The organism is Pseudomonas putida (genome assembly GCF_022627325.1).
GTDB classification, from domain to species: Bacteria; Pseudomonadota; Gammaproteobacteria; order Pseudomonadales; family Pseudomonadaceae; genus Aquipseudomonas; species Aquipseudomonas putida_X.
The window spans coordinates 1-57,394 of record NZ_JAETZZ010000008.1; the positions used below are offsets into that span (position 1 = coordinate 1).

Sequence of the window (57,394 nt, forward strand, 5' to 3'; positions counted from 1 at the left end):
TGCCCGCGTATTCGCTCCTTTTCCTCGCGCAGAGCCTTGAGCTCCTTTAGAACAGCGTTCTCCATGCGCAGGTACTCAAGTTCAGCCAACAGCTGATCTCGAGACTTCTGATCATCATTGGTATCGGTGGGTATGGCAGGCTTGATCTTCTTCGGCACGTTGTTTGGCTTACTTGGTTTGATGGCAATAGAGGGTGTAAGACTGCCACTGTAGTACTGCCGTTGCCAAAAGCCTATCCGAGAGGACTGCCCGAGGCCAAAATGGGCAGCGGTCTGGCGCAGCGAAAGCCGGTGCTCGTGCATGTAGCTGAGCACCTGTCGTTTGAAATCATTGGTATAGCGCTGCCGATGCGAGCCTGTACCAGCGCCATTATTGGCCTGATAACTGGCCACCCAGCGTCGAAGCAGACTGAAATCGATACCGAAGTGTTTAGCCACCTTTCGGAAACCGTTGCTGCTATCCAGGTAGGCTGTAATCGCTGTGAGCTTGAATTGCTCGGTGTACTTACCCATAGATCCCCCAAGGGTTGGATTGGTGTCCAACTTCTTGGGGGCAGTCCAGGGGTGGTGCAGACCTGGAGGCTGGTGACATACCTTAGGGCGACGCGTGCCGCCGGTGTACGGCAGCTACCGACGCGTCGCGCAAATGCCAAAATTGCTCAGCTGCAGCTCGTGGAGTTCAGGTCGTTGATCACATCGTCGAACGCGCTACCGAAGAACTTGGCATCATGCTCGATCGGGTTGTTGTGCTTCCATGCCATCTGGCGTTGCTCATTGTATTTGTAGCCACCGGATCTGGCCGTATCGATAGCTTCACGGCCCTTGCCGACAAACTGGTTCAGGCGGCTGAGCATCACGCTGCAGCCTGGACCGGTTGCCGTGTTTTGCTTGTGCCAGCCTTCGATCATCTGCGCGGTTTTACCCAGGCTTTCTTCAAACGGCTTGACCGACGCCTCGGCCCCGGCCGACTGGAAGAAGTCGGTGGACAAGCGCATCGATTGCTTGGCGTATAGCACGATCCCGGCGCGGTAATACGCCAGCGAGTCCTTTTCGGCCTCGTCGAACGCCTGTCGGGTGTTGACTTCATCGCGCTTGGCCAGGCCGTCATAGAACTTGGCCTGCTCGATGGCAACACCCTCGAGCGCTGCATCCAGGGCCGGCTCCATCTCCCTGGCCTTCTGGCCACCATCGCTCAGGTAGCCTTTGGAGGCGGCGTAGTTGGCGAGTTCGCTGTGGACGGGCTGGAGCTTGTCCAGGGCCACCAGCATCGCTTTTGCTGGCGCGTCCAGGTCCGGCATGGGTGACGGCAAGGCCAGGGCCTTGTTCAGGTTGTCGCGCAGGAGGCTGATGTCGTAGGCGCTGAACAGGTAGTACTCCGACAGCTTGTTCTTGGACTGCAGGTCCTTCGAATACTCTGTTCGGCGGTGATCCAGAATGGCCGCAAAATTGCCACCGCGGTTGGCGGCATCGACATAGGCGTTGTACTTCTCGATCTCGATCTGTTCGGCGCTGGGTTGTTCGGCCGCAACCTGACCTTGCGGGGCCGTCGCACTGCGAGGTGCTTGCGCGTTGTCACAACCGGCCAGCAGAACCCCTGCGGCGATCAGCAGTCCTAGCCATACCCTGCTTGCTTGCATCGTCTTCATCCTTGTCTTGTCCTGGGGCGACCAGCTGCTGACACATTGCCATCAGCCGGGAGCGGTATTCTAGAGACTCAATACTCGATGAAGTTCAAGCAGGGCCTGCCTTTTTGCGTTTTTGTGGCCGGCCTCGCATTCTGCCTCGGTGACAGCACCGTAAACTTGCATTCGGAACGAAAAGGAATTCGCCATGATTGTCGGGATTGACCTTGGTACGACCAACAGCCTGGTCGCGGTATGGAACGAAAACACCAGTGAGCTGGTGCCCAATGCCCTGGGGCAATTGCTGACTCCCTCTGTGGTCGGGCTCGACGACGAAGGCCGGATACTGGTTGGCCAGGCTGCCCGCGAACGCTTGTGCACGCACCCGTCACTGACCGCAGCGCTATTCAAACGGCATATGGGCAGTGCCCGCACGCTGCAGTTGGGCGCGACGCCGTTTCGTCCCGAAGAGCTGTCGGCGATGCTGCTCAGAAGCCTCAAGGCAGATGTCGAGCGCACCTATGGCGAGGTAGTCACCGAAGCGGTGATCAGCGTGCCGGCCTACTTCAACGATGCTCAGCGCAAGGCGACCCGCATCGCCGGTGAGCTGGCCGGGCTGAAAGTCGACAAGCTGATCAATGAGCCTACCGCCGCGGCGCTCGCCTACGGCCTGCCCCAGCACGGCAGTGAGTCGTCGTTTCTGGTGTTCGACCTGGGCGGTGGCACCTTCGACGTGTCGATCCTCGAGCTGTTCGAGGGCGTGATGGAGGTACGTGCCAGCGCAGGCGACAACTACCTGGGTGGCGAGGACTTCGATCAGTTGCTGGCCAGGCAGTTTATCCAGGCCCACGCTGAAGATCCGGACTTCCCGGATAGCGCGTCGATCAGCCCGCTACTGCGCCGCGAGGCCGAGCGGGTACGCATCGCACTGGGCCACTCCCCCACCAGCGAATTCGTGCTGCAGGTCGGTGCGCAACGCTGGCAGCACACCTTCACCCAGCAGGCCATGGCCACGCTGTTCGAGCCCTTGCTGGAGCGGCTGCGCAACCCTGTGGAACGCGCCCTGCGCGATGCGCGCATACGCAGCGACGAGCTGGACCAGGTGCTGCTGGTGGGCGGCGCCACGCGCATGCCGCTGGTCCGCAAGCTGGCTGCCAGCCTGTTCGGCCGCTTCCCTTCAGTGCAGCTGAACCCGGACGAAACCGTAGCGCTGGGCGCTGCGGTGCAGGCCGCCTTGAAGGCACGGCACGCGGCCCTGGAAGAAGTGGTGCTGACCGACGTCTGCCCCTATACCCTCGGCATCGCGACCCTGCGGCGGGTGGGCAACGAACATGAGAGCGGGCACTATCTGCCGATCATCGAGCGCAATTCCACCGTCCCCGTCAGCCGGGTGAAAACCGTGTGCACGGTGCATGAGGCGCAAGAGCTCGTGCGGGTACAGATCTACCAGGGCGAGAGCCGCCTGGTGCGTGACAACATCGCCTTGGGCGAACTGGAAATCCCGGTGCCGCCGAACAAGGGCGTGGTTGAAATGGATGTGCGCTTCACCTACGACAGCAACGGCCTGCTCGAATGCCAGGTCAGCATCCCCGTCACAGGCGAGCAGTACGCGCTGGTCATCGAGAACAACCCCGGGGTGCTCAGCGCCGATGAAATTGCCGAACGCCTGCACAAGCTCGAAGCCCTGAAAGTGCACCCACGCGACCAGCAGGTCAACACCCTGCTGGTCGCCCGCCTGGAGCGCTTGTATGAAGAAAGCCTGGGCGAGCGTCGTGAGCTGGTAGACCACTGGGCCACACGGTTCCAAGAGGCGCTTGCCAGCCAGGATGAACGTGTCATCGGCCGGGCGCGCCACGAGCTGAACGCGCGCATGGCAGCATTCGAAAGCAGCGACGGGCGCTGACCGATGAGCTCGCTTTCCGATTGCTGGCAGGTGCTGGAGCTTACATCCGCGTGCGACGAGCGAAGCCTCAAGCGTCAGTACGCCAAACTGCTCAAAGTCACGCGCCCCGACGAAGACCCGGCCGCGTTCCAGCAGCTGCGCGACGCCTATGAACAGGCCCTGCAGGCGCTGCAGGGGGAGCGCACGGATGCTCAAGTTACCGAACGCGCGCCAGCGCCCGACACACCACCCGCCAGCCGTACGCTTCACGCGGGTTCGGCCCATGAGCAAGCCGTTGCCTTGCTGGACGGGTTCGTCGACTCGGCCATCGAAAAGGCCTGGGCCCAAGCGCAAGCAAAAGGCATCGAGGGCGTCTTCGAACGCCTGTTGTTCGAGCGTTGCCTGCACGCCGCGTCAGCCCATTCACATACCCTGCACTGGGGTATCGAACAGCGTCAGTGGCTCACCCCATGGCAGCAGTTTCCCGCCTCGCACGCCGAACAGCAGCACCTGTCGCTCATACTCGCTGCCACCCTGTACAACGCGCTCGAACAATTATTGGCCGCAGGCGAGCATGAGCGCTTTAGCGGCATGCTCGAACGGGCCAGTCGCCAAGGCTGGCTAGCGGACCTGGAGCGTCGCCAAGCGCTTCAAGTGCACGTGCTGACCCTGTTGCTGAACGATGAAGGCTGGCCGCCCGAGCTGTTCGAGCACCTGTGCCAGACATTCGCCTGGAACGCATCAGGTGCCGAGCCGCCGATTGCAGACGAGCACTGGCAAACCCTGCGCAGGCGTTACCAACAGCGAGCCTGGCTGAGCCACCTGCGCAGCCTGGCGGATCGCCGCGAGGCGCAGGCCAGCCCCGATGCCAACGCCGCCGCGCTGTTTCTGTCGGCGCCTCACCCTGAGCAGCAAAAGGCAATGGCCGCTGCCTTCGTCGAGGCCGACTGGCAAGCCTGCGAGCGCCTGTCTGAGGCGTTCGCAGCGCGCTACCCCGACCTGCTGGGGATGTTCCCCAACCATGACGCCTGGTTCTGGAAAATGCTGGTCGAGCCCCGCGACCCGCCCCACGGCGTCAAACGCGCCGCCGCTGTGATCACACTGGCCCTGGCGCTGAAAGGCTTGCCCAATCTGGACCCTGTCACCACCTTGATCCTGCTTCCGCTTTACGCGGTGGGCGGGCTGCTGGCAGCGAAGATGGGCCAGTGGCTGTTCGGCCACTGGGCGCAGATTGCAGCCAGCCTTGAAGACATCGATCAACGCCTCAGCGCCTGGTGCGTCAGCAAGCGCATCACCCGCGACCGCCGCTACCTGGTCATACGCAACGCAGGGCCGTTGCTTGGGCTGGCCGTGCTGTTATGGCACTGGCTGGGGCCGCTTGGCCTGGGCACCTACGTGCTCATTGGCATCATCGGGCTGCTGCAGCCCGCCGATTGGGGGCCGCAGGCCCGCGACTATCGCTGGCGCAGGCCGCTGCAAGCGGTCTATCGGATTGCCGGGCTCAGTGGTGTGCAGTGGCTGCTTTGCAGCGTGATGGTGGGGGTGATCGCTTGGATGCGGTGGGTAGCCTGATCGCCTTTGACACCTGAGTGAGCAACGAGACATGACAATGGCATGCGCATCCCAGTATCCCTCAGGCTCGTACCACGTGGCGCTTAGGGTTAGCAAAGCCTGCCGTTTTCACACGGTGCAATCGATAGTCACTATCGAGAATGGCAATTTCTAATGATCGCGGCCGCTCAATAACCTTGCTCCATCGATTCGTCATACACCCCCCCCCGAATCCTGGAGCTTCGCGATGAACACCACGGCCCGCCTGCTGCTCGCCACCCTGTCCGCTACAGCCATTGCCGTGCTCAGCGGTTGCGCCAGCCACCCGGAATTGCGCCCTTACACCGCGGAAGAAACCCGCCAGCTGCAGCTCGAAGCCATCCAGCGCCAGGCACTGTCCCTGGATGAGTACGAACTGCGCAAGCGCGTGATCCTGCGCGCCGCCAGCAAGCAGGTGGTGACCGAGGTGGCCGAAACGCCCGGGGCGATCGAAGGTTGAATTCAAAAGCAGGCAGTACGTTCGCCACCTGGGCCAGAACCTGATCGAGCCCGCCTGAATCCGCTGGAATACGCCGTATTGTTTTCCCCACCCGCCAACACAGGTATCCTGTGCCGCTCAAGCGCAAGCCTTCCAGGACGGTGACCATGACCAGGCCCTTTCTGTTGCTCAGTGCGGCTCTGCTGTTCAGCACAGCGCTGCAGGCGCAGCAAATACAGCGCGAACTGGGCGATTTCGACTTCAAACTTGGCACCACGCCTTCACGCAGCATGGCCCAGGGGCTGATTTCGCCCAGCGCCAGCGGCGCCTTTCACGGTGGCCTGGACCTCACCCACCCCAGCGGTTGGTACGTGGGCCAGTATGCGCCGAGCATGGGGGTAACGCCTGACTCGACCCTGCGCCTCGACAGCTACCTGGGCTACAAGCACCACTTCGACAGCACACTGGGTTACGAGGTAGGCCTGATCCACTACAGCCAGCCGAACATCGCAGGGCCAGACAGCTATGCGTTGTATGGCGGCATTTCGGTCATGGGCAGCCGGATCGGCGGGGCCTGGCGTGACAACCCGGACAATCGCACCGGTACGCTGTTCGCCGATTTCGGCCAATTGCCGTTGTTCGACATCGACCTCACGGTCAAACTCGCCCATCATCGCCTGGGCACGCCCTTCACCATCGGCGACGGCAGCCAGGTCAATGCCTTCTCCGACTGGTCACTGGAGCTGTCGCGGCCCTGGCTGGGCATCGACCTGAACCTGATCTACAGCAACTCCGACCTCAACGGCGGGGGCTGCGATGCCTATGCCGGGATCAACGCGTATTGCGAGAGCATGGTGACGTTCAAGGCTCAGCGTAGTTTCTTCTAGGGGGCCGGGGGCGGTTGCAATGGGCTGCCTGCACCCTCAGGCATCAAGGTGGCGATCAACGCCCTCACCGTCCCAGGCAACGCATCCAGCTCACGCACCAGAATGCTCCGCTCGCGCACGGCCCAGGCTTCATCCAGTTCGATGGTGACTAGGTTCATGGTCTGGCTGTGGCGGATCGCCGCCGACTCGGGGATGATGCCAATCCCCACGCCCGCCTCCACCAGCCGGCAGATGGCCTCGAAGCTCGACAGCTGGATCCGCAGCGACAGGCTCAGGCCCATGCGCTCGACATGGTCGCGCAGAAAGCTGAGCAAGGTGCTGCCGTCGTGCAGCCCGATATGCTGGAACGCCAGCGTCTGCCTCAACGTGACCTGCCGGCTGCCAGCCAGCTCATGCCCTGCCGGCACGATCAGCACCAGCCGGTCGGTACTGAAGTGCAGCACTTGCAAGCCGCTGGCTTCCACGGGGCCGGCAATGATGCCCATGTCGGTGCTGCCATCGAGCACACCGCGCACGATATCCCGCGACAGGCGCTCCTGCAGGTCCACGGTCACGCCGGGACGTTTGGCGAGAAAGCCCGCCAGCACTTCGGGCAGGAACTCGGTCACGGCAGTGGTGTTGGCAAAGATGCGGATATGCCCGGCCGAATCGGTGCCGAACTGGGCGAATTCGGCTTTCAGGTAGTCCACCTGGCGCATGATCAACCGCGCATGCATGAGCAGTTTCTGCCCGGCCGGCGTCAGCTCGACACCCCGGCTGTCACGGTACAACAGGCGCGTGTCCAACTGCGCTTCCAGGGCCTTGACCCGTGCACTGGCGGCGGCTGGCGAGAGGAATGCCCGCCGCGCGCCTTGGGTCAGGCTCGGTGACTCGCCGATATGAATGAACAGCCTCAGGTCTGCCAGATCGAAATGCATGGGCCTATCCGAAAGGTGTACAGGCGTTCAGCATACACGAACGCTGCTTTACACAAATGCAAATTCACAGAATGCCAGGTGCCTCGCATGATCGCTGCATAACAACAAATGCAGAGGCCAATGGTTATGACTGCTACGCACCCGCCCACGGATTACAGCGCCTGGATCGGCCGCACCGAAGAAGCCGTCGATGAGCTCAGCCGCAACCTGATCAAGCGCATCGCCGCCACCCTCGGCGAAAGCGCCCCTGCCGTGGGGCAGCCCTTGCCACCGCTGTGGATGTGGTGTTTTTTCCAGGAGCCGGTGGCCGAATCGCAACTGGGCAGCGATGGCCACCCGACGCGCGGCGGCTTCCTGCCCCCCGCCGACAACCGCAACCGCATGTGGGCCGGGGGCCGTGTCGAGTTCATTGCCCCGCTCACGGTCGGTGCCGAGGCCCAGCGCCTGTCGACCATCGTGAATATCGAAGAAAAGCACGGGCGCAGTGGCGCATTGCTGTTCGTCACCGTGCGCCACGAGTATTCACAGCACGGCGCACTGTGCGTGCGTGAAGAGCAGGATATCGTCTACCGCGAACCGACCCCGCCCAAACTCAGCAGTGCCGTGCCAAGCGCACCAAGCGACTGGAGCGAGGCCGTTACGCCCTCCCCGACCCTGCTGTTCCGTTACTCCGCCGTCACCTTCAACGGCCACCGCATCCACTACGACTACCCCTATGTCACCGGCACCGAGGGCTACCCCGGCCTGGTGGTGCACGGGCCATTGATCGCCACCCTCACCCTGCGCGCCTTCCAGCGCGCCAACCCTGGCAAGCGCCTGCGCCAGTTCGCCTACCGCGGCGTACGCCCACTGACCGTGCCCACCCCATTCGACGTGGCCGGGCGCCTGGGCGCACCGGGCCAGGCGCAACTGTGGGCCGGCAATGCCGACGGCGTGGCGCAGAGCGCCGACGTGCTTTTCGACTGAGAACTGGACAGGGAACCCCCGCATGCATACGTACGACAGCGATGATCTCAATGCCATCCGCGAAGGCGTGCGCGCCTTGTGTGCCGAATTCGACGCCGGCTACTGGCGCAAGATCGATGAAGAAAAAGGCTTCCCCGAAGCCTTTGTAAAAGCCATGACCGACGCTGGGTGGCTGTCGGCGATGATCCCCGAGCACTACGGCGGATCGGGCCTGGGCCTGGCCGAAGCTTCGGTGATCCTGGAAGAAGTGAATGCCTGCGGTGGCAACTCCGGCACCGTGCATGGGCAGATGTACAACATGTTCACCCTGCTGCGCCATGGCAGCGAAGAGCAGAAGCGCCACTACCTGCCCAAACTGGCCAGTGGCGAACTGCGCCTGCAATCGATGGGCGTGACCGAGCCGACCACCGGTACCGACACCACCAAGATCAAGACCACGGCGGTGCGCCAGGGCGACAAGTACGTGATCAACGGGCAGAAAGTGTGGATCTCGAGGGTCCAGCATTCCGACCTGATGATCCTGCTGGCCCGCACCACGCCCTTGCCTGAGGTGAAGAAAAAGTCCGAGGGCATGTCGATCTTCCTGGTCGACCTGCGCGAGGCCATCGGCAAGGGCCTGACCGTGCAGCCGATCGCCAACATGGTCAACCACGAGACCAACGAGCTGTTCTTCGACAACCTCGAGCTGCCGGCCAGCAGCCTGATCGGTGAAGAAGGCAAGGGCTTCCGCTACATCCTCGACGGCCTCAACGCCGAGCGCACCCTGATTGCCGCCGAATGCATCGGCGATGGCCGCTGGTTCATCGAGAAAGCGAGCCAGTACGCCCGTGACCGCGAGGTGTTCGGCCGGCCGATCGGCAAGAACCAAGGCGTGCAGTTCCCCATCGCCGAGGCGCACATCGAAATCGAGGCCGCCGACCTGATGCGCTGGCGCGCCTGCGCCGAGTACGACAGCGGGCAGCCGGCCGGGGCCAGCGCCAATATGGCCAAGTACCTGGCGGCGAAGGCTTCCTGGGAGGCTGCCAATGCGTGCCTGCAGACCCACGGCGGCTTTGGCTTCGCCTGCGAATACGACGTCGAGCGCAAGTTCCGCGAGACCCGCCTGTACCAGGTGGCGCCTATTTCCACCAACCTGATCCTGTCCTACGTGGCCGAGCACCTGCTCGAACTGCCGCGTAGCTTCTGAGGGCTTGAGCATGCAGCATACCCATGCCCTGGCCGGCTTTCTCGCCGACCTGCGCTACCCGCACCTGCCCGGCCACGTGCTGGACCGCACCGAAGACCTGTTCCTGGACTGGCTTGGCTCAGCCCTGGCAAGCCAAGGCGCGCATCCGATCCCGCTGTTCGAGCGCTATGCCGAACGCATGGGGCCTGCGCAAGGCCGTGCGCGGGTGCTGACCAACGGGCGCACGTCATCGCCCTACTTCGCCGCCCTGGTCAATGGCGCGGCCTCGCACCTGGTCGAGCAGGACGATTTGCACAACAGCTCGGTGCTGCACCCGGCCACCGTCGTGTTTTCTGCCGTTCTGGCGGCGGCGCAGGACCTGGGCAAGTCTGGCCAGGACCTGCTGCTGGCTGCGGTAGCCGGCTATGAAGCCGGCATCCGCATCGGTGAATTCCTCGGCCGCTCGCATTACCGCATCTTCCATACCACCGCCACTGCCGGCACCCTGGCCGCCGCCGTGGGTGTAGGCAAACTGCTGGGCTTCAACCAGGCGCAGTTCATCAACCTGCTCGGCAGCGCTGGCACCCAGGCCGCCGGGCTCTGGGAGTTTCTGCGCGACGCCGCCGACTCCAAACAGCTGCACACCGCCAAGGCTGCCGCCGACGGCCTGCTGGCCGCCTACCTCACCGCCGATGGCCTGAGCGGTGCGCGCAATATCCTCGAAGGCGAACAGGGCATGGCCGCCGGCATGTCCTGCGATGCTGACCCGGCGCGCCTGAGCGACCGCCTGGGCACCCGCTGGGCCCTGGTGGAAACCTCATTCAAGTACCACGCGTCGTGTCGCCATACCCACCCCGCCGCCGATGCCTTGCTGGTGCTGATGCAGCGCGAAGGCCTGCGCCATGACCAGATCGCCAAGGTCGTCACCCGCGTGCATCAGGGCGCGATCGATGTGCTTGGCCGCGTTACCACACCGGCCACCGTCCACCAGGCCAAGTTCTCGATGGGCACCGTACTTGGCCTGATTGCGGTGCATGGCAGCGCTCAACTCATCGACTTCCGTGACCTGGCGTTGAACGACCCACAGGTCGCGCACTTTCGCGAGCGCGTCGAGATGCACCTGGACACCGAAGTGGACGCCGCCTACCCCAAGCGCTGGCTGGGCCGCGTGGAGGTCACCGGCAACGACGGCCGGCGCTTCAGCGCCGCCATCGACGAACCCAAAGGCGACCCCGGCAACACCCTGTCGCGCCCTGAGCTCGAGGCCAAGTTCCAGCGCCTGCTGGCCTATTCCGGCGCGCGCAGCCCGGCCCAGGGCCAGGCATTGATCGAGCGCGTGTGGCAACTGCGCGACGCCCGCTCACTGGCTGATCTGCACTGAACACCAACAGGTGACCCTATGACTCAAACAACGCCCCGCCCGCTGGACGGCATCACCGTGATCAGCCTGGAGCACGCCATCGCGGCCCCCTTCTGCACCCGTCAGCTGGCCGACCTAGGCGCCCGCGTGATCAAGGTCGAGCGCCCTGGCAGCGGCGATTTCGCCCGCGGCTACGATCAACGTGTCGATGGCCTTGCCTCGCACTTCGTATGGACCAACCGCTCAAAGGAAAGCCTTACCCTGGACCTCAAGCAGGACGCCGCCGACGGCATTCTCCAGGCCCTGCTGGCCAAGGCGGATGTGCTGGTGCAAAACCTCGCCCCGGGTGCAGCAGCACGCATGGGGCTGTCGTTCGAGGCCCTGCACGCGCGCTTCCCACGGCTGATCGTGTGCGATATCTCCGGCTATGGCGAAGGCGGGCCTTATGAAAAGAAAAAAGCCTATGACCTGCTGATCCAGAGCGAAGGCGGCTTTCTTTCGGTGACCGGTGGCTCGGGCGACAACGACATGGCCAAGGCCGGCTGCTCGATCGCCGACATCGCCGCCGGCATGTACGCGTATACCGGCGTGCTCTCGGCGTTGCTGCTGCGGGAGAAAACCGGTGTCGGCAGCCGCATCGACGTCTCGATGCTCGAAAGCCTGGTGGAGTGGATGGGCTACCCGATGTACTACGCCTACGACGGCGCGCCGCCGCCCCCGCGTGCCGGCGCTTCGCACTCCACCATCTACCCGTATGGGCCGTTCCCCACTGGCGGTGGCGGCACCATCATGCTTGGCCTTCAGAACGAACGGGAATGGGCGCTGTTTTGCGAAAAGGTGCTGCTGGACCCGAAGCTGGCCAGTGATGACCGCTTCAATGCCAACTTCAAGCGCTCGGATAACCGCGAGGTGCTGCGCCAGATCATCATCGAGGGCTTCGCCAGCCTGTCGCTGGACCAGGTAGTGGCACGCCTTGAAGAGGCGCAAATCGCCAACGCCCGGGTCAACGACATGCACGGGGTGTGGCACCACCCACAGTTGCAGGCCCGCGACTGCTGGCGTGAAGTGGACAGCCCGGCCGGCAAGCTGCCCTCGCTGCTGCCACCAGGGCGCAATGCAGCCTTTGCCCCGCGCATGGACGCCGTGCCGGCGCTTGGGCAACACACCCAGGGCATCCTCGGCGAACTGGGCTTGAGCCCGGCAGAGCAGGCCAGCCTGGCCGCAAGCGGTGTGGTATGAACGCCGTCCGCTCTGCGCTGTTCGTACCCGGCAGCCGGCCTGAGCGTTTCGCCAAGGCGCTGGCGGCGGGGGCTGATGCCGTCATCGTCGATTTCGAGGATGCCGTGGAGGAGCCCCTCAAGCGTCAGGCCCGGGACAACCTGGAGGCTTTCCTGCAGGCCACGCCACTGGCGTCGCTGTGGGTCCGGGTGAACGCGCCGCAGCACCTGGAACATGCCTCGGACCTGGCCTTTTGCGCGCAGCAGCCTGGCATCGCCGGCGTGCTGCTGCCCAAGGTGGAAAACGCAGCCCAGGTGGCCGTAGCACGGCACACCGGCAAACCGGTATGGCCCATCATCGAAAGCGCCAAGGGGCTGTTGGCGCTGGAGCAGATCGCCCATGCCGAGGGGGTCGAGCGCTTGTCGTTCGGCAGCCTGGACCTGGCGCTGGACCTTCACCTGAACACCGACAGCGCTGCGGCCCGGCAATTTCTCGATCAAGCACGCATGGCCGTGCAGCTACACTCGCGGGGTGCCGACCTGCTGCCACCGCTCGATGGGGTATTTCCGGCCATTGCCGATGCCGAAGGTTTGCACCAGGCGATGCGCCATGCCTACGACCTGGGGTATGGCGGGGCGTTGTGCATTCACCCCGCCCAGGTGGCGGTGATTCACGCGGCTTTCACCCCCAGCGCCGAAGTGCTGGCATGGGCCCGCCGGGTGCTGGCGGCGAGCGCCGCAGCCAACGGGGCCGGTGCGTTTCAGCTGGACGGGCACATGGTGGATGCGCCGGTGGTGTTGCGGGCGCAACGGTTGTTGGCACAGGCGCCCGCTTGAACCGCGCGGGCGTTCGGCTATACCGAATGCTGTCTTATACAAATGCTAATTCACCACACGCAAGCCATTGGTCCATCTTTACCTCCAATCCTCCTACAACAATAAATCAGAGGTGACATCGATGTTGAAGCTGACCCAGGCGCTGTTCTGCGCCGCTGCAGTGTCCATGGCCAGCCTTGCACAGGCTGCCGATCCGATAATCATCAAGTTCGCCCACGTGGTGGCCGACAGCACGCCCAAAGGCCAGGGTGCGCTGATGTTCCAGAAGCTGGTGGCGCAAGACCCGAAGCTCAAGGACAAGGTCAAGGTCGAGGTCTACCCCAACTCGTCACTGTTCGGCGACGGTAAGGAGATGGAGGCACTGCTGTTGGGTGATGTGCAGATGCTGGCGCCTTCCCTGGCCAAGTTCGAGCACTACAACAAGCAGGTGCAGATCTTCGACCTGCCGTTTTTGTTCGACGATCTGGCGGCCGTCGACCGCTTCCAGCAAGGGCCGCAGGGCAAGGCATTGCTGACCTCGATGGACGATAAAGGCATCCACGGCCTGGCCTACTGGCACAACGGCCTCAAGCAGCTGTCGGCCAACAAGAAAGTGATCCTGCCCAAAGATGCCCGCGGCCTGAAGTTCCGCGTGCAAGCCTCCAGCGTGCTCGAAGAGCAGTTCAAGGCGATCCGCGCCAACCCGCGCAAGATGAGCTTCGCCGAGGTTTATCAGGGCCTGCAGACCGGCACGGTCAACGGCACCGAAAACACCTGGTCCAATTACGAAAGCCAGAAGGTCAACGAGGTGCAGCCGTTCTTCACCGAGACCAACCATGGCCTGATCGACTACATGGTGATCACCAACGCCAAGTTCTGGAGCGGCCTGCCTGAAGATGTACGTACCGAGCTGCAAACGCTCATGGACCAGGTCACCGTCGAGGTGAACAAGCAGGCCGAAGCCCTCAACCAGACCTCCAGGCAGAAAATCATCGATGCCAAGACCAGCGAGATAGATGCCCTGACTGCCGAGCAGCGCCAGCAATGGCGTGAGGCCATGCGCCCAGTGTGGGACAAGTTCTCCGACCAGATCGGCGCTGACCTGATCAAGGCCGCCGAGGCGGCCAACAAGGCTTCCTGACAGCCGCACGCCCTGCCCCGGCCACCTCTGGCACAGGTGGCCAACCCTCTCTCTGTGTGGAGAATTCCTATGCAATCGCTCAGGCGTGTCTGGGAGCACTTCGAGGAAGGCATGATCGCCTTTCTCCTGGCGGCCATGACCTTGGTGACCTTCGTCTACGTAGCACTGAACAACCTCTATACCGTGTTCTACACGCTCAGTGATCACTGGAGTTTTGCCAGTGACCTGCTGCTGGGCATCGGCGACCACCTGATGGGTTACGCCCAGGAAATGACCTGGAGCATAGCCCTGACCAAGGCGCTGTTCGGCTGGCTGATCTTTTTCGGTATTGCCTATGGCGTGCGCACCGCCGGCCACCTGGGGGTCGACGTTTTGGTGCGGCGCACCCCCAAGCCCGTACAACGCGTGCTGGCGATGATCGCCTGTGCCTGTTGCCTGGCGTATGCCGGGCTGTTCCTGGTGGCGAGCATCAAATGGGTAAGCGCGGTGCTGGTCGCCGGCATCGGCGCCGAAGACCTGGACCGCTACGGCATCAAGGTCGGCCATATCGCACTGATCGTGCCCTTCGGTTTCGCCTTGGTCATCGTCCGCTACCTGCAGATCCTCTATCGCCTGTTCACCCATCGCCAGTATGGCCTGGGCCTGGCCGACGAGGCTGCCGAGGCGAGCAAGCTGGCCAACCCAGGTGAGGAGCATCACTGATGACGGTCATTTGCCTTTTTCTGTTGTTGTTCGTGTTCATGTTCCTGGGGGTGCCGATCGCGATTTCGCTGGGCTTGTCGGGCGCACTTTCAATCCTGATGTTCAGCCAGGACTCCCTGAGCTCGCTGGCGATCAAGCTGTTCGAGACCTCCGACAGCTACACCTTCCTGGCCATCCCCTTCTTCCTGCTGTCAGGCGCGTTCATGACCACCGGGGGCGTGGCGCAGCGGCTGATCGACTTCGCCAACGCCTGTGTCGGCCACATACGCGGCGGCCTGGCCATTGCCGCGGTGCTGGCATGCATGCTGTTCTCGGCGCTGTCGGGCTCGTCACCGGCCACAGTCGCGGCGGTGGGTTCGATCGCCGTTGCCGGCATGGTGCGCTCCGGTTACCCACGCGAGTTCGGCGCCGGGATCATCTGCAACGCCGGCACCCTGGGCATCCTGATTCCGCCATCGATCGTCATGGTGGTGTACTCGGCGGCGACCGAAACCTCGGTAGGCAAGCTGTTCATGGCCGGTGTGGTACCCGGCATCCTGCTGGGCCTGGCGCTGATGGTGACGATCTACATCGTCGCCCGGATCAAGAACCTGCCCGCACAACCTCGTGCCAGTTTTGCCCAGTGGTTGAGTACCGCCAGGCGTGCGTTCTGGGGGCTGTTGCTGCTGGTGATCATATTGGGCGGCATCTACAGCGGTATGTTCACCCCCACCGAGGCGGCCGCCGTGGCAGCGGTGTATTCGGCGTTCATCGCGCTGTTCGTGTACAAGGACATGCGCCTGCGCGACTGCCCGAAAGTACTGCTGGAGTCGGGCCGGCTGACCATCATGCTGCTGTTCATCATCGCCAACGCCATGTTGTTCGCCCATGTGCTGACCACCGAGCAGATCCCGCAGCAGATCACCCAGTGGGTGATGGCCGAGGGCCTGACGCCGATCGGTTTCCTGATCATGGTCAACGTCGTGCTGCTGGTGGCGGGCAGCTTCATGGAGCCGTCGGCGATCATCCTGATTCTGGCGCCGATTTTCTTCCCGATCGCCATGAAACTTGGGATAGACCCGATCCACCTGGGGATCGTCATGGTGGTGAACATGGAGATCGGCCTGGTGCATCCACCGGTGGGGCTGAACCTGTTCGTGACGTCAGCGGTGACGGGCCTGACGCTGGGGCAGACGATTCGCGCCGCACTGCCGTGGCTGTCGATCCTGCTGCTGTTCCTGATACTGGTGACGTACGTGCCGTTCATTTCGCTAGCACTGCCGCAGTGGCTTGGCATGCCGTGATGCGCGGATCATCCGGCCCCATCGGCGGCACGCCGCCGCTGGGGCCGTAAAGGCATCAGATGCCTCCGCCCTCCAGCACCTGGGACATCACCTTGGCCAATGCCGTGACCATCACATCAGCCGTCGGCCGGTGGACGATGACGATTTCGTAGATGTCCACCTCCGGCAGTCCCTGTTCCCCCCCCAGCACTCGATGCTCCCCAGTGGCCGCCCGTGGCGGCAACAGGCTTATGCCCATACCATCGGCCACCGCTGCCTGGATGCCACTGAGGCTGGAACTGGTGAAACTGATGCGCCAGCGCCGGCCCATGCCTTCGATGGCGCTGATCATGTCATCGCGGTACAGCCCGCGTGGCGGAAATGTCACCAGCGGGATCGGGTCGAGTTCGAAGGCAGGCATGCGTGCGCTGTCGATCCACTGCAGGCGCTCGGGCCAGCACGCCACGCCTTCGCGGCTGTTGCGGCGCTGCTTGAGCAGTACCAGGTCAAGTTCACCGTTGTCATAGGCCTGGCTGAGGTCGCGGCACAGCCCGCTGGTGACCTCCAGCTTGACCTGCGGGTGCAGCCGGCTGAATGCCGACAGCGCGTTGGTGGTGCGCCCGCCGACGAAATCTTCGGGAACGCCCAGGCGTACGGTGACGCCGACCATGGCACCGGCCAGGGCTTCGAGCATCTGGTCGTTCAATGCCAGCATGTGCCGGGCATAACCGAGCAAGGTCTGGCCGGCGTCGGTCGGCAACACGTCACGGTTCCCGCGCACCAGCAGGCGGTGGCCAACCATGTCCTCGAGACGGCGGACTTTCTGGCTGATGGTCGATTGCGTCGAATGCAGGCGTGCGGCAGCGGTGGTGAAGCTGCCACAATCGGCTACCACGACAATGGCACGCAGCAGGTCGAGGTCGAACAGGCTCCTATTCGATTTAACGCTGATAGACATCCCGGTATTCAACTTTTGAATGACAAGGTTGTCTTCTACCACGACTAATCGCCAAGCGCCACGCCCTCGCGCCGCGGGTCGGCGCCCCCCGCCCAGCCTGCGCCGGAGCGCTGGATGATCTGCATGCCGCTGGTCATGGTCATGGGCGTCACCTCATGGCCCCAGGCCGCCAATTGCCGGATCAGCGCCGGGCTGGTCAGCCCGGCTTCCACTTCAGTACCTACGTTGCGGCTGCCGAAATTTGGCAGGTTGCTGGCCTGTTGCGGGTCGAGCCGCCAGTCCAGCAAACCCACCAGCGCCTTGTTCACGTAGCCGATGATCTGCGAGCCACCGGGTGATCCGAGGCTGGCCACCAGTTCCCCGGACGCCCGCGCGAACACCAGGGTCGGGGCCATCGCCGACAAGGGCCGCTTGCCCGGTTCCACCCGGTTGGCAACGGGCTTGCCCTTCTCCTGGGGAATGAATGAAAAGTCGGTCAACTGATTGTTCAGCAGGAAGCCCTTGACCATCAGGTGCGAACCGAATGCCGCCTCTACCGAAGTGGTCATGGCCAGCGCCTGACCGCTGTCATCCACCGCCGAAACGTGCGAGGTGGAAATACGCAACGGCGAGCGGTCCGGGGCCAAGGCCAGGTCCGCACCCTGCGGCCTTCCCGGCCGCGCCTGTTTCATGCTGAAGTCACCGATCAGCGTGGCCCGCCGGGCCAGGTACGCCGGGGCGGTCAGTGCCTTGAGCGGTATCGGCACATAGTCGCTGTCGGCCAGGTACTGGGCACGATCGGCGTAAGCCAGCCGTTCGGCCTCGGCAATCAGGTGAACGGCCAGCGGCGCAGGCTCAAGGCCTGCAGGCGAGGCACTGGGGCTGGGCGGCAGCTTCGCAAGGTCCCGTTGTGGCATGGCGTGCTGCAGCGCCTCGAGGATACCCAGGGTCTGCAGCACGGTCACCGCACCGGACGAGGGCGGCGGCATGCCACAGATCTGCCAGGCCTTGTAGGGGCCGCACAACGGCGTGCGCTCCTTGGCCTGGTACGCGCGTAAATCCGCCAGTGACAGGAAACCGGCATTGGCATGCCCCTGTACCTGGGCGACTATCGCTTCGGCAATTTCACCGGTATAGAACGCCTCAACGCCCTGCTGCGCGATGCGTTCGAAGGTACGGGCAAGTTCGGGGTTGCGCAGTTGCGTGCCCACCGCCAGCGGCTGGCCGTGCTCATCCAGGAAATAGCGGGCCATGGCGGGTGATTTGGCGATGAAAGGGTCACCCGCCAGCAACGCGTGCAGGCGTTCGGACACGGGGAAGCCACTGCGTGCCAGCGCGATGGCCGGCGCGAACAGTTGACTCCACGGCAGCTTGCCATGTTGCTCGTGCGCCATTTCCAAGGCACGCAGCACCCCGGGTACGCCTACCGAGCGCCCGCCGATCTGCGCTGCCCGAAACGGCATCGGGGTGCCGTCCGGTTGCAGGAACAGCGTTTGCGTCGCCGCTGCCGGCGCGGTCTCACGGCCGTCGAATGCCTGCACCCGTTGGCCATCCCAGTACAGGATGAACGCCCCACCGCCAATGCCGCTCGATTGCGGCTCGACCAGGGTGAGTACCATCTGCATGGCAATCGCGGCATCGATAGCGCTGCCACCGGCACGCAGCATTGCCCGCCCGGCTTCACTGGCCAGCGGGTTGGCAGCCGCCACCATGTGCCGGTTGGCGTGAACCGCTTGCAGGCCAGAGCGGTACCCGGACTCAAGCTCAGGCGGCGCAGGCAGCGGTTGGTCGGCCCAAGCCCAGGGACTGGCCAGGGCAAGGCACAGGGTGCTGATCAATTGGGAAGACGATGGCATGGGTGGCGTCCTGTCGAAATGCGTGCCTTGGCCGCCCAACATAAACCAGGGCAGGTACTGCGCAAAGCGCCGTGGCACCACCTGGGCATTGAATGCACAATTTCTCGTATACAAAAATGAACATTTCTGGTTACATCAACCCGCGCCTACGACAGTGGTAATCGCTGCTGCGTATTGCGACAGGCTAAAGCCATGTACTACCCCTATCTGCTCATTCCCTTCGAGCGCCCCTTGCGAATCGACGCATTCGCCGTTCACCCGTTGCCCTTTGCACCCCTCCACCGCCTTACGCCAAGTCTTAGTGACCCGGCGTCGTCGGTGCGTGCCCGGCTGCGCTGACCGGCCCTGCCGCCCACACCGTGTTTTCCAAGCCGGGCCTGGTTGCCGCGATAACAACCAGGTGTCCGCACTGACAAATTGCACCCCGCCATTAGCGGGAAGGAATACCTATGCCAAAGACTTTGCTGATCAAGAACGCCGAACTGCTGGTGACGATGGACGGCGAGCGCCGCGAAATCAGACGCGGCGGCCTGTTCATAGAAGACAACCTGATCAAGCAGGTCGGCCCCAGCGACGAACTGCCCCAGCATGCCGACGAGATTCTGGACATGACCGGCAAGGTGGTCATCCCGGGGCTGGTCAACACCCATCATCACATGTACCAAAGCCTGACCCGCGTGGTGCCAGCGGCCCAGGACGGTGAACTGTTCAACTGGCTGACCAACCTTTACCCGATCTGGGCACGGTTGACGCCCGAGATGATCGCGGTGTCGACCCAGACCGCGATGGCCGAACTGATCCTCTCCGGCTGCACCACCTCCAGCGACCACCTGTACATCTACCCTAATGGCTGCAAGCTCGACGACAGTATCCACGCCGCCGGGGAAATCGGCATGCGTTTCCATGCCGCGCGCGGCAGCATGAGCGTGGGTCGCAGCCAAGGCGGCCTGCCGCCAGATTCGGTGGTGGAAAAGGAAAGCGATATCCTCAAGGAGTCGCAGCGCCTGATCGAGGACTACCATGACGCCAGCCATGGCTCGATGCTGCGCGTGGTCGTGGCGCCCTGCTCGCCGTTCTCGGTCAGCCGCGACCTGATGCGCGAAGCCGCGGTACTGGCACGCAACTACGGGGTTTCACTGCACACTCATCTGGCTGAAAACGTCAACGATATCGCTTACAGCCGCGAAAAGTTCGGTATGACACCGGCTGAATACGCCGAGGACCTGGGCTGGGTCGGCCATGATGTGTGGCACGCGCACTGCGTGCAGCTCGACCAGCACGGCATCGAGCTGTTCGCCCGTACCGGCACCGGCGTTGCTCACTGCCCGTGCTCGAACATGCGCCTGGCCTCCGGTATCGCGCCGATCCGCAAGATGCGCGACCACGGGGTGCCGGTAGGCCTGGGGGTCGACGGCTCGGCCTCCAACGATGGCGCGAGCATGATCGGTGAAGTGCGCCAGGCTCTGCTGCTACAACGTGTCGGCTTCGGCCCTGATGCGATGACCGCCCGCGAAGCGCTGGAAATTGCCACCCTGGGCGGTGCCAAGGTACTCAACCGTAATGACATTGGGGCATTGGCACCGGGCATGGTCGCCGACGTCGTCGCCTTCGACCTCGGCCATGTCGCCTACGCAGGCGCCCACCACGACCCGCTTGCGGCCTTGGTGTTCTGCACCCCGACCCAGGTCCACACCAGCGTGATCAACGGCCGTGTAGTGGTCAAGGATGGGCGCATCACCACCGTCGACCTGCCGCTGGTACTGGAGCGCCACAACCAGTTGGCCCGCCAGCTGGTTAGCGGCGACTGATAGCGGCATGCAAGCCCGTGGAGCGGCGCGCGGGCGCCGCTTTGCCGGGCCCTGCGCAAGGCGCTGTCACAGCACCTTCACCGCCCGACCGATGAACTGCACCGGCCCGGTTGGGCGTCCGGTCGGCGAGCCACCGGGCCTTTCCAGGGTCAACTCAAACAGCTGGTTGGGCTCCAGCGGGGGCAGGCCATCGGCGGGCACACGGTATTGCTCGCCAGGTTTGACCAGGCCCAGCGACAGTGGCGCCTGCCACTGTTCGCCCTTGGTCCAGAACTGCAGCACCTTGTCGCTCGGTACCGCGAACTGCCCCAAGGGTATCAGCTGAATGCTGCGTGTATCGCTTGCCTGCACCACCCAGCCCGGGGCACTGTCTGCCGGCGCAACCAGCACCACCAGGTAGGAAGGCTCTGGCGCCTTGGCGGTGAGCAGCGTGAAGGCCAACAACAGGCTGGCAACCAGGCCTGCACCGGCCAGGCCCTGCCACAGCACCAAGCGATGCCACCAACGCTCGGCCTGCGCTGGCGGCCCGACGCGCTGCGGCTGTTGCTGTGCATCGACGCTGCGGCTGATCCGCGCCCACAACCGTGGGCTGGGCGCCAACGGCTCAGCGAGCGCATTCAACGCCAGTAGCCGCTGCTCCCAGGCATCCACGACAGCACGCAACGGCTGATCCTCCGTAAGGCGTTGACGCACAGCCTCATGCTGTTCAGCCGACAAGGTACCCAGCACATACTCCCCGGCCAATTCATCGAGTGCGTCGGCGGTCTCGCCTTGTGGCTTCTTCATCCCATGCACTCCCGCAACGCCTTCAGGCTGCGTTTGATCCAGGCTTTGACGGTGCCCAGCGGCGTGTTCAGCAACCCGGCGATTTCGGCATGGCTGCAACCGTCGACATACGCGTGCAGGATGCACAGCTTGCGTGAAGGCTCCAGTTGCTCCAGGCAACGGTGAACCTTGGCCGAGTCCGCCATGAGATCGATATCACTGGCATAGGGCAACGGGGCTTGTGCGCTGTCCAACGCTTCTTCATCCAGCACGACTTCGCGCCGGGTGTCGCGTATGTAATTGAGCGCCAGGTGCCGGGTCACGCTATAGATCCAGCCCCGCGCAGAACCACGTGAAGCATCGAAGCTGGCTGCGCGGGACCATATCCGAATGAACGCATCGTGCAGGATGTCTTCTGCTGTAGCGTGGTCACGGGCGATACGGCGCACCACACCTAACAGGCGTGCGCCCTCCTCCTCGTAGAGTGCATGCAGCGCTCGGCGGTCTCCCTCTGCGCAAGCTTCAAGGCAACGCTGAAAATCGAAAGGGGGCAAAGGTGAGTTCAATGCAAGGTCAGCCCTGTAGTCCCTGGACGGTTCCCCCGGCCATTGGGCCGGGGGGCTGTCGATCAGCGTAGACGCCAGTGGCTCACCTGCCTATACGCACTGCCATCATTTTGCCGCCCAGAAGATATAGTCGGCCTGGTAGTCGACGATTTTGCGCTCACCTTTGTTCTGCATCGAGCAGGCAGTTGCCGGGGCGACCCCGCCACGGGTAGCCACGCGCTGGATATAGCTCACACCCGTCATGGCGCCTTTACCTTCGGCCGGGCTGGCCTGAACCAGTTGGTAAGGCAGGTCGCCCTTGCCCGCTGGCGCCACGGCCAACTGGGTGCCGGTGACCTTCGAACCGTCTTTGGCCTGCCAGGTGGCTGGGGGGCCGAAGTAGTCGCCCACCGCCTTGCCAGACCTGTCCTTGAGTACCGCTTTGGGGCCGACGAATGTCCACTCGGTCTGGCCGGGTGCATTGGCTTTGTCGCGGCATTCGTAGGTGACCTGGCCCACACCGACGGTTTCGAGCATGACGCTGTGGCCGTCCGGAACCTTGACCGCGGCAGGCAACGCGGATTGAGCGTGTGCGGCTTGGCTGGCCACGATCAAGACTAAGCCGCCTGTGAGCATCAACATGGTAACTGGGCTGTTCATGGTGCAAATCTCCTGGCGAGTAATCGACAGCGCGAAGTCGCGCTACCGGTAATACCCGCCAGGTTGCAGATTGGATGCACCTGCAGAAAAAAATGTGCACCCACTCGCCCGTTACCCGGCTCGCCCATCAGCCAACTTGGGCGGGTGCCGCCTTGGCTGCCTTGCGCAGGCTCCATACACCCCAAGTCAGGCCGATCACAGCCGCGATGACCGAGCCGGACAGCACGCCAAGCTTCGCCGCGCCCAGAACGCCAGGGTCAGAGAACGCCAGGTTGGCAATGAAGATCGACATGGTAAAGCCGATGCCCGCCAACAGCCCGATCAGCGTGATGCCGTGCCAGGTAACGCCCGCCGGCAGCGCACACCAGCCCAAACGGACCATCAGCCAGCTGATCGTCACGATACCCAACGGCTTGCCCAGCACCAGCGCCACAGCGACGCCTGTCATCACCCAGTGAGGACCATCGGCAGACAGGTCGACACCAGACAACCCGACACCGGCGTTGGCCAGGGCGAACAGCGGCATGATCGCGAAAGCCACCCAAGGGTGCAGATAGCCTTGCACGCGCAGCACAGGAGCAACCAGCTCCCGCTGCGCCACACGCAGGTTTTTCAACGGGTTCATCAGTTCGCTGTCATCGATCTGCGGTGCCTTGGCGCGACCTAGCAGGTCGTCGGTAAAGCGCCTGACGGCTTCCATCGGGCGCTCGCCCAAGGGCATCGCCCTGACCGGTGTCATCAGGCCGAGTACCACGCCCGCCAAAGTGGGGTGGGCACCAGTCATCAACATGCCGACCCAGGTGATGAACCCGGGAATGACGTAGGCATAGGCCGAACCGACACCGATCTTCTGCAGGCCGAGCACCAGCAGCAGGCCGATGCCAGCGACGCCGAAGCCACTGTAATCCAGGCCACCGGAGTAGAAGAAGGCAATGATCAGCACGGCGATGATGTCGTCGATGATCGCCAGGGCGAGCAGGAACACCCGCACATTGGAAGGGATCGACTTGCCCAGCAGCGCCAGTACACCCACCGCAAAGGCAATGTCGGTGGCGGTGGGCACGGCCCAGCCCTCTAGCCCGGGTGGCGAATGATTGAACGCCAGGTAAATGCACGCGGGTACCACCACACCGCCGACTGCTGCCGCCATCGGCAACGTGGCCTGGCGCAGGCTGGACAGCGCGCCTTCATGGATTTCGCGACGGATCTCCATACCCACGACCAGGAAGAAGATGGTCATCAGGCCGTCGTTGATCCAGAAGTGCAGTGACTGGGAATAGACCAGGGAGCCGAGGCCGAAGCTTATCGGCGTGTGCCAGAGGGCGTCGTAGCTTTCGGCAGCGGGCGAATTCGCCCAGATGAGTGCTGCAACGGCGGCGATCAACAGTACGACACCGCTCACGGCCTCAATGTGCAGAAAGCGCTCGAAGTTGGCGAATGCACGCTGGGCAAGTTGCTGGGCACGGGGCATTGCATGTTTTTGCATGGGCACAAGAACTCCCGCACGGCGGCCCGACCTGCGTAGTTATTTAACCTGCGTCACTGCTTCATGCAGCTAGCACCCGCGGGCATTCTAACCACATGGCCTGCCCCAAGTCATCCATTGTTGGTCTCGGGCCAACGCAGATGCATGAACAAATCTTCATAGTGCCTGTGAGCGCCCGGGTTGCGGGGTGAAACGCCGGATGCTCAGTTTTGCGCATGGCAGCTGTCTTGAGCAGAGCCCCCGGCACGCGTAGCATCGCCGCCCCGCATGCTTGTGGGAGCCGGCCTGCCGGCGATTCGAGTGCATGGCACTCGTCTACATCCATGTTGGCTGGCCTGGCGTAGTCGCCGGCAGGCCGGCTCCCACAGGTTCGCGTTCAGCCGACACATCACCGCCCATGCCCCAACCGATCCCTCTCAAAGACCACGAAAAGGAAAAGCACCTGGTCAACCGCCGGCTCCTGGCTTGCGCTGCCCTGGTCTTCAGCCTGGTCGCCGTGCTGATCGGTCGTCTCTACGTGCTGCAAGTACTGCAACACGACCAGCAAAGCGCGGTGTCGGAAAACAACCGCGTACACGTGCTGCCCATCGCCCCCGAGCGCGGGCTGATCTATGACCGCAACGGCGTGGTACTGGCCGACAACAAGCCCAGTTTCGACCTGACCATGACCCGTGAGCGCGCCGGCAACCCGGCCAAGGTGCTCGATACCCTGATCCAGGTGCTGGGTTTGAGCGAGGATGAACGCAAGCAGTTCGACAAGGACCTGCGCCGTGGGCGCAAGCCGTTTGAACCGGTCACCCTGATGGTTGGCCTGACCGAGCAGCAGATCGCCCTGGTGGCAGTCAACCAGTTCCGCCTGCCCGGCCTGGATGTCGAACCGCAGTTCATCCGTGAATACCCGCTGGCCGAGCACTTTGCCCACTCGGTCGGCTATGTCGGGCGGATCAACGAAAAGGAAGCCAAGACCCTCGACAGCACCGAGTACCGCGGCACTCAATCGATCGGCAAGACCGGTATCGAACACTTCTATGAAAGCCAGCTGCACGGCCACGTCGGCTATGAAGAGGTCGAGACCAACGCCCAGGGCCGGGTGATGCGCGTGCTCAACCATCAGGACCCGATCCCCGGCAAAGACATCCACCTCAGCCTCGACGCGCACCTGCAACTGGCCAGCGAAAAGGCCCTGGGTGACCGCCGCGGCGCGGTGGTGGTGCTCGACCCGGCCAACGGTGACGTGCTGGCAATGGTCAGTAACCCAGGCTTCGACCCCAACCTGTTCGTCAAGGGCATCAGTTTCAAGCAATACGCCGCCCTGCGTGACTCCATCGACCGGCCGCTGTTCAACCGCGTGCTGCGCGGGCTGTATGCACCGGGCTCGACGGTCAAGCCGGAAGTGGCCATCGCCGGCCTCGACAGCGGCGTGATCACCCCCGGCAGCCGGGTGTTCGACCCGGGTTACTACGAGCTGCCCAACTACGCGCACAAGTACAGGAACTGGAACCGCAGCGGCGATGGCTGGGTGGACATGTACACCGCCATCATGCGCTCCAACGACACGTACTTCTACGACCTGGCGCACAAGCTCGGGATCGACCGCCTGCACGACTACATGGCCGAATTCGGCCTTGGCCAGAAGGTCTCGCTGGACATGAACGAAGAGGCTTCGGGGTTGATGCCGTCCGCTCAATGGAAACGCGCCACCCGCCGCCAGGCCTGGTACCCCGGCGAAACGCTGATCCTGGGCATCGGCCAGGGCTACATGCAGGTCACCCCGCTGCAGTTGGCCCAGGCCACCAGCCTTCTGGCCAGCAAGGGCGTATGGCACCGCCCACACCTGGCTCTGACCGTGGGTGACGAAACACCGGTCGACCCGAACCCGATGCCGGACATCGTGCTGCACGACCGGCACGCCTGGGACCAGGTCAGCCAGGGCATGCAGATGGTCATGCATGACCCGCGCGGCATTGCCCGCGCCGCCGCCGCTGGCGCGCAGTACCGCATCGCTGGCAAGAGCGGCACGGCGCAGGTGGTGGCGATCAAGCAAGGTGAGCGCTACAACCGCAACAAGACACTGGAGCGCCACCGTGACAATGCCCTGTTCGTCGGCTTTGCACCCGCTGACCACCCGCGCGTGGTCGTGGCGGTGTTGATCGAGAACGGTGAGGCCGGTGGCCGGGTGGCCGGCCCTGTGGTGCGCGAGGTGATGGATGCATACCTGCTGGATGACCAGGGGCACCTGAAACCGCAGTATGCCGGTGATGCAGTACCCAAGCAGGTTCCACACGCCTGAGGCTGCCCGGCAAACTGATCGCCGGCACGCCCATAGTCACATTTCGGTCACGCTACCGTCGTAATCTGCCGGGCAATTCTGTGCCAAAGGTCGCCCGGCATGCTCCGTCCGTTGCTCTTGCTGCTTCACCTGCTCCCGCTGACGGCCTTGGCCGAACCCGTACACCTGCGGGTGCAAGGGTCCAACACCATCGGCGCGGCGCTGTTGCCCGCGCTGGTGCAAGGGCACCTGTGGGCGCAACAGGCAACGGCGATCGAGCAACGCCCAGGCGCGCTGGCCAACGAGACCGTGATCACCGCCGTAGACGCCCACGGCCAGCCGCTGCGCATCGACATCGCGGCGCACGGCTCGAGCACCGGCTTTATCGCGCTTGGCCGTGGCGAGGCCGATCTGGCCGCAGCGTCTCGTCCCATCAACGATACCGAGGTGCGCCAGCTCAAGGCGCTGGGCGACTTGCGTGCAGCCGGCGCCGAGCAGGTGATCGGGCTGGATGGCGTGGCAGTGATCGTCCACCCCGATAACCCCCTGCCGCAGCTCACCACTGCGCAGTTGGCTCAGGTGTTTTCCGGCGCTATCGGCACTTGGGAGCAACTCGGTATCGCGGGGGGGCCGATCCACCTGTATGCCCGCGACGATCGCTCCGGTACTTTCGAGACCTTCAAGGCGCTGGTGCTGGAGCCGCATCAAGGTGAACTGGCCCCCGGAGCACAGCGCTTCGAGTCCGGTGACAGGCTGGCCGACAACGTGGTTGCCGATCGCCAGGCCATCGGTTTCAGCAGCCTAGCAGCCGTGCACGGGGCCAAGGTGCTGGCAATTGCCGAAGGCAACGCGCCGGCCATGCTACCTGAGCGCCCGCAAGTGGCCAGCGAGGACTACCCCCTCTCGCGCCGGCTGTATCTGTATCTGCCCGCCAACGCCAAACCTCAGGCCAAGGCCCTGGCGGAGTTCGCGCAAAGCCCTGCTGGCCAGTCGATCGTCGCTGAGCAGGGGTTCGTTTCACAGCAGATCCGGCCCCTTGCAGTGCCGGCGCAAGCCGACATGCCACCGCGCTACCGCAACCTGGCCCAGCAAGCGCAACGCCTGAGCGTCAACTTCCGCTTCCAGGAAGGCAGTGCCAGCCTCGACAACAAAGCCCTGCGCGATGTACAGCGGGTCGCCGACTACCTGCGTCAGGCCGGCAAGCTGCAGAGCAAGGCGGTGCTGGTCGGCTTTGGCGACCCCAAGGAAACACCAGGCCGCGCCGCCCTGCTCTCGCGCCTGCGAGCACAGGCGGTACGCCGTGAACTGGCGCGCGATGGTGTGGAAGTGCTGGAGGTCACCGGCATGGGCGACGAGCTGCCGGTCGCGGGTAACGAGCTGGAACAGGGGCGCTTGCGTAACCGCCGGGTGGAGGTTTGGGTGTACTGAGGCAGGCCGCCGCGCACGGGCTCAGGCAAAAATTTGTAACAGCACGCCACTCGGCATCACAGGGAAATGGGGCTAGGCTCAAATCCATGTGATACCGGGCCCCTCTGACGGCTGCGCGCCGCCATGTCGGATCACTGTTGCCATGCAACGTCGACAATCAAGGAGGGGCTCATGACAGCTCTACACACCTTTCTCACAACCCCATTTCTCGGCACCAGCACCTGGTTGTGGCTGGTGTTCCTGGCCATCGTCATCGGCCTGCTGGTACTCGACCTGGGTGTGCTGCACCGCAAAGAACGCGAAATCGAAATGCGCGAAAGCCTGCTGTTGTACTCGGGCTATTTCAGCGTGGGCGTGTTGTTCGGCGCGTGGGTCTGGTACGAACTGGGCGCGCAGTCGGCGCTTGAGTTCTACACCGGCTTTTTGGTCGAACAGTCCTTGTCGATGGACAACGTGTTCGTCATGGCGATGATCTTCGGTTTCTTCGCCATCCCCCGCCGTTACCAGCATCGGGTACTGTTCTGGGGCATTCTGGGTGTGGTGTTCCTGCGCGCGATCATGATCGGCGTGGGCGCGACGCTGGTGCAGAACTTTGAATGGGTGCTGTACATCTTCGGGGCATTCCTGCTGTTTACCGGGGTAAAAATGGCGCTGTCGAAAGAAGACAGCCACCCCGACCTGGCCAACAACCCGGTACTCAAATTCGTCAAGCGGCACATGCGCGTGACCGACCAGATTCATGGTTCACACTTCTTCGTGCGCCTCACCCCGCCAGGCGAGAGCAAGGCATTGCGCTATGCCACACCGCTGTTCCTCGCGCTGGTACTGATCGAGCTGGCCGACCTGGTGTTTGCGGTCGACAGCGTGCCGGCCATCTTCGCCATCACGCAGGACCCGTTCATCGTCTACACCTCGAACATCTTTGCCATTCTGGGTCTGCGCTCGCTGTACTTTGCCCTGTCGGCATTGATGCACCGCTTCGTGTACCTCAAGTACGCGCTGGCGCTGGTGCTGATCTTCATTGGCTGCAAGATCTTCTACCACGGCATGGTCGGCAAGGTGCCGGCGCTGCTGTCGCTGGGCGTGACGTTCGGCTTGTTGCTCGGTGGGGTCGTGGTGTCGCTGATCAAGACCCGCGGCGAGAAAGCGGTCGTGGGCGACGTGCAAGGGGAGCAGCTCCCACCCACGCAGCCCGAAAGCGCCAAAAAGGAAGAAGACCCGCAATTGCGGGTCTGATCCTCTGCATCTGCTGCGTACATTGCTTTCAGAACACCGAACAAGCGTTTATCGAGGCCGCGCTCACCGCCCGCTACGCAACATTTCAACCGGCACATATTTGCCGATCTCGTACTTGCCGATCGCCGCCCGGTGCACCTCATCCGGCCCGTCAGCCAGGCGCAAGGTACGCTGCATCGCGTACATGTATGCCAGCGGGAAATCCCCACTCACCCCTGCACCACCATGGAGCTGAATGGCACGGTCGATCACCTTCAATGCGACATTCGGCGCCACCACCTTGATCTGGGCGATCTCACTGCGCGCCACCTTGTTGCCGACCGTGTCCATCATGTACGCCGCCTTCAGCGTCAGCAGCCGCGCCATGTCGATTTCCATGCGTGAATCAGCGATCTTGTCGACATTGCCGCCCAGCCGTGCCAGCGGCCGGCCGAACGCCGTGCGCTCGACCGAGCGCCGGCACATCAACTCCAGCGCCCGTTCGGCCATGCCGACCGAGCGCATGCAGTGGTGAATACGGCCTGGGCCCAGGCGCCCCTGAGCGATCTCAAAGCCGCGCCCCTCACCAAGGATCACGTTTTCGTAGGGCACACGCACGTTCTCGAACAGCACCTCGGCGTGGCCATGGGGGGCGTCGTCGTAACCGAACACAGGCAACGGCCGAACGATCTTCACCCCCGGTGCGTCAGTCGGCACCAGCACCATCGAGTGCTGCTGGTGGCGCGGCCCGTCAGGGTTGGACAGGCCCATGAAGATCATCACCTTGCAACGCGGGTCGCAGGCCCCGGAGGTCCACCACTTGCGGCCATTGATCACCCACTGATCACCGTCACGCACGGCAGTGGCGGCCATGTTGGTGGCGTCCGAGGAGGCTACGTCAGGTTCGGTCATGGCAAATGCCGAGCGAATCTCGCCCCGCAGCAGCGGCTCCAGCCACTGCTGCTTCTGCGCCTCGCTGCCATAGCGCACCAGCACTTCCATGTTGCCCGTGTCCGGCGCCGAACAGTTGAAGGGCTCCGGCCCCAGCAGCGAGCGGCCCATGATCTCGGCCAGGGGCGCGTACTCCAGGTTGCTCAGGCCGGCACCGTACTGCGACTCCGGCAAGAACAGGTTCCACAAGCCCTCGGCGCGGGCCTTGGCCTTGAGCTCCTCCATGATTGCGGTAGGTTGCCAGCGGTCACCTTCTGCGACCTGGCGCTCGAACACTGGCTCGGCGGGATAGACATGGGCATCCATGAACGCGGTGACGCGCTCGCGCAGAGCCTGGACCTTGGGTGAATAGGCGAAATCCATCGGGGCTACCTTCACGGTTCGAAGTACATGGGCAGAGCCTAGAGCAGCACAGCTCAATCCACCTAGTCTATTTTCTGTGTGTATAAACATTCATAACCGATATATGATCGGCCGATAATTCCAACAAAGAGCGGCGCCCATGAACCTCAGCAAGGTCGACCTGAACCTGTTCATCGTCTTCGATGCCATCTATACCGAAGCCAACCTGACCCGCGCAGGGCAGATCGTCGGCATTACCCAGCCAGCGGTGTCCAACGCGCTCTCGCGCCTTCGCGAAACCTTCAACGACCCGTTGTTCGTGCGCACCGCCCAGGGCATGGTGCCGACCCCCATGGCGCAGAACATCATCGGCCCGGTGCGCAACGCCTTGGCGCTGCTGCGCACCTCGGTGCAGGAAAGCCGCATCTTCAACCCGCAGCAGGCCAACAAGACCTTCCGCATCAGCATGACCGACCTGACCGAAGCGGTGATCCTGCCCCCGCTGTTCCAGCGCCTGCGGCGCCTGGCGCCTGCGGTGCTGATCGAGAGCTTCCTGTGCAAGCGGCGTGAAACTACCAAGGAGCTGGCTGCAGGGCGCCTGGACTTTGCCGTCGACGCGCCGTTGAACACCGATCCGCAGGTGCGCCATGTCAAGCTGATGCAGGACCGCTACGTCTGCGCCGTACGCCAGGGTCACCCGCTGGCCGACGCCAAGCTCACCGTCGAGAGCTACCTGGGCATGACCCATATCCATATCTCCAGCCGCCGAAACGGCCTGGGCTATGTCGACCTGGCGCTAGGCAAGATGGGTGTGCAACGCAAAGTCGCCCTGCGCTCGCAGCATTACCTGATGGCTTCCCAGGTGCTGCAACAGACAGACATGGCGATGACCGTGCCAGAACGGTTCGCCCGCCGCCACCAATTGCGCTACCAGCCTTTGCCGGTGGAAGTGCCTGCGCTTGAGACGCACCTGTACTGGCACGAGAGCACCGACCAGGATCCGGCCAACCGCTGGATGCGCGAGCAGATCATCGAGCTGTGCCAACGGGTAGTGGCTGAAGAAGAGCGGAGTTTAGAAAGCACTTGAGCGTCGGCCTAGCTTATGAAACAACCTACGATCGGTCACTTTTGGAGAATAGTTTTCTACAGAAACGGGCAAACCATGAAAACAAGGGCAAAAATTTTCGCAGCGCCCGGGGTACGCTTGCTGTCAGGATCGCCGAACCCGCGGCGACAGCTACGGACCCAACGCCATGCCCAGCGCCCCACTCTATTTCGACTACGCCGCCACCACACCGGTAGACGACCGCGTCATTGAAACCATGCTCACCTGCCTCGGCCGCCAGGTGCACTTCGGCAACCCCGCCTCCTCAGGTCACGCCTACGGCCAGCGGGCTCGCGAGGCCGTGGAGCAGGCTCGCCAGCAAGTGGCCGAGCGTGTCGGGGCGAGCGCTGAAGACCTGGTCTGGACATCGGGCGCCACCGAGTCCAACAACCTTGCGCTCAAAGGCATCGCGCAGGGCATTGGCCAGCCAGGCCACCTGATCACCAGTGCACTTGAGCACAAGGCCGTACTCGATACCGTCAGCGAACTGGAGCGCCAGGGCTGGGCAGTCACCCGCCTGGCCCCGGACGCTGCCGGCCTGATTCAGCCCTACGACGTACAGGCGGCCCTGCGCGAGGATACCCGCCTGGTCTCGCTGATGGCGGTCAACAACGAACTGGGCACCGTCACCGATTTCGCTGCCATTGGCGAGCGCGTGCGTGCCCATGGCGCCCTGCTGCACGTGGATGCGGCCCAGGCGGTGGGCAAGCTGGCCATCGAGTTGCGGGCGATGGCGGTAGACCTGATGTCGTTTTCTGCCCATAAGGTCTATGGGCCAAAAGGCATTGGCGCGCTGTATGTCGGCCCTCGCGCACGCGCCTGGATGCGGGCCCAGATCCACGGGGGTGGCCATGAGCTTGGCCTGCGCTCAGGCACCCTGCCTACCCATCAGATCGTTGGCATGGGCAGCGCCTTCGCCCTGGCCGGCCAGCCTGGCGACAGCGAGCACCAGCGCATCGAGCAGCTCGCCCGGCGGCTGCGCGAAGGGCTGCTGGCCGTGCCTGGGGTCCGCCTCAACGGCTGCGCCCGCCAGCGCGTAGCGCATACCTTGAACCTCTGTATCGAGGCCCCGGGCTTCAACAGCCTGGCGCTGGCCAGTGAACTGGCGCTATCGAGCACCTCGGCGTGCAACTCGGCGAGTCACGCGCCGTCGCATGTACTGCTGGCGCTGGGGCTGGATGAGGCGCAGGCGCGCAAAAGCGTGCGCTTGAGCATCGGGCGGTTTACCAGCGAAGCGGAGGTGGACAAAGCGATCGAGGTGTTCGAACGCACAGTTGCGGGCGCTTCGCTGGCCTTGTGGTGAACCTGGCGTTACCGCTTCCTGCACCGGCCTCCCTCAGAGGAAGGTGAAGACCTTCGAAGCCGGCAGGCGCGATTTGTTCAGCCCGGCATTGAAGTCCGACTCGCTACGGTAACCCAGGCTCAGCACCACCACACTGGTGTACCCCTGCTCACGCAGGCCCAGTTCGGCATCCATGATCTTGCTGTCGAAACCTTCGATCGGCGTTGCGTCCAGCCCATGGGCGGCAGCGCCGAGCAATGCAGTGCCCAGGGCCAGGTAAGTCTGCTTCTCCATCCAGTGCTGCAGGTCTTTCTGGTCGTAGCGGTGCAGGCTCACATAATGGCGACGGCTCTGGTTCTGGCCGGCACGGGCCTGATCATCGCGAAAACGTCCGTCGGCCGCTTCCTGGTCGAGCACGGCGTCCAGGTGTGCTTCGGTCATGTCGGTGCGGGTACAGAACACGATCACATGGGACGCATCGAGGATCTTCGGCGTGTTGTAGGCAAAACCGTCCAGGGTGCTCTTGGCCAGGCGTGTCTTGCCCTCTGCGCTGTCGGCCACGATGAAGTGCCACGGCTGCGAGTTGACCGAGGATGGGCTGTGGCGCAGCTGCTCGAGCAAGGCGTCGATGGTGGCCTGAGGGATCTTGCGCGCGGCGTCGTAGGCCTTGGTGGTGTAGCGGCCCTTGGCCAGAGAAACGGTATCCATGTTGCAACTCCTTAAGCGGAACGGGACGTGCGGCGCATATTATCTTTCCTGCCAATCAAAAAAAGCAGCAAAATGCAGCAACACTTTCACCCATGGAGTGAAAATGCTCCGCATCACCGACCTCGAACTGTTCGTGCGCAGCAGCGCACTGGGCAGTTTCACCGCCGCCGCCCACGAGGCCGACCTGCTGCCCGGGCAGGTCGCCGCCGCCATCAAACGCCTGGAGCGTGACCTCGACGTGCGCCTGTTCGCACGGACCACCCGCAGCCTGCGCCTGACAGCCGAGGGCGAGCTGTACCTGCCTACCGCGCTCAGCGTGCTGCAAAGCCTGCGCCAAGGCCGGGAGAACCTGCACGGCGCCAACAGCACCCTGCGTGGGGTGCTGCAGGTGTCGGCGCCCTCGGACCTTGGGCGCAATATCCTGCTGCCATGGTTGAGTGATTTTCGCCGCGAGCACCCTGAACTGACCCTGCGCCTGCACCTGTCCGATCAGGTCGCCGACCTGTTCCGCGACCCGGTGGACGTAGCCATACGCTATGGCCTGAACGAAGAAGCCAACTACATCGCCCTGCCCCTGGCGCCGTGGAATCGTCGTGTGCTGGTGGCCTCGCCGGCCTACCTGGCGCGTCACGGGCGGCCGCAGACGCTGGATGACTTGCAGCAGCATGCGTGCCTGCTTTACCTGCAACAGGGGCGTATCTACGACAAGTGGCGGCTGGGCAACCGTACCGTTCAGGTGAGTGGCCCACTGTTCAGCGACGATGCCGATGTGGTGCGGCGCTGGGCCATCCTTGGCGAGGGTATCGCCTACAAATCGTGGCTGGATGTCAGCGCCAATGTGGCAACTGGCGAGCTGCAAGTGCTGCTGCCGGAGCACCCGGGCGAACTGAGCCCGGTAACCTTGGTGTGCCCACACCGCAAGCAGCTGTCGCCTGCGGTATCGCAGTTGCATCTATGGCTGCGCGAGCGTTTCGCCGCGCAGCAGCCGCGCTGAAGCCTGCTGTGCACAATTATTCTAAACGCAGGGCGGATTCTGCATTAAGGTGAACTGCCCTACCTTCTGCAGCCTTGCCGCCATGCCAGACTGGATCGACCTCAAGCAAGACGCCGACACCGGCATCGAGTCGGTGCGTGCGCATTTCGTTGGCCACGCCTACGACCCGCACTGGCATGAGAGCTTTCTGGTCGGCGTCACCGAGCAGGGTGTGCAGCAGTTCCACTGCCGGCGTACACGCCATCACAGCACACCCGGGCAGGTGTTCCTGCTCGAGCCAGGCGACATTCACGACGGCGATGCGCCAACGGCAGAAGGTTTTACCTATTCGACCCTGTACCTGGAGCCGACCTGGCTGGAGGCGGAGCTGCGCGTGCTGTTCGAGCAAGCGCCCAGTGACAGCCTGCCACGCTTCGCCGATACGCTGTGCGATGATCGCCAGCTTACCCGCGCCACCACCCTCGCCTTTCAGGCGGTGCATGGCGGGGAGCTGCGCATCGTGCGGCAAACCGCCACCGATGACCTGCTCAGTTGCCTTACCGGCCACCTGCACTGGCGCAAACGCCTGAACCCCGATCCGCGCCTGCCGCTGACCGCCCAGCGGGCACGCGACTACCTGCATGCACACCTCGATCAGGACATCGGCCTCGACGACCTGGCACTGGCCTGCGGCGTAGACCGCTTCCGTCTGACCCGTGCCTTCAAGGCGGCATTTGGCCTGGCGCCGCACGCCTATCTGATCCAGCTGCGCCTGGCGCGCGCCCGACGTCTGCTTGCCCAAGGCCGGACCCCGACCGAAGTGGCCATGGCCCTGGGCTTCGCTGACCAGAGCCACCTGGGGCGCTGGTTCCGCCGTGCCTACCGGCTCACCCCCGCGGACTACCGGCGCCGCTGCTCAAACCTTCCAGACTGACACACAGCAATCGGCCAGCATGGTGCCCTGTTCAATAGGAGCCGTTCACCATGTCGCATTCGTTGTTGCCGTTCATGCTCTTCGCCCTGGTCGCCAGCATCAGCCCAGGGCCGACCAACCTGCTGATCCTAGGCCATGGCGCACGGCAGGGCCTGCGCGCGAGTGTGGCGCCGATCCTGGCGGGTTGCAGTGCGGCGGCAGCGGTCGTATTGCTGGTCGGCCTGGGCCTTGGTGAGTGGCTGATGCGTCACCCGCTGGCCCAGCAGGTGATGAGCTGGGCCGGCGTACTGTGGTTGAGCTGGCTGGCGTGGCGCATTTTACGCAGCGCGGGGCAGCCCTTGGATGTCAGTGCAGCCAAGCCTTTCGGCGCCCTCAGTGCCGCGTCGCTGCAAGTGGTCAACCCGAAAGTGTGGCTGATGGCAGTGGCGGTGATCGGGGTGTTCGCCGCGCCGTCACTGCCGGTGTGGCAATTGGCACTGGTGTTTCTCGTGATTGCCCTGCCGTGCATGACGGCCTGGGCACTGTTGGGGGTCGGAAGTGCACGCTGGTTGCAGACGCCGCAGCGGTTGCTGTGGTTCAACCGAGGGTTGGCGGGCATGTTGCTGGTGTCGGCCTGGGCCGCGCTGCTTGGCTGAGCCGAAGGTAGGCTGTACCGGCCCTGTCGGCAGCAAGCCGACGACAGGGCCGGCACCATTAATCAATGCCGCAGGGCCTCGCGAAAGCGTCGGGTGCTGGCCAAGGCCAGCAGCAACCCGGCCACCGCCACAGTGCCGCCGGCCCACCCGATGGAGGCCACCCCCATCTGGCTGCTGACAATACTGCCCAGTAGCGCCCCGCCGCCAATGCCGATGTTATAGATGCCCGAAAACAATGCCATCGCCACGTCCGTGGCATCGGACGCCAGCTTCAGCGTCTTGGACTGCAGCGACAGGCTGAAGCTGAGGATCGCGACGCCCCAGAACATGCTCAGCCCGGCAAACAGATAGAAGTTGCCTGCCAAAGGCAACAGCAGCAGCAGGCACGCCGCCAGCAAGCCGATCGAGCCTACCAGCAGGCCATGCGGAAAGCGCTCGCTGTAGCGGCTGAACAGCACCGAGCCAAACACCCCCGCCCCGCCGAACAGCAGCAGCAACAAGGTGATGCGCTCACCACTGATCTGCGCCACCTGCAGGGCGAACGGCTCGATGTAGCTGTACGCCGTGAATTGCGCGGTGATCACCAGGGTCACCAGCACATACGTGATCACCAGCGCCGGGCGTTTGAACAGGATCGGCAAGCTGCGCAGCGAGCCGGAGTTCTGGCTGGGCAAAAGCGGCAGCGATTTCACCAGGCAAAGCATGGTGGCCAGCGCCACCCCGGCAATGCTGAGGAAGGTCACCCGCCAGCCCAACGCTTCGCCGACCACGCGCCCCAGCGGGATGCCCAGGACCATTGCCAGGGTCGTACCGGTAGCCAGCAAGCCCAACGCCTTGGCCTGCTGGCCTGGCGGCGCCACACGCACGGCCAGCGAGGCGGTGATGGACCAGAACACGGCATGGGCCAGGGCGATGCCGATGCGGCTCAGCAGCAGTACCGCAAAACTTTGCGACAGCCACGACAGCAGGTGGCAGACCACGAACACCACGAACACGAACAACAGCAGGCGCCGACGCTCGATATTACGCGTGAGCAGCATCATGGGCAGCGAGGCCAAGGCCACCACCCAGGCATAGATAGTCAGCATCAGGCCGACCTGAGCGGTGCTCATGTCGAAACTGCGGCCGATGTCGCTGAGCAGCGCCACCGGGACGAACTCAGTGGTGTTGAAGATGAAAGCCGCAAGGGCCAGGGCGATCACACTCAGCCAGCTGCCGCCGCCGGCGGTTGGCGGCAGGTTGGTGGGGATGGGTCCGTTCATGGGGCGAATTCTATTCTCCGCAGGCAAGGCGAAAAGACGCGCGTCAGGGGCCAAGTATCGGCCGCGCTGAGGCACGGGTTTGTTATTGGAGGGAATGCCGGCATGGTACGCGTCAACAGCGCACCTCACAACCAGACGCGCGCAGGGGAATGGGCGCCGCCCCCAGACCCGATCGCCCGGAGGGTCTGGGGGCAACGCCTGGCTGGGAAGGATCAGCCCTGCAGCGTCGCCATGTCGATCACGAAACGGTACTTCACATCACCGGCGATCATGCGCTCATAAGCCTGGTTGATATTACGGATATCCAGCATCTCGATATCGCAGCGGATATCGTGCTCGGCACAGAAATCCAGTACTTCCTGGGTCTCGGCGATACCGCCAATCAGCGAGCCTGCCAGCACCCGGCGCTTCATCACCAGGTTGGCCGCGTGCAGCGCCGGGTCGATCGGCTCGATCAGGCCCACCAGGATATGCACGCCATCGAACTTCAGCGTCTCCAGGTACGGGTTCAAGTCGTGCTGCACCGGGATGGTATCGAGCAGGAAGTCGAAGCGCCCGGCAGCGGCGCGCATCTGCTCGGCATCGGTGGAGACGATCACATGGTCGGCGCCTTGGCGACGGGCTTCATCAGCCTTGGCCTGCGAGCGGGTGAACAGGGTCACTTCAGCGCCCAACGCCTTGGCCAGCTTGATGCCCATGTGCCCCAGGCCACCCATGCCAAGAATGCCGACCTTGTGGCCAGGGCCGACGCCATGGTGCTTGAGCGGCGAGTAGGTGGTGATACCGGCGCACAGAATCGGCGCCGCGCTGGGCAGGTCCATGCCAGCCGGGATGCGCACCACGAAGTGCTCGCTGACCACGATGCTGCTGGAGTAACCCCCCATGGTATTGCTGCCATCGACCCGGTCCGGGGTGGCGTAGGTCATGGTCGGGCCTTCCAGGCAGTATTGCTCCAGGTCCTTGGCGCAAGCCTCACAGTGGCGGCAGGAATCGACCATGCAGCCGACGCCGACCAGGTCACCGACCTTGTGCGCCGATACCTTCTCGCCCACCGCCGTGACGCGGCCGATGATCTCGTGGCCGGGCATCAGCGGGTACACGGCAATGCCCCACTCGTTGCGGGCCTGATGGATGTCGGAGTGGCAGACGCCACAGTAGAGGATCTCGATGGCGACATCGTCCGGGCGCGGGCTGCGACGCTCGAAGGTCATGGGCGCCAAGGGGCTGGTCGGGGTTTGCGCGGCGTAACCGATAGCAGTGTACATACAAGACCTCAGGTGACAGTGAAACGATTCAGGCGGTATATTTTCCCCGTCCTCGCCCTGCCCGCCCACAGCAAATCCTCCGAGGTGAATGCCTGATTCTCCGAACCTGGCCTGAGCCACCTGGCGCCGAGCCTCGGATCTGAGATGATGCAAGTGTCTGATTCTCTGCCCATGGTCCATCATGCAACTGACCCGCCACGTCGACGCCAACGCCACGCTGTGCGCCCTGATCCGCAGCCTGGCCACACGCCCGGGCTTCGTGCCCACTCATCTGCCACAAGTCCAGGTGTTGAGCTGGGACCATTACGTGGCCAGCAGCCCGCAGATCTACGAACCCAGCCTGATGATCCTGGCTCAGGGCAGCAAACTGGCGCGCCTTGGCCCGCGCACGCTGGAGTATGGCGCCGGGCATTACCTCGTGCAGGCGCTGTCGGTGCCGTTCATGTGCGAAACCTTCGCCACCGCCGAAGCGCCGTTACTGGGCGTTGCGGTGGACATCGACCGCGGCGTGCTGGGTGAACTGGTACAAAGCATGGCGCTGGCGCCTGACCCTGCAGTGCAGGCGCAGACGCCGCAATCGATGACCTCGGCAGCGCTGGATGCGCCCATGCGCGAGTGCGTCGAGCGGCTGTTACGCTGCCTGCAGGATCCGACAGATGCCAAGGTGCTCGGCCCGGCGCGGGTACGCGAGGTTCTGTACACCGCACTGCGCGGGCCGCAGGCCGGGGTGTTGCGGGCGCTGGTCGAACAGCAGGGGCACTTCGCGCGCATCGGCGCCGCCCTTGCTCACCTGCGTGAACACTACACCGAGCCGCTGAGCGTGGAAGCGTTGGCTGCACGGGCGAACATGAGCGTGTCGACCTTCCACGAGCACTTCAAGCGCTGCACCGACATGGCGCCGATGCAATACCTCAAGCGCCTGCGGCTGCTCAAGGCGCAACAGATGCTGATCGGCGAAGGGCTGGGTGTGGCGCAAGCAGCGCATCGCGTGGGCTACCAGAGCACTTCGCAGTTCAGCCGCGAGTACAAACGCCAGTTTGCCCGTAGCCCGGGGGATGAGCAGGCCTATCAGAGTTTGCCTGTGTGACGGCGGGCAGCCACGAGCACCCCGTCGTGATTGCCGCGCAAGCATGGCGGCAGATCGACCAGTACCCGCCTCAGGGCGTCAACGGCCACTGCGCCAGCGGCAGGTACTGGCCTTTGCGCGATTCGTAGAGCGTGAAGTGCCGGGCTGCGATGAAAAAGTCGGGGGCCACGCTGGCCTCGGGCACCTGGCCGCGAAAGTCCCGTGACAGGGTCAGGTGTGGCCGGTACTCCCGGGCCTGCTCGGCAAACCCCATGGGCAGCAGTGCCTGCTGCAGCCCATAGACGAATTGGCGCAGCGCCGCCGGGGGCTGCTGCGGCTCGAGCACGAGCACGTTTGCCCGGGGCCAGACCTTGAGCTGATCGAGCAGCAAGCGCAGGGGGGCATCGGGACGCGCCAGGTTGTCCACCGCAGCGCAAATCGCCGGCACCTGCACGGCATCCACATCGCCTAGAAACATCAAGGTCAGGTGGAAGTTGGCACTCGGCACCGGTTTGCCACTACGCAGCTGGAGGCCACGTCGCCACTGGGCGATCGCACGCTGCTGGGCGTCGGTGACCGGCAGGGCGAAAAACAGCCGTTTGAAGGGGGCGCCAGTGAGGCGCTGATCCTGAACCATGCGTGCTCCTTTACGTTAAACGTTTGCGCATACTGCGGCCATTGCACCTTGGTCGGCCGCAAATCTCGCCAACCACGGTGCAAACTATCTGTACAAACTCCCCCCATGATTGTTTATGCTGGCGGGCTTATGCCATGGCGCATGGCCATTTTTCGACAAGTAATCGTCCATGAAAATTGCACTCGTACTCATCTTCGCCCTCTCGATCGCCTATGTTCATCTGCGCGGTCGGGTACGCCACAAGCTCACCCGCCAGTTGGGTGACCACTCCAGTTTCCTGGCCCCGGTCAACAGCTTGCTTTACCTGTTCTCCAGGCACCCGGCCAAACCCTACCTGCCGGTCGAAGCCTTCCCCGAGCTGCAGCCACTGAAGGATCACTGGCAGGAAATCCGCCAGGAGGCCCAGCAGTTGCTGCATGTTGGCGAGATCAAGAAGTCCGACAATTACGACGACGTTGGCTTCAATTCCTTCTTCAAGACCGGCTGGAAGCGCTTCTACCTGAAATGGTACGGCGAAAGCCACCCGTCTGCGATGAACCTGTGCCCACGCACCACCGAGTTGCTGCAAGGCATCGGCTCTGTCAAGGCAGCCATGTTCGCGACCTTGCCGCCGGGCGCCAAGCTGGTGCGCCACCGCGACCCGTATGCCGGCTCGTACCGCTACCACCTGGGCCTGGACACGCCGAACGACGATGGCTGCTACATCGATGTGGATGGAGAGAAGTACTCATGGCGTGACGGCGAAGCCGTGGTGTTCGACGAGACCTACATCCACTACGCCGCCAACACCACCGAGCACAACCGGATCATTCTGTTCTGCGACATCGAGCGCCCGTTGAAATACCGCTGGGCGACGGCGTTCAACCGCTGGTTCAGCCGCAATGTCATGGCTGCCGCGGCAGCGCCGAACAATGCCAATGACAAGACTGGCGGCATCAACCGCCTGTTCACCCGGATCTACAAGATCCGCGAACGGGGCAAGGCACTGAAAAAACGCAACCGCATGCGCTACTACCTGGAGAAGTGGCTGGTGGTGGCGGCCTTGGTTCTGGTGTTCATCTATATCTGAATGGGCCGGGAGCCTTTGCCGCCATGATCCACATCCGCCCCATGACGCCCGAGGATTTCGAGCGTTTCTGGCCCACCTTTCAGGCCGTTGTCCAGGCCCGCGAAACCTACGCCTACGACTCTGCCCTGAGCTTCGAACAGGCGCGCCAGCTATGGTTGGAGCTGCCCTTGCGCACGCTGGTGGCCGAGCAAGACGGTGTGTTGCTGGGGTCGTACTACCTCAAGGCCAATGCCGCGGGCCCCGGCGCCCATGTCGGCAACTGCGGCTACATGGTTGACGAAGCCGCCCGTGGCCGTGGCGTGGCCAGGCTGATGTGCGAGCATTCACAGAAACTGGCGCGCCAGGAAGGCTTCCTGGCGCTGCAGTTCAACTCGGTGGTGGCCAGCAATGAAGTGGCCGTGGCGCTGTGGCACAAACTGGGCTTCGAGACCGTCGGCCGCTTGCCCAAGGCTTACCGCCATGCCCGCCTGGGCCTGGTGGATTGCCTGGTGATGTACAAATGGCTGGCCGACGAGCCGGTAGTGGAAAAACCGCCGCTGCTGATTGGCCGCAAGAACATCGAGGCGCGCGTGTCGCGGCGGCGTGGGCGCTAGGTGCGTTGCACTTTTCTGCGAACCCGTGGCATAGATGCAGGTCAACGCCTGTATGTGACCGTTTGCGCCACTCAAGGAGCCCCGCATGAACAATCCCCCCTACGTTCCACCCAAGGTCTGGCGTAACGAAGCTGCCTCCGGCGGCCAGTTCGCCAGCATCAACCGCCCCATCGCCGGCCCTACCCACGACAAGGCGTTACCTGTCGGCAAGCATCCGCTACAGCTGTACTCGCTGGCCACCCCAAACGGTGTGAAGGTCACCATCCTTCTTGAGGAACTGCTGGCTCTGGGCCATAGCGGCGCCGAGTATGACGCCTGGTTGATCCGCATCGGTGAAGGTGACCAGTTCTCCAGCGGGTTCGTTGAGGTCAACCCCAACTCGAAGATCCCCGCCCTGTTCGACCGCAGCGTCGAGCCAGCGGTGCGGGTATTCGAATCGGGCTCGATCCTGCTGTACCTGGCCGAGAAATTCGCGGCCTTCCTGCCCAGCGGTGCGGCTGCGCGTACCGAAACCCTGAACTGGCTGTTCTGGCAGATGGGTTCGGCGCCTTATCTGGGTGGGGGCTTTGGTCACTTCTACGTGTATGCCCCGGAAAAGTTCGAATACGCCATCAACCGCTTCACCATGGAAGCCAAGCGCCAGCTGGATGTGCTCGAACGGCGCCTCGCGCAAAGCCGCTACCTGGGTGGCGACGAGTACAGCATCGCCGATATCGCCGTATGGCCGTGGTATGGCCAATTGGTGCGCGGCAACCTGTATGACGCAGCAGAGTTCCTTGCCGTGCATGAATACCCGCAGGTGCAACGCTGGGCCGAGGAAATCGCGCAGCGCCCGGCCGTGCAGCGAGGCACCCGGGTCAACCGCACTTGGGGGGACGAAGCCAGCCAGGTGCCCGAGCGCCATTCGGCAGCGGACCTGGATTAAACACGTGAGGGCCGCCTGGCGGCCCTTCGCCGGGCACGCCGGCCGCCGCAGTGCCCTACAATGCCCCGCTGCAAAAAACCATTTGCCCCCGCGCAAACCTGCTTCCGCCCAGCCCTTCTTGTACACTCCTCGCAAAAGCCCCCACCTGCACACATTTTGGTGAAAGCATGATCGAGGTAACCGAGGTTTCCATTGCCGAGCTGCGCGATGCGCTCGAACAGGGCCGCACGACGGCGGTCGAGCTGGTCAAGGCCTACCTGGCGCGCATCGACGCCTACGATGGAGCCGATACCCCCACTGCGCTGAACGCTGTGGTCGTACGCAACCCCGAGGCGATCAAGGAGGCCGAGGCTTCCGACGCGCGCCGCGCCCGCGGCGAACTGCTCGGCCCGCTCGACGGCATCCCTTACACCGCCAAGGACAGCTACCTGGTCAAGGGCCTGACCGCGGCATCCGGCAGCCCGGCGTTCAAGGACCTGGTAGCCCAGCGCGACGCGTTCACCGTCGAGCGCCTGCGCGCCGGCGGCGCCATCTGCCTGGGCAAGACCAACATGCCGCCCATGGCCAACGGTGGCATGCAGCGCGGCGTCTATGGCCGTGCCGAAAGCCCATACAACGCCAACTACCTGACCGCACCGTTCGCCTCCGGCTCATCCAACGGCGCCGGCACCGCCACCGCTGCCAGCTTCAGCGCCTTCGGCCTGGCCGAGGAAACCTGGTCCAGTGGCCGTGGCCCGGCCTCCAACAACGGCCTGTGCGCCTACACCCCTTCGCGCGGGGTCATTTCGGTGCGCGGCAACTGGCCGCTGACACCGACCATGGACGTGGTAGTACCTTTCGCCCGCACCATGGCCGACCTGCTGGAAGTGCTCGACGTGGTGGTTGCCGACGATGCCGACAAGCGCGGCGACCTCTGGCGCCTGCAGCCTTGGGTGCCAATCCCGGCGGCCTCTTCGGTCCGCCCGGCGTCCTACCTGGACCTGGCGGTTGACGCCAGCGCGCTCAAGGGCAAGCGTTTCGGCGTACCGCGCATGTACATCAATGCCGACCCCGAGGCCGGCACGTCCGAAAAACCTGGCATCGGTGGCCCGACCGGCCAGCGCATCAACACCCGTGCCACGGTCATCGAACTGTGGCAACAGGCGCGCCAGGCCTTGGAAGCAGCGGGCGCGGATGTGGTGGAGGTGGATTTCCCGCTGGTTTCCAACTGCGAGGGCGATCGCCCCGGCGCACCGACCGTGTACAACCGCGGCATCGTCAGCAAGGCGTTCCTGCATGACGAGCTGTGGGAACTGTCCGGCTGGGGCTTCGACGATTTCCTGCGCGCCAATAACGACCCCAAGCTCAACCGCCTGGCCGATGTCGACGGCCCGCTGATTTTCCCCCACGACCCAGGCACCCTGCCCAACCGTGAAGACGACCTGGCCGCCGGCATGGACGAGTACGTCAACATGGCCAAACGCGGCTTGAAGGGCTGGGACCAGATCGAAACCCTGCCAGACGGGCTGCGCGGCCTGGAAAAGACGCGCAAACTGGACCTGGAAGACTGGATGGACGCTCAAGGCCTCGATGCGGTGCTGTTCCCCACCGTAGCCGACGTTGGCCCGGCCGACGCCGACGTGAACCCAGCCTCGGCGGACATCGCCTGGAGCAACGGTATCTGGGTGGCCAACGGCAACCTCGCCATTCGCCATCTGGGCGTGCCGACCGTCACCGTGCCAATGGGCGTGATGGCTGACATCGGCATGCCGGTGGGGCTGACATTCGCCGGGCGTGCCTACAGCGACAATGCACTGTTGAGTTTTGCCGCGGCCTTTGAGGCGACCGGCTCACGCCGCATGGTCCCGCCGCGTACACCGGCACTGGGGTGAGGATGGCCTGAAAGGCCATTTGCTTGCCCATCCCTGGGGTCCAGCCCCGCTTGAGGCGCGTTGAGGCCTGTCAGTCACGCGATCCAGGGCCGCTTCGCGGCCCATCGCCGGCAAGCCAGCTCCTACCGTTACCGCGCATGCCTCAAGAACTGCGCGGGCATCGAGGGAGCTGGCAGCGCCACGAATCACTTCACGTCGGCAATCTGCTGCGCGGTGCCATCGGCGGTTGCGGCCGGGACACTCGCTGCGGCCTTCGCACGATTGCGTCGGCCCTGGCTGCGTTGCCGCGAAGCCTGTTGCTTGGCATGCAGCGCCTGAGCGGCGGTCACGATGCCAGAGGGTTGCCCATTCAAGTCAAGGCGCGGTGCATTCTCCACCATGGCTGTCCAGTACCGCGCTCCGCGGCACCAGGTAGAAATGCCCAGCTTGAGTTGTTCGCGGGTCAGGCCGAGCAGTTCCAGGTGCTGCTCGGCATCCTTGAAAATACCCTCCTTGAGCGGCACCTTGGGCGCCGGATTGACCGGGAAGGCCAATGGAAAATGCTTCTGCAACGGCCAGATCGCCTGCACTGCAGGGTCCAGGTCGCGAGGCTTCGCCTGGGGGGAAGCCTTGCGCTTGGGGTGTTTACCACCCTCGCCTTTTACCTGCTCTTTTTCCGACCTGAGGCGGTCACGTAGCTCAGCTAGTTGTTCAAAACCCATCGTTCAATTCACTGCTTCGAGGTTGATTGCGTTACGCAAGGATATGCCATGCAAGCCTTGAACGCAGCTAGAACAGGATAAGCCGCCGCTCAATGGGGGCTGCGACTAAGCATTCAGCGCCCTTTTCAACACCTCGTAGATCTTGCTGTCACCAGATTGAGCGACGTTGAAACGCAGGTAATCACCCGCACTCATGGACTGGCTGAACGCATTGCCGGGCGCGAGCACCACGCCTTCCTTCAAGCACACCCTGGCCAGCGTCGCTGCATCCTTGCCCTGAGGGAGTTGGCACCACACGTACATGCCTGCCTGGGGCACCAGCCAAGGCTTGATCCCAATCGCCTGAAGCCTCGCGACTGTTTTGTCCATTTCCTCGGCTAATCTGAGGCGGACACCTTCCATGTGTTTTCGGTACCCGCTATCGGTAATCGCGTGATGAACGATGTCCGCAGCCATGCGCCCGCCCCCGAATGTGGTGGCAATCTTGAGGTCGACCAGGCTCTCGATCCATTCCCTGCGCGAAGCGATATAGCCGCACCTGATCGACGCGGAAATGGTCTTGGAAAAACTACCGATCTGGATCACCCGAGCCAGGCCATCGAAGGCAGACAGTCGTGGAGCCGGGCTATGCTCGAAATCAGCAAAAATGTCGTCCTCCACGATGACCAGGTTGGAGGCGTCGGCCAGCTTCAGCAGCTTGTGTGCTGTGACGGGCGACAAGGTGGCCCCGGTCGGGTTGTGGATGCCGGAATTCGTGATGTACAACCGCGGAGCATGCGCGAGCAGCGCGGCGCCAAACGCATCGATATCTGGGCCCTTTGCCGTGTAGGGCACCCCGACGATATTGACCCTATGTGCCTTGAGCAATGCGTGAAAATTGAAATAACACGGGTCGTCCACCAGCACAGTGTCTCCCGGTTCCAGCAGAAAACGGCAAACCAGGTCGATGGCGTGGGTGCCGGACTCCGTGAGCATGATCTGTTCCAGAGGGGCCTCTACACCGATGCCCGCCAGGCGTCGCGACAAGAATTGCCTGAGGGGCGGATGCCCAAGCGGTGAAGCGTATTCGGTCAGCCTCAACGTGTCAGAACGCGCGACCATTCGTAGCGCTTTACGCATGCCGGCTTCGTACAGCCAGGATGGGGGTAGCCAACCGCACCCGGGTTTCAACGCATCGCCGGAGGTTTCCAAAGACTGACGCGAGATCCACAGCGGGTCGACATTACGATCGAGTTTGGGGCCGAGCTCAGTCAGTGCCAAAGGCGCAACTGGCCCAGCCACGTAAAAGCCGGAGCCAGGGCGGGCGCTAAGCACACCCTCTGCGCTTAACCGTTCATAGGCCTCCAGAACGGTAGAAACCGATACCTGCATGCTCTGAGCCATTGCGCGAACTGAGGGAATTCTCGCGCCTGGCGTGTAGCTTCGCGAGGCGATCTTGGCCTGGACCTCCCCCATCACAGCTCGGATCCGCGTTCCGTTACGTTTCATCGCACCCTCAACTGTGCTGGATTCACTTGCATAACAGTTCGGTTGAATTGTAGTGGAGTGTACATGGCCTCGGCGAACCCGTCAGTGATGTACTGAGCCCTGACTTATCGAGGACTCACGGATGGACAAAACAACCAGCGGGTGGATAAACGGCTTCATCGGCGTGGCCATATTTGCCGGCTCCTTGCCGGCGACCCGTGTGGCTGTGACGGCCTTCGAACCTACGTTCCTGACATGTGCCAGGGCAACCATTGCCTCGCTGTTGGGTGCGCTGTTCTTGATCGTGCTACGCCAGCCCCGGCCCCAGCGTGGTGACCTGTTGTCACTGGCTGTCACAGCGCTTGGCGTCGTCATCGGTTTTCCGCTGCTGACGGCGCTGGCCCTCCAGCACGTCACTTCTGCTCATTCCATCGTGTTCGTCGGGCTGCTGCCGCTCTGTACTGCAGGGTTCGCCGTGCTGCGGGGCGGTGAACGACCAGGGCCGCTGTTCTGGTTGTTCTCATTGGTCGGTGCCGGGCTGGTCGTTGGCTATGCGTTGATGAATGGAGGCGAGGCGTCGGCGCTGGGCGACCTGCTGATGATGGCGGCGGTGGTGGTCTGTGGGTTGGGCTATGCCGAAGGGGCGCGCCTGTCGCGCACGCTCGGTGGGTGGCAGGTGATCAGTTGGGCATTGCTGGTAGCGTTGCCGTTCATGCTGCTGCTCACTATCGCGAATTTCCCGGCGCCCGATGCCTTCGCCCGGGTCAGCACCGGCGCCTGGTTCAGCTTCGCCTACGTTTCGCTGTTCAGCATGCTGATCGGGTTTGTGTTCTGGTACAAAGGGCTCGTCCAGGGCGGCATCGCCGCCGTGGGCCAACTGCAACTCGTTCAGCCGTTCATGGGGCTTGGGCTGGCTGCGTTGCTTCTGCACGAGCACGTCAGCTGGGTGATGCTTGTGGTAACGCTGGGTGCGGTCATCTGTGTTGCCGGAGCCAAGAAATACGCCAGCGCATGACGTTTCGCTGCGGGCTTGCCGCGCGCAGTGCGTTCAGCTCAGCGGTTGCCGCCGGTAAACCAGCGCATGTAAGGGTTCTGTGCGCTGATCGGTGCCAAGGCCCGCGCCTCGCGCATCCAGGCCTGGCGATTACCGTTGTAAGCCAGCAATGACAGCCCATAAAAACGACGCAGCAACGCCCACTCATCATTCACCGCGGCTTGCACCGAGGGGGCGGCATTCGCCAAGGGCGGCGCCACACGCAGCGCCAGCAATGCCGGCAGCACGCGGGTGATTTCGCGCGGCCGTACCCACGGCGCATACTCGATCCGGGGCCGATCGTCGGTAACCGGCTGTGCATCGCCGGCATAACGCTCAAGCCCTTGCCTGTCGGTGACCCAAGTGGCCAGCAATGCCTCGACCGAACTCACGCCGACCTGGGCCAAAGCAGCCGAAACCTGGGCTTGCTCGAAGCGCTGGCGGATGCGCGGTACATCCAGCACCATCGGCGTTGGCGAGCCGATCAAGAGCATCTCGTGAAACTCGGTGGTCCACAACGAGGCATGCGGGAACACGTCAAGAAAGCTGCGTACCAACGAGCGACTGTCCTCGTCGTTCTGAGTGGGGAGCGGTAGCCATTGGGCGACCAGCCCATGCTCCTGCAGGCGCGACGCTGCCAGTTGGTAAAAGTCGCGCGAGTACAGGTTCACCACCCCTGCCGCCGAAGGCGGTGGCGGCTCCAGGGTGATCACGTCGTAGCGTTGCTCGTTACGCAAAAGCTCACGGCGCCCATCACGCAGGCGAATGTCAAGGCGCGGGTCGTTCACCGCATCGAAGTTACCAGAGAACAGCGGCGCCGCTGCCAGCACCTGTGGCAGCAGCTCGGCAACCACCGGATGCTCCAGCCCTGAATAGCGCAGCATTGCCCCGGCGGTGATCCCGGTGCCGAAGCCGATCACCAGCGCCGAGCGCGGCTCGCCGCGATGTATCAGCAAAGGCAGCAACGCCTGCAGGCGCATGTAGCGCAGTGACGGCATGGCATCCCCAGTGTTGGACACACCCTGGATGTACAGGCGGTTGAACGCTTGCCCCTGACGCTGCTGGTGGACCACCGCTACCGTGCCGCCGCGGCCTTCCTGGTAGAACACCAGCTCACCACTACGCGCGCCGGGTAACAACTGCGCCAAGCGTTCTGGTGGGGTGAGCGCGCCGGTAACCAGGGTCGCGCCGCCAACCAGCAGGACCGCTGCCCGCATGCCCTTGTGCACGGCCTGGCCGCGCCATGTCGCTACCGCGCCGATGGCCGCCGCCACGCAGGCGAGCACCACCAAGGTTCGCACCAGCCCTATTCCAGGCACCAGGACAAACCCCGTGAGCATGACACCGACGATGCCGCCCAGGGTATTGAGGGCAACCACCGCGCCCACGTCCCGCCCCACTTGGCCACTGTCCACGGCCAGGCGCAGGGCCAGGGGAAACGCCGCCCCGAGCAAGGTGGTCGGGATGAACACCACACACACTGCGGCAGCCGCAAAGCGCGCGCACATCCCTGCCAACTGGCTGCCGGTCAGTTGCAGTACATGGCTTTCGAGCAGGGTCTGCCAGGCCACCAGCCAGCGCCCGAGCCCGGCAATCTGCAACAATGCCAGCAACCCGGCGCACGCGATCAGCAGGCCGAACAGCCCCCAAGGGTCGCGGATGCGGTCGGCGCGCCGGGCGTACAGCGCACTGCCCAGCACCAGCCCCGTCAGGTAGGTGGCCAACACCACGGAGAAGGCGAACGCGCGGGTACTCATGAACTGCACGATCGATTGCGTCCACACCACTTCGTAACCGAGCGCCACGCCACCTGCCAGGCAATACAGGGCGATGGCCAAGCGAGCCTGCGGCGTGCGCGGCAGCGAGGCCGCAGGGCAAGCAGGCAAGGCCCGCTCATCCCTGCCGCGCCCGCACCAGGCACCCAGCGCGGCCAGCAGATTCAGCGCACCCGCTACGCAGGCGGCTCCGGTGACGCCAAGCTGCGGCAGCAAGACGAATGCCGCCAGCAAGGTGCCGAAGATCGCGCCAGCGGTATTGGCGGCGTATAGCCGACCGCCCGCCTCCCCCGTCTGTGCATCAGTGGGGGTCAGCGCTCGCACCAGTACAGGCAAGGTGCCGCCCATCAAAAAAGCCGGCAGCCCCACCAGGCTCAATGGCAGCAGCCAGGCCAGCAAACCGACACTCGCTTCCAGGCGGGCAAACAGTGCCGCACTCTGCGCCAGCCCCAGGGTTGCGGCCACCGCCAGCACTACCACCGCCAACTCCAGCCCCGCATAGAGCTTGACCGGGTGGCGCAAGCGGTCAGCCCAGCGACCGAACAGCAGCCCCCCCATGGCCAGCCCCGCAAAAAACGCGCTGATGCCCGCGGTGATGGCATACACCTCCACCCCAACCACTAGAGACAGCTGCTTGACCCAAAGCACCTGATAGATCAGCGCTGCACCGCCAGAAACGAACAGCAGCGCCGCAGGCAGCAGCCATGGCAACGGAGCCTGCGTTTCGGTGGTGCTGGAACTGTCAGCGCGGGGAAGGTTCACGACTGCGGGCATCGACAAGCCTTAGCGGACCCACACCTCTGTCCGCACTGGGTAGGAAAGAATGCGCCCGCCAAGGGCGGGCGCGGGCATCGCGTTTACTGCTTCATCTTCTCTTCGATCTTCTTGTCCACGTCAGCACGAATCTGGTCGATGCTGAAGCTGGCCGGACGCTGGCTCGGCGGGAATTCCACGAACGTCTGCAGGAAGGCGGCAGCCTTGCGGGTCCCCTGGAAGATCAGGTAATCGTTTTTGGTCACCCAATCGTAGTACTGGTTGGAGACCACATCAGCGCGCTCATACGGGTCCATACGCAAGTTGAAGAGCTTGGGCACCCGCAAGCAGGTGAACGGCTCGCTCCAAACCGCGAAACCACCGGGGGCGCGCTGTTCGCAGAACACCAGCTTCCAGTCGCCGAAGCGCATCGACACCAATTCACCGTCATCGTTGAAGTAGTAGAACTCGCTACGTGCGCTCTTGTCCGTTTTACCAGTCAGGTAGTCCAGCTGGTTGTAACCGTCCAGATGCACCTTGAAGTTCTTGCCACCTACATCGGCGCCCTTGAGCAAGCGGTCCTTGATGCCCGTGTCACCGGCTGCGGCCAGCAGTGTCGGGAACCAGTCCAGCCCCGAGAACATCTGGGTGGACACCGTGCCCGGTTTGACCTTGCCAGGCCAACGGATCATCGCCGGCACGCGGTAGGCGCCTTCCCAGTTGGAGTTCTTCTCGTTGCGGAACGGTGTGGTCGCAGCATCAGGCCAGGAGAACTGGTTAGGGCCGTTGTCGGTGGTGTAAACCACGATGGTGTTGTCGGCGATCTTCAGATCATCGAGGGTCTTGAGCAGTTTGCCCACATCACCGTCGTGCTCGAGCATGCCATCTGCATACTCATTGCCCGGCATGCCACTCTGCCCGCGCATCGACTCGCGCACGTGGGTATAAAGGTGCATTCGGGTGGTGTTCATCCACACGAAGAACGGCTTGTCAGCCTTGACTTGCTTGTCGATGAAGTTGATTGCCGCCTGGGTGGTCTCGTCGTCGATGGTCTCCATGCGCGACTTGGTCAACGCACCGGTATCCTCGATCTTGCCATCGGCGCTCGACTTGATCACACCGCGTGGCGAGGCGGCCTTGACGAATGCCTCGTCATCCTTGGGCCACAGGTCACGCTCCGGCTCTTCCTCGGCGTTCAGGTGATACAGGTTGCCGAAAAACTCGTCGAAGCCATGATTGGTCGGCAGGTATTCATCCCGGTCGCCCAAATGGTTCTTGCCGAACTGGCCAGTGGCATAGCCCTGCGCCTTGAGGGCCTGGGCAATGGTGACATCGCGCGCCTGCAAACCCACGGGCACACCCGGCATGCCGACCTTGGACAAGCCGGTGCGCAGCGGTGTCTGCCCGGTGATGAAGGAGGAACGCCCAGCGGTGCAGCTGTTCTCGGCGTAATAGTCAGTGAACAGCATGCCTTCCTGGCCGATGCGGTCAATGTTGGGCGTCTGATAGCCGACCACGCCCTTGCCATAGGCGCTGATGTTGGTCTGGCCGATGTCATCGCCGAATATCACCAGGATATTGGGCTTTTCCGCGGCGGTTGCCGTGCACACGCTCACCGCTGCAGTAGCGGCTAGCGCGAATGAGGTTATCCATCTTCTGCTGGACTTCATGGGGCGGTTTCTCCGTATCACGTCTACTGGCGTTGGCCACGACTACGTGCACGATCGACCTACTGCTTGGCTGGCTCCCTGTGCCCTGCGGTTCTGTTTCATTGAGCCTGGTTGCTTTCGAATGGGTAGATGCGCTGCCACTCGCGGGCCATATCGACCACGGTCCAGTTCGCACCCTTGGCGGCATCCAGCGCCTTGTCCAAGCGCCCGACCTTGCTGTCGCGGTCATAGGCCCATTCGCGTGTCGCGTCGGTGTGATGGACCAGGCCGGCAAAGCGCTTGCCTTCGCCAGCCATGGTCCATTGCAGCATTTGCAAGTCGCCGTCGGAGTTGCCAAAGGCGAAGATCGGGCGACGGCCGATATGGGCATCGATGCTCACCGGCTTGCCTGGGCCATCGTCGTTGTGCAGCAACTTGGGCAGACGTTCGATCGACAGTGTGCCGTTGTCATCGATGAAGCGAGCCTCCAGCGTGGTGCCGATCACCTGCTCTGGCGGCACCCCGTAGACTTCCTCTGCAAATGCACGCATGAACGCCACCTCACCGCCCGAGACGATGTAGGTCCTGAAACCGTTGGCCCGCAGGTACTGCAAAAGTTCGAGCATGGGCTGGAAGACCATCTCGGTGTACGGCCTGTGGGTGCGAGGGTGTACGGCCGTTGCCAGCCAACGCTGGGTATTGGCGATAAACGCCTCGGTGCTGACCCCGCCATGAGTGGCGGCGACGATCTTGAGCATGCCGTCCATGCCGCTGTCACTCAAAGCCTTCTGGTCGCCCTCCAGAACGGCCTTGAACGGCTGCTGGCTGGTCCATTCCGGGTGTTGCGGTGCGAGCCTCTTGACCTCATCAAGGGCAAACAACACCTCAAAATACAGCGGCTGCTCGCTCCATAGCGTGCCGTCATTGTCGAAGACGGCAATGCGCTCGGCCTCGGGCACATAGTCTTCACTGCCTTCGGTGGTCACAGCGCCCACGAACGCTTCGATGGCTTGCCGTGAGGGGCCATCCCGCCAGGAAGGCAGCGCATTGGCCGCCTGCACCGCCAGAGGCAACACGAGCAACAAGGCCAACCACCAGCGCGCACGGTGTAGAACGAGCATGAAGTATCCCTTCTCAGTGCTGCCTATCACTTCAGGCAAAGACTCATGGGTTGAGTGGTTTCAAGCCTTCAGGGTGACTGACCTGCCGCCCGCTCACTGCCGCTCGCCGCAACGCTGGTAGCATCGGGCTCAGTGACGGCGCGCTCTGGCGTACTTCACTGCCATTGCCGTAGCGGTTCTGGAGCCAGTCTAGTAGACGTATTCGCAATTGGGGCGGCAAAGCTGAGGAAAATGCTGACACTGTGCGCTGCCCGGTAGCCCTGCGAATCCACAGGTACAGCCCGTCGAGCTGCGGCGGGTCTTGCGCAAGTTGAGCACGCGCCTGCCGCCAGGCATGCTCAGCAGAGTGCAACCGCGCCATACGCCGCGCTGCTTGCCAGCTTTGCAAATGCCGCCACACCGCCCACAGGCACGGCCGTGCAACGTAAATCAGCGCCCCGCCAAGCAGCAGCAAGCCTGCAGCCCACAACCAGTGGCCAGGCAGGCGCAACTGTGCCTGACGGCCGAGCGTGCGCAGGTCCTGGTCGATGGAAAACGGCGCTTTGTAACCACCCTCGATGGCGGTGACGTCGATCGCGGGCAACGTTGCTTGCCTGGCCTCACCCGTCGCCGCATCCCACCACTGCAGTTCGATCGCGGGCAGCTGGTAACGTCCGGCGGCCGATACCACATAGCTCACACTGTCCTCGCGCTGGCCGCCGGTCGAGCCTCCTCGGCCATCGCTTAGCGGCGCAACACGAGGGGTTTGCACATAGCGTTTGAGGCCTTCGATCTCGATCAGCGGTGGCGGTGGTATGAGCATCGCCTGCGCACCTTCGGCTCGCGTCACCACCCGACGGGTAATGCTGTCCCCTGCACGCAGCGGTGAATGCGACAGCTGCGTTTGTTGCTCAAGGCTGACCTTGCGTGCCACCAGGCGGTGCACGGTCGCATCACCGGCGAGGGCCTTGGCGACGAATGAAAGCGGCTCGCTGGCCAGTGTGACCGGCGCATCCGACTGGCCGGGGAACACCTGAAAGGTTTGCGCAGGAAGGGTGAAGGCCTGGGCCGTTTGCGGGGTGATCTGATAGGTATAGCGCAGGCCGAAGAAGGCCTTGCCGTCGAGCCGTTCGTTCAGATGCTGCGCTTCTCCGCTGGGTGCGCTCACCGTAGCACCCGGCAACTCGATCACCGGCAGCACGGCCGGCTGGGTGAACCAGGTGTCTACCAGCAGATCGACCTGCAACTCGAGCGTCGCGCCTACCACCGTGTCACCGGCCGGCAGCAGGCGCGCCTGCACACGAGCCTCGGGTGCCGCGACCGCAAGCAATGGCAGGGAGAGCCCTAGCAGCAACAGCATGCGTTTCATTAGCTGCCCTCCGCTGTTTGTCGTGAGGCTTCCTGAAGCAGGAACTTGCGCCTGAGGAACTGCGCCGGCGACGTCGTCAGGTTATTCAGCCAGACCTGGTCCGAAGCGGCCTGCGGCGTTTGCTGCTGCTTTTGCCGGGCGCCTTTGGAAGGCGTCTGGTCCTCCACCACCTTGTCGGCCTTCTCGTCGGGTGTGCCTGCCTTTTGCTGGTCTTCATAGTCTTTGAGCAGCGCCTGCGCCAGTGCCAGGTTGGCACTGGCCTCAGGGAATGCAGGCTGGCGCTGCAAAGCCTGTTGGTAGGCCTGAACCGCCTGGGGAAACTTGAACTGGCGCACGTAGATATTGCCCCGGTAGAAAAAAGCCTGGGCGGTGTCGAGCTTGCCGAGGCTGGCCAAGGCAACGTCATAGTCGGCGGCGGTGTAGGCAGCCAGGCCTTTCCAGTAAGGGTCGTTGAAATGCGCTGCGGCCTGCGGGTAATGGCCATGCTCGAAGGCCCAGCGGCCCTGCTGGTCAGGGGTGAAGAAGGCATCCGCGACAGGCCCGGCCCGCGCGCTTTGCGGCTGTGTGCCCAACACTACCGCCACCAGCACGGTGGCCAGCCAGTGCACCTTCCAGCCACGGCGCAGGCACAGCAGCGCAAGCAGCGCCAGCGGCCAGCACAGCCAGTAGCCGGCGTCCTTCCAGTGCACCTGCTGCGGGTCGCCTTGGGCTGCCTGAAAATGCTGCTGCGCATGCAGTTCGATCCAGTCCAGATCATCGTCGCTCAGGGTCAGGCTGCCCAGCGGGCCGTTGACGGCGTCGGCCAACTGCCTCAAGCCCTGCTGGTCGAAGTCCGCCTGCAGCGGGCGCCCTTCGGCATCGACCCGGGTACGGCCCTGAGCGTCATGCACAACCCCGCTGTCTTGGCTGCCCACGGCCAGGACCATCACCTGCAGGTCGCTGCCTTTGAGCGCGCCCGTCAGTGCCGACAATTGCCCGGCATCGGCGCCATCGGTCAGCAGCACCAGCGTGCCGGGCACCTGCTCGGCTGCCAGCAAGCGTTTCGCCACGTCGATCACCCCTGCTACATCCTTGCCGGGTTGCGCGATCAAATCGGTGGTCAGTGCTTGCAAGAAGGTGTCGAGCAACTGTGGGTCTTCGGTGGCGGGCAGCACCAGGTGCGCGCTGCCGGCATACGCGATGAGCGCTGTGCGTGCCCCTGCGCGGCGCACCACCAGGTCGTGCAAGGTATGTTTGGCGGCTTGCAGGCGGGATGGGGGTACGTCGTCGGCATCCATCGACGGCGACAGGTCCAGCGCCAGGATCAGCGGCGCACGGTTGTCGACGAACGCGGGGATGTCGCGCTGCCAGGTCGGCCCCGCGGCGGCCAGGGCACCCAGGCCGAGCAGTGCTGCCAGCAGGTGAACGGGCCGTAACCGCGCTTGCTCCTCGGGGGTGATGAGCAGATGCTCGACCAGGTGTGGAGCGATCACGCCGTGCAACTGCCGCTTCAGGTCATTGCGCCGCTGCCATGCCCAGGGCAGCAGCGCGGCCGGTACCCACAGTAACAACCAATAGGGGCGCAGCAGGTGCAAGGCACTAAGGTCGATGTCCATTCATGGCCTCCCCTGCGCAGGCCGTGCCCGCAACGGGCCAGCCACGGCTGCCAGGCTATGCCCCAAGGCCAGCAACAGCAAGGCCGCCCCCAGGGGCCACCAGAACAGGTCACGCTTGGGCTGGTGGCTGAAGGTCTTCACGCTGTGGGGGGTGATCCGGTCCAGCGTGGCATACACCTGGGCCAGCGCGCTCCGGTCGTCGGCGCGAAAGAACCTGCCACCGGTAGTGCGTGCGATGCCCTCCAGCGCTTGCAGATCGACCTTGTCTTCACCGCTGGCCTGGGGGTCGCCGATCCCAATGGTATGTACCACGATGTTCCGCTCGCTGGCCAAGCCTGCCGCGTGTGCGGGAGTGATCGCACTGCCGGTGTCATTGCCGTCACTCAGTAGCACCATCAACTTTTCCTGCTCCTTGGCCTGATCCAGCAGCTTGATGGCAAGGCCAATGGCATCGCCTATGGCGGTGTTCGGCCCGGCCATGCCCACCCCGACTTCATCGAGCAGCAGCGAGAGACTGGCGTGATCGAGGGTCAGGGGCGACTGTGGGTAGGCGCCGGTGCCGAATACGATCAGGCCGATGCGGTCTTGCTTGCGCTGGGCGATGAAGTCGCGCACCACCGCTTTCACCGCGCTCAACCTGTCCACTTGCTGGCCATTGGCGTCGGTAAAGTCCTTGGCCTGCATGGACTGAGAAATATCGATCGCCAGCAGCATGTCGCGGATGGGCTGCTCACGCTCGATGGCCTTTTCCACCAGTACGGGCCGCGCGCAGGCGGCCAGCAGAAGGCCCCATACCAGCAGGTTCAAAAGCACTTGCCAGCGCCCACCCGAGGGTGGCGTGGTGCCGGGGAGCTGGTTCACCGCACGGCTCATGGCGAAGAAAAACGGCACCCGCAATGCGCTGCGCGCCTCGTGATAGGGGCGCATGAAGCGGTAGGCCAGCCAGGGCAAGGGCAGCAACAAGAACACCCACAGGTAATCAAACTGCCACATGGTGAGCCTCGATCCAGCGCCTGCAGGTGTTCACCAAGGTTCGCAGCTCAGGCTCGCCGATTGCCTGCACCTGCAGGTCTGGCGCATAAGCCAGCGTGTGCAGTTGCGCGGCGAACTGCTCAGGCAAGGCAAAGCGTGCCCGCTGCTGCAAAAACACCTGCCATTGCTGGCCTGACAGGCCGCGCACCGCTGGCGCGTCAGGCATGGAAAGCGCTACCCGCTTGAGCAACGCCGGTAATTCCCGCAGCGCTGGCAAACGCTGCTCGGAATGGGCCTGCGCCGCAACAAGGGCGTCGAGCCGCTGCAACGCCTCACGTCGATAACGATCACGCTGCCAGCGCCGCCAGGCATACACGGCATACGCGAGCCCTACCACCACCACAACGGCCAGCAATACCGCCCAACCC

General features: G+C 63.7%; 50 protein-coding genes (1 of these 50 cut by a window edge). 27 read left to right on the plus strand and 23 right to left on the minus strand.

Annotation, left to right across the window (positions count from 1 at the left end; genetic code table 11):
• Positions 1-512: transposase (locus JNA92_RS13710; RefSeq protein WP_241805193.1), on the minus strand; the 512-nt coding region annotated here is incomplete at its 3' end.
• A 146-nt stretch (positions 513-658) separates the two neighbouring features.
• The gene (locus JNA92_RS13715) at positions 659-1,636 is read right to left on the minus strand and encodes a YiiG family protein (RefSeq protein WP_241805194.1); all 978 of its coding nucleotides are present in this window, start codon (positions 1,634-1,636) and stop codon (positions 659-661) included.
• Positions 1,637-1,829: 193 nt separating this feature from the next.
• On the opposite strand from JNA92_RS13715, the gene JNA92_RS13720 reads away from it, so the two are divergent.
• The 4 genes from JNA92_RS13720 to JNA92_RS13735 all read left to right on the plus strand — a co-directional run bounded on the left by JNA92_RS13720 (position 1,830) and on the right by JNA92_RS13735 (position 6,419).
• The gene (locus tag JNA92_RS13720) at positions 1,830-3,524 is read left to right on the plus strand and encodes a molecular chaperone HscC (RefSeq protein ID WP_241805195.1); all 1,695 of its coding nucleotides are present in this window, start codon (positions 1,830-1,832) and stop codon (positions 3,522-3,524) included.
• Between the two features lie 3 nt (positions 3,525-3,527).
• Entirely contained in the window at positions 3,528-5,075 is a 1,548-nt protein-coding gene (locus JNA92_RS13725; RefSeq protein ID WP_241805196.1) for a J domain-containing protein, read from the plus strand.
• A gap of 226 nt (positions 5,076-5,301) precedes the next feature.
• Positions 5,302-5,553: a hypothetical protein gene (locus JNA92_RS13730; RefSeq protein WP_241805197.1), complete on the plus strand. Its 252-nt coding sequence runs from the start codon at positions 5,302-5,304 to the stop codon at positions 5,551-5,553.
• Positions 5,554-5,699: 146 nt separating this feature from the next.
• Positions 5,700-6,419, plus strand: a complete 720-nt coding sequence (locus JNA92_RS13735; RefSeq protein WP_241805198.1) for a TorF family putative porin — start codon at positions 5,700-5,702, stop codon at positions 6,417-6,419.
• Here the strand turns inward: JNA92_RS13735 and JNA92_RS13740 are convergent.
• Positions 6,416-7,336: a LysR family transcriptional regulator gene (locus JNA92_RS13740; protein ID WP_241805199.1), complete on the minus strand. Its 921-nt coding sequence runs from the start codon at positions 7,334-7,336 to the stop codon at positions 6,416-6,418. The two genes, JNA92_RS13735 and JNA92_RS13740, sit on opposite strands and share 4 nt — an antisense overlap.
• Positions 7,337-7,462: 126 nt before the next feature.
• On the opposite strand from JNA92_RS13740, the gene JNA92_RS13745 reads away from it, so the two are divergent.
• From JNA92_RS13745 to dctM, 8 genes are all read left to right on the plus strand, one after another.
• Positions 7,463-8,302, plus strand: coding sequence for an FAS1-like dehydratase domain-containing protein (locus JNA92_RS13745; protein ID WP_241805200.1), 840 nt, complete (start codon positions 7,463-7,465; stop codon positions 8,300-8,302).
• A gap of 22 nt (positions 8,303-8,324) precedes the next feature.
• Positions 8,325-9,488: an acyl-CoA dehydrogenase family protein gene (locus JNA92_RS13750; protein WP_241805201.1), complete on the plus strand. Its 1,164-nt coding sequence runs from the start codon at positions 8,325-8,327 to the stop codon at positions 9,486-9,488.
• Between the two features lie 10 nt (positions 9,489-9,498).
• Complete coding sequence (locus tag JNA92_RS13755; protein ID WP_241805202.1) at positions 9,499-10,848, plus strand: MmgE/PrpD family protein; 1,350 nt, start codon at positions 9,499-9,501, stop codon at positions 10,846-10,848.
• A gap of 18 nt (positions 10,849-10,866) precedes the next feature.
• Positions 10,867-12,066: a CaiB/BaiF CoA transferase family protein gene (locus tag JNA92_RS13760; RefSeq protein WP_241805203.1), complete on the plus strand. Its 1,200-nt coding sequence runs from the start codon at positions 10,867-10,869 to the stop codon at positions 12,064-12,066.
• Positions 12,063-12,881 carry an HpcH/HpaI aldolase/citrate lyase family protein gene (locus JNA92_RS13765; protein ID WP_241805204.1) on the plus strand — a complete coding sequence of 273 codons (819 nt, stop codon included), beginning with the start codon at positions 12,063-12,065 and terminating at the stop codon, positions 12,879-12,881. Before JNA92_RS13760 ends, JNA92_RS13765 begins: the two co-directional genes overlap by 4 nt.
• 121 nt (positions 12,882-13,002) lie before the next feature.
• The gene (locus tag JNA92_RS13770) at positions 13,003-14,001 is read left to right on the plus strand and encodes a TRAP transporter substrate-binding protein (protein WP_241805205.1); all 999 of its coding nucleotides are present in this window, start codon (positions 13,003-13,005) and stop codon (positions 13,999-14,001) included.
• Between the two features lie 69 nt (positions 14,002-14,070).
• Complete coding sequence (locus tag JNA92_RS13775) at positions 14,071-14,703, plus strand: TRAP transporter small permease (protein WP_241805206.1); 633 nt, start codon at positions 14,071-14,073, stop codon at positions 14,701-14,703.
• Positions 14,703-15,986: a C4-dicarboxylate TRAP transporter large permease protein DctM gene (dctM, locus tag JNA92_RS13780; RefSeq protein ID WP_241805207.1), complete on the plus strand. Its 1,284-nt coding sequence runs from the start codon at positions 14,703-14,705 to the stop codon at positions 15,984-15,986. The genes JNA92_RS13775 and dctM overlap by 1 nt, the downstream gene beginning before the upstream one ends.
• Positions 15,987-16,041: 55 nt before the next feature.
• Here dctM and JNA92_RS13785 read toward each other — a convergent pair whose 3' ends face one another.
• Both JNA92_RS13785 and ggt read right to left on the minus strand, forming a co-directional pair.
• Positions 16,042-16,923 (minus strand): LysR substrate-binding domain-containing protein, encoded by an 882-nt coding sequence (locus JNA92_RS13785; protein ID WP_241805208.1) that lies wholly within the window; start codon positions 16,921-16,923, stop codon positions 16,042-16,044.
• A 44-nt stretch (positions 16,924-16,967) separates the two neighbouring features.
• Complete coding sequence (gene ggt, locus JNA92_RS13790) at positions 16,968-18,758, minus strand: gamma-glutamyltransferase (protein WP_241805209.1); 1,791 nt, start codon at positions 18,756-18,758, stop codon at positions 16,968-16,970.
• Positions 18,759-19,207: 449 nt separating this feature from the next.
• Here ggt and JNA92_RS13795 point away from each other — a divergent pair, with 449 nt between their 5' ends.
• Entirely contained in the window at positions 19,208-20,566 is a 1,359-nt protein-coding gene (locus tag JNA92_RS13795) for an 8-oxoguanine deaminase (RefSeq protein WP_241805210.1), read from the plus strand.
• Positions 20,567-20,632: 66 nt separating this feature from the next.
• Here JNA92_RS13795 and JNA92_RS13800 read toward each other — a convergent pair whose 3' ends face one another.
• The 4 genes from JNA92_RS13800 to nhaA all read right to left on the minus strand — a co-directional run bounded on the left by JNA92_RS13800 (position 20,633) and on the right by nhaA (position 24,022).
• Positions 20,633-21,352: an anti-sigma factor gene (locus JNA92_RS13800; RefSeq protein ID WP_241805211.1), complete on the minus strand. Its 720-nt coding sequence runs from the start codon at positions 21,350-21,352 to the stop codon at positions 20,633-20,635.
• On the minus strand, positions 21,349-21,897 hold the full coding sequence (locus JNA92_RS13805) for a sigma-70 family RNA polymerase sigma factor (RefSeq protein ID WP_241805212.1): 549 nt from the start codon (positions 21,895-21,897) through the stop codon (positions 21,349-21,351). The genes JNA92_RS13800 and JNA92_RS13805 overlap by 4 nt, the downstream gene beginning before the upstream one ends.
• A 105-nt stretch (positions 21,898-22,002) precedes the next feature.
• On the minus strand, positions 22,003-22,518 hold the full coding sequence (locus JNA92_RS13810; RefSeq protein ID WP_372490496.1) for a DUF3455 domain-containing protein: 516 nt from the start codon (positions 22,516-22,518) through the stop codon (positions 22,003-22,005).
• A gap of 145 nt (positions 22,519-22,663) precedes the next feature.
• Positions 22,664-24,022 carry a Na+/H+ antiporter NhaA gene (gene nhaA, locus JNA92_RS13815; protein WP_241805214.1) on the minus strand — a complete coding sequence of 453 codons (1,359 nt, stop codon included), beginning with the start codon at positions 24,020-24,022 and terminating at the stop codon, positions 22,664-22,666.
• Positions 24,023-24,419: 397 nt separating this feature from the next.
• On the opposite strand from nhaA, the gene mrdA reads away from it, so the two are divergent.
• The 3 genes from mrdA (at position 24,420) to JNA92_RS13830 (ending at position 28,955) form a co-directional block, all read left to right on the plus strand.
• Entirely contained in the window at positions 24,420-26,312 is a 1,893-nt protein-coding gene (gene mrdA, locus JNA92_RS13820; RefSeq protein ID WP_241805215.1) for a penicillin-binding protein 2, read from the plus strand.
• A 99-nt stretch (positions 26,313-26,411) separates the two neighbouring features.
• On the plus strand, positions 26,412-27,719 hold the full coding sequence (locus tag JNA92_RS13825) for a substrate-binding domain-containing protein (RefSeq protein WP_241805216.1): 1,308 nt from the start codon (positions 26,412-26,414) through the stop codon (positions 27,717-27,719).
• Positions 27,720-27,890: 171 nt separating this feature from the next.
• Positions 27,891-28,955: a TerC family protein gene (locus JNA92_RS13830; RefSeq protein WP_241805217.1), complete on the plus strand. Its 1,065-nt coding sequence runs from the start codon at positions 27,891-27,893 to the stop codon at positions 28,953-28,955.
• A gap of 63 nt (positions 28,956-29,018) precedes the next feature.
• Here the strand turns inward: JNA92_RS13830 and JNA92_RS13835 are convergent, their stop codons facing one another.
• Positions 29,019-30,248, minus strand: a complete 1,230-nt coding sequence (locus tag JNA92_RS13835) for an acyl-CoA dehydrogenase (RefSeq protein WP_241805218.1) — start codon at positions 30,246-30,248, stop codon at positions 29,019-29,021.
• A gap of 139 nt (positions 30,249-30,387) precedes the next feature.
• On the opposite strand from JNA92_RS13835, the gene JNA92_RS13840 reads away from it, so the two are divergent.
• Together JNA92_RS13840 and JNA92_RS13845 are read left to right on the plus strand one after the other, a co-directional pair.
• Positions 30,388-31,314: a LysR family transcriptional regulator gene (locus tag JNA92_RS13840; RefSeq protein WP_241805219.1), complete on the plus strand. Its 927-nt coding sequence runs from the start codon at positions 30,388-30,390 to the stop codon at positions 31,312-31,314.
• A gap of 166 nt (positions 31,315-31,480) precedes the next feature.
• Positions 31,481-32,635, plus strand: coding sequence for a cysteine desulfurase family protein (locus tag JNA92_RS13845; RefSeq protein ID WP_241805220.1), 1,155 nt, complete (start codon positions 31,481-31,483; stop codon positions 32,633-32,635).
• A gap of 33 nt (positions 32,636-32,668) precedes the next feature.
• Here the strand turns inward: JNA92_RS13845 and nfsB are convergent, their stop codons facing one another.
• Positions 32,669-33,322: an oxygen-insensitive NAD(P)H nitroreductase gene (gene nfsB / locus JNA92_RS13850; RefSeq protein ID WP_241805221.1), complete on the minus strand. Its 654-nt coding sequence runs from the start codon at positions 33,320-33,322 to the stop codon at positions 32,669-32,671.
• A 103-nt stretch (positions 33,323-33,425) separates the two neighbouring features.
• Between nfsB and JNA92_RS13855 the strand changes: the two genes are divergently transcribed.
• From JNA92_RS13855 to JNA92_RS13865, 3 genes are all read left to right on the plus strand, one after another.
• Positions 33,426-34,316: a LysR family transcriptional regulator gene (locus tag JNA92_RS13855; protein ID WP_241805222.1), complete on the plus strand. Its 891-nt coding sequence runs from the start codon at positions 33,426-33,428 to the stop codon at positions 34,314-34,316.
• A gap of 82 nt (positions 34,317-34,398) precedes the next feature.
• Positions 34,399-35,229, plus strand: coding sequence for an AraC family transcriptional regulator (locus JNA92_RS13860; protein WP_241805223.1), 831 nt, complete (start codon positions 34,399-34,401; stop codon positions 35,227-35,229).
• 50 nt (positions 35,230-35,279) lie between these two features.
• Entirely contained in the window at positions 35,280-35,864 is a 585-nt protein-coding gene (locus JNA92_RS13865; protein WP_241805224.1) for a LysE family translocator, read from the plus strand.
• 62 nt (positions 35,865-35,926) lie between these two features.
• On the opposite strand, the gene JNA92_RS13870 is transcribed toward JNA92_RS13865, so the two are convergent.
• Both JNA92_RS13870 and calA read right to left on the minus strand, forming a co-directional pair.
• Positions 35,927-37,126: a sugar transporter gene (locus JNA92_RS13870; RefSeq protein WP_241805225.1), complete on the minus strand. Its 1,200-nt coding sequence runs from the start codon at positions 37,124-37,126 to the stop codon at positions 35,927-35,929.
• A gap of 212 nt (positions 37,127-37,338) precedes the next feature.
• On the minus strand, positions 37,339-38,391 hold the full coding sequence (calA, locus tag JNA92_RS13875; protein WP_241805226.1) for a vanillin reductase: 1,053 nt from the start codon (positions 38,389-38,391) through the stop codon (positions 37,339-37,341).
• Between the two features lie 181 nt (positions 38,392-38,572).
• On the opposite strand from calA, the gene JNA92_RS13880 reads away from it, so the two are divergent.
• Positions 38,573-39,478 carry an AraC family transcriptional regulator gene (locus tag JNA92_RS13880; RefSeq protein WP_241805227.1) on the plus strand — a complete coding sequence of 302 codons (906 nt, stop codon included), beginning with the start codon at positions 38,573-38,575 and terminating at the stop codon, positions 39,476-39,478.
• Between the two features lie 70 nt (positions 39,479-39,548).
• Here JNA92_RS13880 and thpR read toward each other — a convergent pair whose 3' ends face one another.
• On the minus strand, positions 39,549-40,094 hold the full coding sequence (gene thpR, locus JNA92_RS13885; protein ID WP_241805228.1) for an RNA 2',3'-cyclic phosphodiesterase: 546 nt from the start codon (positions 40,092-40,094) through the stop codon (positions 39,549-39,551).
• Positions 40,095-40,263: 169 nt separating this feature from the next.
• Here thpR and lpxO point away from each other — a divergent pair, with 169 nt between their 5' ends.
• The 4 genes from lpxO to JNA92_RS13905 all read left to right on the plus strand — a co-directional run bounded on the left by lpxO (position 40,264) and on the right by JNA92_RS13905 (position 44,552).
• A complete protein-coding gene (gene lpxO, locus JNA92_RS13890; RefSeq protein ID WP_241805229.1) occupies positions 40,264-41,163 on the plus strand; it encodes a lipid A hydroxylase LpxO in 900 nt (299 codons plus the stop codon).
• A 23-nt stretch (positions 41,164-41,186) separates the two neighbouring features.
• Positions 41,187-41,756, plus strand: a complete 570-nt coding sequence (locus JNA92_RS13895; protein WP_241805230.1) for a GNAT family N-acetyltransferase — start codon at positions 41,187-41,189, stop codon at positions 41,754-41,756.
• Positions 41,757-41,841: 85 nt separating this feature from the next.
• Positions 41,842-42,681: a glutathione-dependent disulfide-bond oxidoreductase gene (yghU, locus tag JNA92_RS13900; protein WP_241805231.1), complete on the plus strand. Its 840-nt coding sequence runs from the start codon at positions 41,842-41,844 to the stop codon at positions 42,679-42,681.
• Between the two features lie 167 nt (positions 42,682-42,848).
• Complete coding sequence (locus JNA92_RS13905) at positions 42,849-44,552, plus strand: amidase (protein WP_241805232.1); 1,704 nt, start codon at positions 42,849-42,851, stop codon at positions 44,550-44,552.
• A 185-nt stretch (positions 44,553-44,737) separates the two neighbouring features.
• Here JNA92_RS13905 and JNA92_RS13910 read toward each other — a convergent pair whose 3' ends face one another.
• Together JNA92_RS13910 and JNA92_RS13915 are read right to left on the minus strand one after the other, a co-directional pair.
• Entirely contained in the window at positions 44,738-45,253 is a 516-nt protein-coding gene (locus JNA92_RS13910) for a ProQ/FinO family protein (RefSeq protein ID WP_241805233.1), read from the minus strand.
• 105 nt (positions 45,254-45,358) lie between these two features.
• A complete protein-coding gene (locus JNA92_RS13915) occupies positions 45,359-46,741 on the minus strand; it encodes a PLP-dependent aminotransferase family protein (protein WP_241805234.1) in 1,383 nt (460 codons plus the stop codon).
• A 121-nt stretch (positions 46,742-46,862) separates the two neighbouring features.
• Between JNA92_RS13915 and JNA92_RS13920 the strand changes: the two genes are divergently transcribed.
• The gene (locus JNA92_RS13920) at positions 46,863-47,735 is read left to right on the plus strand and encodes a DMT family transporter (RefSeq protein WP_241805235.1); all 873 of its coding nucleotides are present in this window, start codon (positions 46,863-46,865) and stop codon (positions 47,733-47,735) included.
• Positions 47,736-47,773: 38 nt separating this feature from the next.
• On the opposite strand, the gene JNA92_RS13925 is transcribed toward JNA92_RS13920, so the two are convergent.
• From JNA92_RS13925 to JNA92_RS13955, 7 genes are all read right to left on the minus strand, one after another.
• A complete protein-coding gene (locus JNA92_RS13925) occupies positions 47,774-50,302 on the minus strand; it encodes a fused MFS/spermidine synthase (RefSeq protein WP_241805236.1) in 2,529 nt (842 codons plus the stop codon).
• Between the two features lie 83 nt (positions 50,303-50,385).
• On the minus strand, positions 50,386-51,951 hold the full coding sequence (locus tag JNA92_RS13930) for an arylsulfatase (RefSeq protein ID WP_241805237.1): 1,566 nt from the start codon (positions 51,949-51,951) through the stop codon (positions 50,386-50,388).
• Between the two features lie 98 nt (positions 51,952-52,049).
• On the minus strand, positions 52,050-53,051 hold the full coding sequence (locus JNA92_RS13935; RefSeq protein ID WP_241805238.1) for an HAD family hydrolase: 1,002 nt from the start codon (positions 53,049-53,051) through the stop codon (positions 52,050-52,052).
• Positions 53,052-53,094: 43 nt separating this feature from the next.
• Positions 53,095-54,399, minus strand: a complete 1,305-nt coding sequence (locus JNA92_RS13940; RefSeq protein ID WP_241805239.1) for a hypothetical protein — start codon at positions 54,397-54,399, stop codon at positions 53,095-53,097.
• On the minus strand, positions 54,399-55,994 hold the full coding sequence (locus JNA92_RS13945; protein WP_241805240.1) for a VWA domain-containing protein: 1,596 nt from the start codon (positions 55,992-55,994) through the stop codon (positions 54,399-54,401). Before JNA92_RS13945 ends, JNA92_RS13940 begins: the two co-directional genes overlap by 1 nt.
• Entirely contained in the window at positions 55,995-56,987 is a 993-nt protein-coding gene (locus JNA92_RS13950; protein WP_241805241.1) for a vWA domain-containing protein, read from the minus strand.
• Positions 56,974-57,394, minus strand: the 3' portion of a protein-coding gene (locus tag JNA92_RS13955) for a DUF4381 domain-containing protein (protein WP_241805242.1). 89 nt of this gene lie beyond the right edge of the window; only the last 421 of its 510 coding nucleotides appear in the window; the start codon falls outside the window, past its right edge; the stop codon is at positions 56,974-56,976. The genes JNA92_RS13950 and JNA92_RS13955 overlap by 14 nt, the downstream gene beginning before the upstream one ends.

Coding starts and splice junctions, on each gene's coding strand:
- JNA92_RS13715 (WP_241805194.1), bottom strand. CDS start 1,636: ATGCAAGCAAGCAGGGTATGGCTAGGACTGCTGATCGCCGCAGGGGTT.
- JNA92_RS13720 (WP_241805195.1), top strand. CDS start 1,830: ATGATTGTCGGGATTGACCTTGGTACGACCAACAGCCTGGTCGCGGTA.
- JNA92_RS13725 (WP_241805196.1), top strand. CDS start 3,528: ATGAGCTCGCTTTCCGATTGCTGGCAGGTGCTGGAGCTTACATCCGCG.
- JNA92_RS13730 (WP_241805197.1), top strand. CDS start 5,302: ATGAACACCACGGCCCGCCTGCTGCTCGCCACCCTGTCCGCTACAGCC.
- JNA92_RS13735 (WP_241805198.1), top strand. CDS start 5,700: ATGACCAGGCCCTTTCTGTTGCTCAGTGCGGCTCTGCTGTTCAGCACA.
- JNA92_RS13740 (WP_241805199.1), bottom strand. CDS start 7,336: ATGCATTTCGATCTGGCAGACCTGAGGCTGTTCATTCATATCGGCGAG.
- JNA92_RS13745 (WP_241805200.1), top strand. CDS start 7,463: ATGACTGCTACGCACCCGCCCACGGATTACAGCGCCTGGATCGGCCGC.
- JNA92_RS13750 (WP_241805201.1), top strand. CDS start 8,325: ATGCATACGTACGACAGCGATGATCTCAATGCCATCCGCGAAGGCGTG.
- JNA92_RS13755 (WP_241805202.1), top strand. CDS start 9,499: ATGCAGCATACCCATGCCCTGGCCGGCTTTCTCGCCGACCTGCGCTAC.
- JNA92_RS13760 (WP_241805203.1), top strand. CDS start 10,867: ATGACTCAAACAACGCCCCGCCCGCTGGACGGCATCACCGTGATCAGC.
- JNA92_RS13765 (WP_241805204.1), top strand. CDS start 12,063: ATGAACGCCGTCCGCTCTGCGCTGTTCGTACCCGGCAGCCGGCCTGAG.
- JNA92_RS13770 (WP_241805205.1), top strand. CDS start 13,003: ATGTTGAAGCTGACCCAGGCGCTGTTCTGCGCCGCTGCAGTGTCCATG.
- JNA92_RS13775 (WP_241805206.1), top strand. CDS start 14,071: ATGCAATCGCTCAGGCGTGTCTGGGAGCACTTCGAGGAAGGCATGATC.
- dctM (WP_241805207.1), top strand. CDS start 14,703: ATGACGGTCATTTGCCTTTTTCTGTTGTTGTTCGTGTTCATGTTCCTG.
- JNA92_RS13785 (WP_241805208.1), bottom strand. CDS start 16,923: ATGTCTATCAGCGTTAAATCGAATAGGAGCCTGTTCGACCTCGACCTG.
- ggt (WP_241805209.1), bottom strand. CDS start 18,758: ATGCCATCGTCTTCCCAATTGATCAGCACCCTGTGCCTTGCCCTGGCC.
- JNA92_RS13795 (WP_241805210.1), top strand. CDS start 19,208: ATGCCAAAGACTTTGCTGATCAAGAACGCCGAACTGCTGGTGACGATG.
- JNA92_RS13800 (WP_241805211.1), bottom strand. CDS start 21,352: ATGAAGAAGCCACAAGGCGAGACCGCCGACGCACTCGATGAATTGGCC.
- JNA92_RS13810 (WP_372490496.1), bottom strand. CDS start 22,518: ATGTTGATGCTCACAGGCGGCTTAGTCTTGATCGTGGCCAGCCAAGCC.
- nhaA (WP_241805214.1), bottom strand. CDS start 24,022: ATGCAAAAACATGCAATGCCCCGTGCCCAGCAACTTGCCCAGCGTGCA.
- mrdA (WP_241805215.1), top strand. CDS start 24,420: ATGCCCCAACCGATCCCTCTCAAAGACCACGAAAAGGAAAAGCACCTG.
- JNA92_RS13825 (WP_241805216.1), top strand. CDS start 26,412: ATGCTCCGTCCGTTGCTCTTGCTGCTTCACCTGCTCCCGCTGACGGCC.
- JNA92_RS13830 (WP_241805217.1), top strand. CDS start 27,891: ATGACAGCTCTACACACCTTTCTCACAACCCCATTTCTCGGCACCAGC.
- JNA92_RS13835 (WP_241805218.1), bottom strand. CDS start 30,248: ATGGATTTCGCCTATTCACCCAAGGTCCAGGCTCTGCGCGAGCGCGTC.
- JNA92_RS13840 (WP_241805219.1), top strand. CDS start 30,388: ATGAACCTCAGCAAGGTCGACCTGAACCTGTTCATCGTCTTCGATGCC.
- JNA92_RS13845 (WP_241805220.1), top strand. CDS start 31,481: ATGCCCAGCGCCCCACTCTATTTCGACTACGCCGCCACCACACCGGTA.
- nfsB (WP_241805221.1), bottom strand. CDS start 33,322: ATGGATACCGTTTCTCTGGCCAAGGGCCGCTACACCACCAAGGCCTAC.
- JNA92_RS13855 (WP_241805222.1), top strand. CDS start 33,426: ATGCTCCGCATCACCGACCTCGAACTGTTCGTGCGCAGCAGCGCACTG.
- JNA92_RS13860 (WP_241805223.1), top strand. CDS start 34,399: ATGCCAGACTGGATCGACCTCAAGCAAGACGCCGACACCGGCATCGAG.
- JNA92_RS13865 (WP_241805224.1), top strand. CDS start 35,280: ATGTCGCATTCGTTGTTGCCGTTCATGCTCTTCGCCCTGGTCGCCAGC.
- JNA92_RS13870 (WP_241805225.1), bottom strand. CDS start 37,126: ATGAACGGACCCATCCCCACCAACCTGCCGCCAACCGCCGGCGGCGGC.
- calA (WP_241805226.1), bottom strand. CDS start 38,391: ATGTACACTGCTATCGGTTACGCCGCGCAAACCCCGACCAGCCCCTTG.
- JNA92_RS13880 (WP_241805227.1), top strand. CDS start 38,573: ATGCAACTGACCCGCCACGTCGACGCCAACGCCACGCTGTGCGCCCTG.
- thpR (WP_241805228.1), bottom strand. CDS start 40,094: ATGGTTCAGGATCAGCGCCTCACTGGCGCCCCCTTCAAACGGCTGTTT.
- lpxO (WP_241805229.1), top strand. CDS start 40,264: ATGAAAATTGCACTCGTACTCATCTTCGCCCTCTCGATCGCCTATGTT.
- JNA92_RS13895 (WP_241805230.1), top strand. CDS start 41,187: ATGATCCACATCCGCCCCATGACGCCCGAGGATTTCGAGCGTTTCTGG.
- yghU (WP_241805231.1), top strand. CDS start 41,842: ATGAACAATCCCCCCTACGTTCCACCCAAGGTCTGGCGTAACGAAGCT.
- JNA92_RS13905 (WP_241805232.1), top strand. CDS start 42,849: ATGATCGAGGTAACCGAGGTTTCCATTGCCGAGCTGCGCGATGCGCTC.
- JNA92_RS13910 (WP_241805233.1), bottom strand. CDS start 45,253: ATGGGTTTTGAACAACTAGCTGAGCTACGTGACCGCCTCAGGTCGGAA.
- JNA92_RS13915 (WP_241805234.1), bottom strand. CDS start 46,741: ATGAAACGTAACGGAACGCGGATCCGAGCTGTGATGGGGGAGGTCCAG.
- JNA92_RS13920 (WP_241805235.1), top strand. CDS start 46,863: ATGGACAAAACAACCAGCGGGTGGATAAACGGCTTCATCGGCGTGGCC.
- JNA92_RS13925 (WP_241805236.1), bottom strand. CDS start 50,302: ATGCCCGCAGTCGTGAACCTTCCCCGCGCTGACAGTTCCAGCACCACC.
- JNA92_RS13930 (WP_241805237.1), bottom strand. CDS start 51,951: ATGAAGTCCAGCAGAAGATGGATAACCTCATTCGCGCTAGCCGCTACT.
- JNA92_RS13935 (WP_241805238.1), bottom strand. CDS start 53,051: ATGCTCGTTCTACACCGTGCGCGCTGGTGGTTGGCCTTGTTGCTCGTG.
- JNA92_RS13940 (WP_241805239.1), bottom strand. CDS start 54,399: ATGAAACGCATGCTGTTGCTGCTAGGGCTCTCCCTGCCATTGCTTGCG.
- JNA92_RS13945 (WP_241805240.1), bottom strand. CDS start 55,994: ATGGACATCGACCTTAGTGCCTTGCACCTGCTGCGCCCCTATTGGTTG.
- JNA92_RS13950 (WP_241805241.1), bottom strand. CDS start 56,987: ATGTGGCAGTTTGATTACCTGTGGGTGTTCTTGTTGCTGCCCTTGCCC.